Source organism: Mesonia maritima (assembly GCF_042433895.1).
Classification (GTDB): Bacteria; Bacteroidota; Bacteroidia; order Flavobacteriales; family Flavobacteriaceae; genus Mesonia; species Mesonia maritima.
This window is the reverse complement of record NZ_JBHLUA010000011.1, coordinates 1-53,175: the sequence shown is the minus strand read 5'-3', so window position 1 is coordinate 53,175 and position 53,175 is coordinate 1. Positions and strand designations below refer to the sequence as shown.

Here is a 53,175-nt window from a genome sequence, read left to right as displayed (position 1 = left end):
AGAACTATTGGATTTAATTTTAAATGGTTTTTTTTTATAGATGATATTTATTCTTATACTAAAGCTAATTTTTTTTCCAATAGTAATGATATTTTAAATAAGCATTTTAATAGCGACACAACAGCTTATGGTTATTATATTAGTAGAAATTTTAAAAATTCAAGATTGAAATTGGATATAAAACCAAATACTTTAAGACAAATAAATGGTGATAAGGAACAAAATATTTTAAGTTTTGATTTTAATTTTCATATTGAAAATGAAGAAATAAAAATTTTCAAGGAATCAATATCTGATTATAAATCATATAAATCGAAAGCATTGGAAATAATTTCTGACTATGGAGAAAGAAAATAAATTTTTAATAAAAGAAAGTACTTTTAACGGTAGTAATTTATCATTTGACAGTGACGATTATATATCACCTTCAGATAGCTTTGTTTTTGCAATTCAATCTAAAGATGAAATAAATATTGTGCACGGTCAAGTTAATGATTACACAGAAAACATTTTTCATATATTACAAGAAAACCACGAAAAAGAAACCTTTTATATTAAGGCAATTAAAAATTTAATCAAACAAAAGGAATATCTAAATTTACTATATCAAGTGAGTAACGAATTTATCAGTGAAGAAGAATTTAATTTGGAACTAGATAAAAATGAAGAAAAATACTTAATTAATATTAATGAAAAATTAACCTCAAGAAAACTTAAATTATTATCTAATATAATAGATAATTTAGAAGAACCGTTATCAGAAGATGAAGTATCAGAAATGTTTTCTGTTAGAACTAATAGAATTGAGAAATTACTATATAATCTAGACAAGTATGACGAAAGCAGTTCACGATAATTCATCTATTGAATGCTTAGCAGCAGAAATAATTTCAAGGAAAATAGTACCGTCATCTTTTGTAAATATTGAACCTATTGGTAGATGTTTTTCTTATAAATGTTATAGAAATAGTGAAGCTACTATTATAAAGGAACTTCAACCTAAAGAGCCTGTTCATAATGAATTTTCACTTTTAGATATAAATACTAAACTTGAATGTGAAGACCTATTTGTTTTAGTTAATAAAAAAAAACCTTATAAATATTCAAAAATAAATCATACTGGTAGACATAAAGCTCAAACTTTTAAAACAAAAGAATATACATTTGCAAAAATCTCTAAACAAATTCATTGTATACCCAATGCTATTCCGCCTATAAAAGTAAAGTTAATAAACGAATAAAGTTAACAACTACTGCCAACACCGTATAACAACAATTGCGGCTTTATTTCCTGCGGACACTACCGCGCAAGCATAAAAGTCAGTAACTATAGCTATCTTGGTTTTTAAATAATCCGCAACTGATTGTTATACAATACCGTTGGTAACAAGCTGAAAAACTTAATAGATGAGAAAGAAAATTGGAGAAATTTTAGTACAAATAATACCCGTTATGATTGGCGTTTATTTGGGGTTCGTTTTATCAAATTGGTCGGAAACGAATAAAAGGAAATCTCAAACAGAACTCTTAAGAAAAAATATTATAACCGAAATAAAATCAAACAAATCAAAAATTTCCGAGGTATTAGATTATCACATAATGATTAGAGATAGTTCACGAATTATTCAAAATTCAGATAACATTGAAATGAAAACATTGCCTCCGTTTTTTAAGGGGACTCGGACCGTTATTTTGGGTAATGGTGCTTTTGACACAGGAATTCAAACTGGGCTTATCAACAATTTAAAATTTGAAGAAATTCAGGATATTAACGAGATCTACACTATGCAATCAGCATATAAAGATTTTAATCAACTCATACTGTCAAATTTGATGATGAAAATTGACTTTAAAGAAAACGATAATGGTGATAGAAAATTTTACGGATTTTTAGCTGTAACAATGACAGACATTGTATTGCAAGAAAAAAGACTAATAGAGAATTACAAAAAATTATTGGAAGAGATTGATACGGAATAAAGCCAGTTGCCAACAAAGATCTGAGTTAAAAACCAAGTCTTTTTAGTTTAATTTCGATACATATTCTTCCTGATAGGCTAACCCACTTTTTAATGGCAAATGCTTGTTTTAATAGTTTGTTAGCTACTGCTATTAATACCAGTTTCTTACTTTTCCCTTTAGCTACGATACGCTCATAAATTTCTCGACAAGCTTTATTATGTTTGCTGGCTGAAAATGCACATAAGAATAAGAGATTTCTTAGTTTCTTATTACCAACCTTTGAATTCCTGCTTCGTCCCCTTACACTACTCCCCGATTGCCTTATTGTTGGAGTAATGCCCACATAACTACACACTTGCCCTGCTGTTTCAAATTTTTGAAAACCATCAGTAATGATAATGAGAAGCAGCGCTGTTTTTAGTACCTAAACCAGGGATTCCTTTTAACAGTGTTAGCTGATGCTGTTGATCTTGTTTTACCAATTCCAACAATCTATTTTCTAACGCCTCTATTTCTTTGTCTAAATGCTTTAAATTACGTTTGAGAGATTCATGCACAAACTTAGAGGGTGTCCCTAAGGCTTTCTCTCTATGAAGCTTATTTTTAGTTACTGTACGTTTTTTTAAATAACTATCTAAAAGCCTGAAAAGCTGTAAGAATTCGGCTTGTACCTCTGTAAGTGCGTTGTAAAGGGGCACTTGGTTTACCATACTATATTCACAAATTGCCTTGGCATCGCTCTTATCGGTCTTTACTTTAGCCACCTTGATTTTTAATCTTTTTCTCGACAGACCGTTTTTATTTATACTGAACAACTTCTTTCTTCCTACTTACAAGTCCGGGGTCTATATTCTAAGCTCTATGTTCTAACTCCCCACTCTATACTCTCTACTCTATGCTCTATGCTCTATGCTCTATGCTCTATGCTCTATTCTCTATGCTCTATGTTCTATACTCTATACTCAAAAACCCCCACCCCCTCTATAACCTATTGGTAAATTACCAGAACGCATCGGTTTTATACAGCTAATTTGGGTTCGGTACGTCCGTAAATAGTGATTCCTTCGGGTATAATAACGCTCATCTCGCAAAACGCTTGATAAATATTTCACCGTTAAATCATCATCTTATGCAACCACTTTCTCCAACTTTAATCAAAAAACTAACACAGCTTACCGCATTGAGTGCTATTTATAGCGTTCCGTCTTCCGCTGCTTCTGTAAAACCATTTTTCCTGCTCCTGAGCCGGGAACTGATCACCGAGCAAGCTTTAAGTGAATTAAAAGAATGCTTTCCACAACAGCCACAATATCGCTGGCGTATGTACGAAGAAGCCTATGCTATGAACCAATTTAAAAAAGGGAATGTATTCTTTATTCAAGCCTTACGGGAAGAGTATTTAACATACCGTGATCCCAAAACAATTCTCCCAATCTTAAATGTTGAAGAAGCCTTTGAAAAGGCACCCGATTTTTTTTATAAGGAACATCAGAAAGCATTGGATTTTCAAGGAGGAGCTCATTTTTACATGGAGAAGGAAAACTATCCACAGGCCGCGTTTATGTTGCATCAAGCGATAGAACTTTCTTTTAGAACGGTGGAATTAATAAGCATGGGAAAAGAAAAAATTTGCCACAAGATTGTGCATCATCAACAATACATTCAACCCTTTGTCCCTGAACTAGGAGAACTTTTTAAGGAAGAAAACGTTCTTGAAAAACAGTTGGTAAACCGCTTAGATACCGCTTACCGAGATGTTCGTTATGAGGTAGATTATAGTATATCCTTGTCGTCTATAAAACGTTTACAACACAAACTAGACAACCTATTTGAAACAGGAGAGGGAGAGTTTTTGAAAAGGTATGAGCAATGTAAAAACGCTATGGAACAGCCTTCCCCTCCTGCTCAATCCAACAAAGAAGAGATCGAAAAAAGCTTACGCCAACTCATCCGCTCTCACTATAAACCGCTTAATAAGCATACGCGTAGTTTCTACCATCATAAAGCGATTCCGGTAGAAGATCCGTTAGAGAGTTTTCAAAGTGTCACGCATCTTTTAAAAGTTTGCGTACTCGCCCTTGAACACACCGGAACCTCTTTTTCGAAGACCATCCCGCAACCCTATGTAAATATTCAACAAACCCTTGAATTTACGCTCCAATTACTCCCCTATGAAGAGATGGAGTTTTTAGAACAATTAATCGAAACTTACGGAGGCCTGTCCGGTTTATTAACCGAGCAAAAGATAAATAAAGATGAGGAAGGCTAAGCATACAAGATTTAAAGTTATCAAACGGGTATTAATCTTAAGTAGGTAAGTCCACAATCTATGAATTAAAAAATCATATTATGAGTATAAGCAATCTCCCTGAAGTACTATTAAAACAGTTATTGAAAGTTATAACATCAGTATTGTCCGTACATTCCATTTACAGTATTGGAGTCCGATCGCACCAATTAAAAAGGTTCTATTCATTCAATGGGTTAGAAAAAAATGTAGTTGAGGAACACTGGGAAGTGACACTACTTATTGTGAGTAAATCGTATGTAAAAGACCCCAAGGCATTTATGGAAAAAATTTTTACTAAAATGAACAAAAAAGTTCGTTTGTATAGTTTACATTATACCTATAATGAGATTACCACACGATTAAATGAAGGAGATAACTTTTTAAGTCGGCTCTTATTACCTGAAAATAGAATACTTCAAGAGCATCCGTTAGTTATAACCGGCTACATTAAACACCCGGTGATGTATAAAAGAATAAGAAACGGCTGGGAATTTAAAATTTCTAAAGCAGCATATTTTATAAGCAAATTGAAGGTGAGTGATGATATTTCTTGCGAACCGGCGAAATTACTTTTAGTTCATCAAGCTATTTCCCAAGTCTGTGCAGCATTACTTTGGGTTTATTGGGAATACAAACCATCGCATGTTGACCTTAATTATTTGGTCCGTTTATGTCAGAATTTCAGTAAAAGTACAGCAATCGTACTTCCAAAAGAATCTTTCCGATCAAAGAGAATTTATAATGCTATATGTCACGCTCCCTATAACCTGAATTATAAAGTGGAAAATGATAGTAGTATTGAAGATGGTGATTATGGAGTAAAACTCGCTTTTCTATTTTTAAAAGAAGCCCAACAAGAAGGAGAAAAGAGATTGGCTCAATTAGAAGAGTTACATCAATTAAAAACACAGTAAGTTATTTACTTCCGTTACCACCATAATAATACTGCTTAAGAACAAGCTTTACAAAAGTCTGAAATAACAAGGTTATGTCCCTTGGCTACATACCTTCTAGGCTGAAAATAAACTAAAAGCTTACGCCAATTGATCCACCATCAGTATAAACCGCTTAATAAGCATACCCTTAGTTTCTATCATCATAAAGCGATTCCGGTAGAAGATCCGTTAGAGAGTTTTCAAAGTGTTACGCATCTTTTAAAAGTTTGCTTACTCGCTCTTGAACACACCGGAACGTCTTTTTCGAAGACCATCCCACAACCCTATGTAAATATTCAACAAACCCTTGAATTTACGCTGCAACTACTCCCTTATGAAGAAATGGAGTTTTTAGAACAATTAATCGAAACTTACGGAGGCCTTTCCGCTTTATTAACCGAGCAAGAGACAAATAAAGATCCGGAAAGCTAGAAATTCAACAGTTATCAAAATATAGACTAAAAAACAGATTTTGTAATCCACATACTACTTTAATTACCCTGTAAAATGAAAAGGCCAAATCCCCTACTAGAATTAGTGAACTCTTGCTGCGAAATAAAATAACTTGTCCAATACATTCGAATATAGTTTAGATCCTAATCTAAAAAATAGCATCTATAAACCAACTTATAGCAGGCGAATTAAAGCTATGGCTTTATAGACGTTGTGGTAAAGTTAATGTGAAGTTAAACCTAACATATAGTGACTCCACTAGGCAAACACGATATCGTGGTGAACTGTAGCTACACCATAAGCGCAGTGTGGACTCGAAGTGGATTAGATAGGAAGTATCTAGGAAGCATCTCTCATTAAACCATTCTTACGGCTCTACGTTTAGGCTTCTAAAATTTAGAATAGCTTATATTAATTATCTATTGATAAAAAAATCACTTCTATAAACGAGCGTAATTGGAACAATTGGCAACAAGTTAAATAAAGGAATAACTCAATAAGATAGAATACATTTTATATCCTTCAAGCCCCTAAAAAATTAATAGAATTGTTATAAGGAGAATTTTAAACTTCTTCTTATTTCTCATATTTTCAACAATCACTTCCCGATACAAAAGTTTTCTATCCCCTAAAACACTGGAGGTTTGAGAATATGAGGCATAAACTAAGTTCAAATAATTTTAATCGTCATTTACATATATTATCTATATTTTTTTTAAAAAAATCTCAAAGTACTCTTTTATAAATTCCAATTTATTTCAATTGCAGGGCGTCTAGATTAATACTAATGCCTTTTTCAGATAATGATCTTTAGTATAATTTCTGGTACGCTCTTTAGTTTCATAAGCTAATTTTAAGCTATTTCGTGGCAGAAAGAATTAACCAGGTTATTTCTTCAACGCCCAATCTTCGCCTGATTACCTTTAATTCCATTCGAAATCAAAACGATATTGGCCTGGCTTTATCATTTTATTTTTTTAGAATTTGTTCTTATTCCAAATACATGTCGATATTTATTGTTTCATATTTAGGACTCCTTTTTAACCACATATCGAAAAATGCGGTATGTGTTGCCCCCATAAGTATAAAGACACGGTCATTTTCATCTAATTCGATTTGATTAAGATTCGAATACATTACCAAATTCCGGTGATAAAATTTCGCGGCTTCATCTGCTCCTTCTGCATTACCTTCAGTTGATATATGGGTCAGCATATCAGCATTTAAATTGAGCAGCATATCTTTATATATGGGATTATTATTAATTTGTAATTTTTGCAACAAAGACATTTTCTCTTCAGGATATTGCTTCTGTAAGGAATCTAATACTGAAAAATATTTCTGGTAGGTTTCAAACCCGTAGTTGTTATTTATTTTCTCTCCAATTCTGTAGTTATACCCCTCTTTAAAGTCTATCCCGTAAATACGATTGGCACCTGCAAGTCGACCTACTTCGAATGCTAATAATTCCACTTCTGAAGGATTTTTAAAATTCAATCCAGGATTTTGTTGGTACTCTTTATAACTATTCTCTAAAACCTCATTATTATCGGGCAAGGTTTCTACAATAATTACAGTAGGTTTAAATTCAGCAATAGATTGAGCAATTTGATGAACCTCCTCAATATTTCTTTGATCGTGCTCATCGAATTCGGTAGTAGTAGCATCTGGAGTATATCCCATATGAAAAGTCCCCATATTTAATACCTTAACCGTGTTTTCAAATTTTATCGGATCTTTCAATTCTTGGGCTTGCAATTGGATACTCAAAAGCACGGTAATAATCAATGTAATTCTCATTTCTTTAATAGTTAAGTTTTCTCAAAAATCATATTTATATAGTAGGCTGAATATTTTTTTCTACGAACCCGCGCTACTTTTCGACAAACCTATCCCTACTCTTATGTAGAATGTCTTAGTTTTACACTAATGAAATTACTTCCCTATATCGGTGCAATGACCAAAAGAAAAGAGTTCCTTTTTCACGGCCTCTTTTGGTTACTATTTGCTTACTTCGAAATCATTCAATTTGATCTTGGAAACTCCTATCTTTTTACCATCAAAAAATTAGAGATCTTCGAGATCTCAGTTAGTATCGTTTTTCTAGCCACCTTCTATTTTAATTATATACTCATACTTCCCAAGATATTTGAAAAGCTCAACTGGAAAAGAATACTTTTCGGTATTGCCTCTGGATTTATAATATTTATCTTCTTGAGATACACCCTGGAAGAAGTCTTAATTGAACAATTTATCGGCCACGGCAATTATTTTGAAGGAACTTCTATTAGCTACTATATTTATGATAATCTTTATTATGGAAGTTTCCCGCTCATTATCAGTTCCATTCTTTGGATTCTGATTTTTAATGTTCGACTATTGGAATACAATAAACATATTATTGAAGAAAAAAGTGCAACAGAAGTAAAGTTCCTTAAAGCTCAGCTCAACCCCCACTTTATGTTTAACACCCTTAATAATATTTACTCTCTTGTTTATTTTAAATCTGATAAAGCGCTTCCGGCAATTGAAAAACTGGGTGAACTGATGCGTTACACCACTTACGAAACAAACAAAGAGCGGATTGATTTACATCAAGAGATTAATTATATAAAATCTTATATTGAACTTGACCAATTAAGGCACGAAAATAAAAACACTTTGATTTTTGAAATTACTATAGACAACCCCAAAGTTCAAATACCTCCTTTTTTACTAAGCCCTCTGGTGGAGAATGCATTAAAACACGGAAAGTATAATAAGGAAAACCCAATTCTTTTAGATCTAAAACAAACCAACAATAAGCTTTTGTTTAAAATAACTAATAAAATTGGTAACCAGAAAAAAGATAAATTAGGAGGAATAGGCCTGGATAACCTTAGAAAAAGCTTAGCAATTAATTATCCCGATGCTCATTCTTTTGTGATAAACCAGAATCAAGAAAATTTTAGTGCCCAATTAGAAATTAAGCTCGATGAAAAGACAAATTAATACGATAATTCTTGATGACGAACCTTTTGCAGTCCGTTTACTAAAGGATTATGCTGAAAAAGTTTCCAGCCTTAACATTATTTATGCAGGAAGTGATACTTATAAAGTTCTCGAGCTTCTTAAGGAGTATACGAATAGCTTAGTTTTTATAGATCTTCAGATGCCTGAACTTAGCGGTATAGAAATTATGGAAATGCGTAATCATTCTGATCATAATTTTATTATCACCTCCGCTTACCAAGAATATGCCTTAGATGCTTTTAAGTATAAAGTTATCGATTTCCTTGTAAAACCTATTTCTTTTCAGCGGTTTTATGAAAGTGTCGAGAAATATTTAGCCTGGCAAAAATCTTTTGAAACTGCTTCTAACTACACTGCTAAAAGCAGAGATTTCTACATCAAAGCGGAGAGAAAGATCTACCGAATAATTCCTGAAGAAATCCTATATATTGAAGGTCTAAAGGATTATATCAGAATCCACACCAGAACCGATAAAATAATAGCGCACGAGAATATGAAAGATATTATCAAGAGGCTACCAAAAAATAAATTTCTAAGAATTCATAGATCGTATATTATTCCCTCTGGAAAAATAAAAATGCTTGAAGGCAATAGTATTTATCTACATGGAGATATTCGCTTACCAATAGGAGAAACATACCGAAAGGCTATTAAAGCAAAATTCAATTAGCTTTATCGCTTTTTTTAGCTCAAATAATTGAAAAACTTTTGAAAATATTTAGTTTAATTACCTTATCTTCTTCAGCATCCATAAATCTTAGCTTAGGAAATAATTAATCGAGCTTTTTGAATTCAGAAATGTATCATTTTTTTGATCAATCAATTGAGCTAGGAGAAGAAAAAAAAGATAATACTTAAAAAAGCGGTGATGATAAATTAAATTTTTAACTTCTTTTGTTTTCCTTTCTTACCAAGAATCACTTCCCGATACAAAAGTTAGCAAAAATATTTCCCAGTAAATCGTCGGTGGTGATTTCTCCGGTAATTTCGCCAAAATAATAAAGCGCTTGCCGAATATCGATGGCTAATAAATCTCCTGTTAATCCCATATTTAACCCTTCTTGTACTTTATTAATTTCCTCTTGAGCTTTTAACAAAGAATCGTAATGTCGAGAATTCGTCACAATCGTATCGTTACTTCTGAGCGCTCCGGTATTTACAAATTCCAATAAATTTTCTTGCAACACCTCTACTCCTACTTTTTCCTTAGCTGAAAGTAATTTTAATTCGGGGATTTCTTGTTGAAAGGTTTCTTTTTCCGCTTCTGTTAAGACATCGGTTTTGTTAGCCACAATTAATAATGGTTTTCCCGGAAAACGGTTTTTTATTTTTTCAACTTCAGTTTTAACTTGCTGTAAGTTTAATTTTTCAGTTTTTACTTTATTCGCGTCAAATAAATAAAGTACAACTTGCGCTTGTTCTATTTTCTGAAAAGTTTTTTGAATTCCCAACCCTTCAATTTCATCGGTTGTTTCACGAATTCCGGCGGTATCAATAAATCGGAAACCAATCCCGCCAAGCGAAATTTCATCTTCAATCGTATCGCGTGTTGTTCCGGCAATATCGCTTACAATTGCGCGATCTTCATTTAAAAGTGCATTGAGTAAAGTTGATTTTCCAACGTTTGGTTCGCCAACAATGGCGACAGGAATTCCATTTTTTAGCACATTTCCTACCGCAAAAGAATCGATAAGTTTGTTGAGTACTTTTTGAATTCGAGTAATAAGTTGCTGAAATTCATCTCGATTGGCAAACTCTACGTCTTCTTCAGAAAAATCAAGTTCCAATTCAATTAAGGAAGCAAAATTTAGTAATTCTTCTCTCAATTTTTGAATTTCTGAAGCAAAACCACCGCGCATTTGTTGCATCGCTAATTGGTGCGAAGCCGCATTATCACTCGAAATTAAATCGGCTACCGCTTCCGCTTGACTTAAATCCATTTTTCCGTTTAGAAAAGCGCGTAACGTAAACTCGCCAGGTTTAGCAGATCGACAACCTTGTTTCAGTAATAAATTAATGATTTCTTGTTGAATAAACGGACTTCCGTGGCAAGAAATTTCCACCGTGTTTTCGCCGGTATACGAACGTTTTCCTTTAAAAACCGACACCAAACTTTCATCGATTATACGATGGTTATCTATAATATTCCCTAATTGTAAGGTGTGCGATTTTTGCTCTAATAAACTTACCTTATTTTTAGCGTTAAAAATCGGCGCGGTAAACTTTAGCGCATTAGGACCGGAAACTCGAATAACAGCAATGGCTCCGCTTCCCGAAGCTGTAGCTAATGCGACAATGGTATCTTCTAAAATCATATCGCAAAGGTAAGAAACTTGAAATGTATTTCTGAATTAAAAAGCGTGTAACAATTTTAGCAATTCTTCGTCATATTCATGAATCGAAAAGATAAAATCATGGAAGTAATTACAGAAAAAAAAGAAGATCGCCAATTATTAATGCTCATGCATTTAAGTCAATTATTAGATCTAGTAACTGGTTTTGGCGGTTTTGTTGTTCCATTAATTATTTGGTTAACACAGCGCGATCGTATTCATAATTTGGATGCGCAAGGCAAACAAATAATCAACTTTCAAATAAGTTTATTTATTTATTGCATTATCTGTATTCCTTTAATTTTATTTTTCGGTTTGGGAATTATCGGCTTCATAGTAATTGGATTATTCAGCGTGATTTTTCCTATAATCAATGCGGTAAAAGCGAGTAATGGCGAAACGACCAATTACCCGTTAACAATTCAATTTTTAAGTTAATAACCTTCTTTTAAAAGTTCAGGAAATTTATTTTTGAATTTTTGAAAACGCGGATTAGAAACATTCTGAATATAACTGTTCTCAGGATGTTTATTTTTGTAATCTTGATGGTAGCCTTCAGCTTTCCAAAATTTCTGAAACGGCATTACTTCCGCAGCTACCTCATCATTATATTTTTCACTTAAAGCTGTTATTTTTTCTTCAATAATTTTTTTCTGAACTTCATTCTGAAAAAAGATAATAGATCGGTATTGCGAACCTATATCTGGACCTTGACCATTTTGCTGTGTTACATTTTGCGAGCCGAAATATACATCTACCAAGGTTTGAAAAGAAACAATTTCAGGATCATAAATCACTTCAACCGCTTCTGCATGCCCGGTTTTACCGGTATTATTCTCTTCATAAGTCGGATTTTTGGTATGACCACCGGCATAACCTGAAATTACTTCTTTTACGCCTTTTACACTTTCATAAATAGCTTCTACGCACCAAAAACATCCGCTGGCAAAATAAGCTTTTTTGAGTCCATCTTGTGTTTCTGAAACTTCTACCGGAGTTGCGTTTGCTAATTTTTGTTGAGCTTCAGATTTTTCTTTTGGTTTATTTCCGCAGGCAACTACAATTATTGTCAACAAGAAAACACTAATTATTTTTTTCATCGCGTTATAATTTCTGAAACTCTCCTTCTAAATTTTTCTTTCCTAAAATGGCATAATCTACCGCGACTTCATCATCGAGCGTAAAACCAATCCAATCTAAGGTGAAATGATTATTATCGGTAAAGTTTATTTTCGCTAAAGGTTTTCCTTTATCAAACTTTTCCCACGGAATTTTTTTAAGCACCTTTGTTTCTCCGGCTCCTTTTACATAATACATCGTAATTTCTTGGTTGTTTTCTTTTCTGAAATTTACTTGAATTTTTAAGCCCGATTCTTCATCGATACAAATGGATTGTGGAGCGTTAAAATCGATCGTTAAACAATCGCAGTTACAACCTTCGCCTTTTTTATCTTCCCGAATACGTTGATACATTCCGCTAGAAGCAATTATTTTTTCTTCATTCTCCTCTTCTACTTCAATTCCTTTTTTATCCTCAACATTATTTTCTGAAATATCACGTTCACTTTCAGTATATTCCATTGAATTGGAATCGTTCGATTTATCTTCTTTACAACCTGAAAAGGATAATAAACTTATAGCTAATACTAGTAAAATCTTCATTAGTTAATTTTTTTATTATTCTAAAATACAAGATAAAATAAGAGAATCGGTTTAAAGAAGTGTTAATAAAAAAGAGGCTGTCTAAAAAGTATATTTTCCGTCAACCTGAACTTGATTCAGGTTCTCATACTAACCTTATTTCAGCAAGATGAGCTTCTGAAATGAATTCAGAATGACGTTTTTTTGATCTTTTTAGACAGCCTCTTAAACTATAATCCGGAAATTATTGATTCATATATTTTTGCATTATAGGCTGAATTTTCGACGCCCAGGTTTGGGAGTATTCCATAGTCTCTTCTGTAATTGCAGGAGTTTTTTCTAGGATGCGTTTTCCGGCTGGAGTATTATAAAAATCTACTAATGCTTGAACATCTTTTTCCCCTAGTTCATCCATATAAAAGGAAGCCACATGTTCATTAAAGCTTTTTAACTCAACTCTCAATTCTTGTTCAAATGCAGCTTTGTTACGATCAGGTATTCTCTCTTTAAACATATCTAAAGCTTTCATTATTCCTCCTTGAGATTGCGCATCAATATATTCAATCAATTCTTTTTCTAAAGTTGATTTTTCGGCTTTTTCTTGCGCAAAACTTGCAAAGCTAATACTTGCTATTGCCAAGGTGAAAATTAGTTTTTTCATCGTTGCTTTTAATTAAGATTTAAATAAAGGTTTATCATTCATCAGTTCAAAAACCTGTTTTTTGGTTTCCGCAATAATAGCTTCATCATTAATATTAGTGATCACTTTATCTACCAAATCCACAATCGTTTTCATATCCGCTTCAACTAAACCACGCGTGGTAATTGCAGCTGTTCCTACACGAATTCCTGAAGTAACAAACGGTGACTTATCATCAAAAGGAACCATATTTTTATTGACGGTTATTTCAGCTTTTACTAAAGTTTCTTCGGCTTCTTTCCCGGTAACATTTTTATTTCGAAGGTCGATTAACATCATATGATTATCGGTTCCGCCGGAAACTACATCATACTCTTTTTCCATAAAAGCCGCTGCCATCGCTTTCGCATTTTTCTTTACCTGAACGGTGTAATGCAGAAAATCATCGGTTAGCGCTTCTCCAAATGCTACAGCTTTCGCAGCAATAATATGTTCTAACGGTCCGCCTTGATTTCCTGGAAATACGGCACTATTAAGCAAAGTAGACATTTTTTTCAGTTTTCCATTTTTCAATTTCTCTCCGAATGGATTTTCAAAATCTTTTCCTATTAAAATCATTCCGCCACGGGGTCCGCGAATAGTTTTGTGGGTAGTGGTAGTTACCATATGACAATGCGGAAGCGGGTCTTGCAACAATCCTTTTGCTATTAATCCGGCTGGATGCGCCATATCGGCTAATAATAACGCATCAACCTCATCGGCAATTTCTCTAAACTTTTCATAATCAATTTCTCTGGAATATGCTGAAGCTCCCGCGATAATTAATTTCGGACGTTCTTTTTTTGCCATTTCTCGAACGTGATCATAATCAATTAAACCGGTTTCTTTATCTACACCATAAAAAACAGGATTGTAAAGTTTACCTGAAAAATTCACCGGAGAGCCGTGGGTTAAATGTCCGCCGTGCGAAAGATCGAAACCTAAAATTTTATCGCCCGGTTTTAAACAAGCTGAAAAAACTGCAGTATTAGCTTGCGAACCAGAATGCGGTTGCACATTCACATATTCAGCATTAAACAATTCTTTAGCGCGATCTATTGCCAATTGCTCTACTTTATCGACAACTTCGCAGCCTCCATAATAGCGTTTTCCCGGGTAACCTTCTGCATATTTATTGGTTAATACAGAACCTGCAGCTTCTAAAACTTGGTTGCTTACAAAATTTTCACTGGCAATTAACTCTAACCCGTTGGTTTGACGCTCTTTTTCAGCGTTTATTAAATCAAAAATTTCAGTATCTCTGTTTGTAATCATAGCTATTCGTTAAAATATTTCTCAAAAATAAAAAAAGGATTCGGTTAATTACGGGAAAATAATATATTTGAATACAATATAATCGTTAAATCAAAGAAAATAATATATATGGCCATTACAGCAAACGATCCTAAACGTAAAACTTGGCTTGAGATCCCAACCAAAACCGATTTTCCTATTCAGAATATTCCGTTTGGAGTTTTCCTAACCCGCGATGATATCATCACGATTGGAACAAGAATCGGTGATTATGCAATTGATTTAGGCGCGTTGCATCAATTAGGTTATTTTGATGGTATTCCGTTAACCGATGATATTTTTTTACAAGACACCTTAAATGATTTTATTGCCGACGGAAGAAAAACCTGGCGAGCGGTTAGAAATCGAATTGCTGAAATTTTTGACGAAAAGAACGAGACTTTAAAAAATAATGAAGATCACCGAAAAACCGTTCTCTTTACCTTAGACGAAATTGAAATGCAATTGCCGGTTCAAGTTGGCGATTACACCGATTTTTATTCGAGTAAAGAACACGCTACCAATGTTGGGGAAATGTTCCGCGGAAAAGAAAACGCGTTAATGCCGAATTGGTTACACGTTCCCGTAGCTTACCACGGAAGAAGTTCGTCTATAATTCCTAGCGGAATTCCAGTACATCGACCACAAGGGCAAAAAATGCCTCACGGGGCCGATACGCCAATTTTTGGTCCGTCCAGAAAAGTAGATTTTGAATTAGAAATGGCTTTTATTACCACAGCAGGAAACCCGATAGGCGAACCAATTTCAGTTGAAGATGCTGAAGAATATATTTTCGGAATGGTTTTATTTAACGATTGGAGCGCACGCGATATTCAAAAATGGGAATATGTTCCACTCGGACCGTTTCTCGCTAAAAATTTCGCTTCTTCAGTTTCCCCTTGGATTGTAACGTTAGACGCGTTAGAACCCTTTAGAACCGAAGGACCAAAACCGGTTATCGAAACACTCCCCTATTTAAAATCTAGCGGAAAAAAGACGTTCGATATTCAGTTAGAAGTAGCTATTCAGCCTGAAAATTCAGAAGAAACCGTTCTCACCCATTCTAATTTTAAATATTTATACTGGAATATGAGTCAGCAATTAGCGCATCATACCATTAACGGTTGTCCGGTAAATAGTGGCGATATGATGGGAAGCGGAACAATTTCGGGAAGCAAACCTGATAGTTTTGGATCGATGCTCGAACTTTCTTGGAACGGAAAAAAGACCATAAAACTAAAAGATGGAAGTGATCGTAAATTTATTGAAGATAATGACACCGTAATTATGCGCGGTCATTGTGAAAATAAAAATGTAAGAATCGGTTTTGGTGAAGTAAGTACGAAACTTTTACCGGTATTCGATTTTAAGAAAAAATAATATTTTAATTGAAAATAAGAAAGCCGAGAAAATTCTCGGCTTTTTTTATACAAATTGTTTAATTTTTTCAGCGTCAATTCCACTATGTGAATCGTGTGCAATCACTTTTCCATTTTTTACGAAAATGACTTGTGGCGATTCGTGCATTACTTGATAGCGCTCTGCTATTTGCTGCGAAAGCGAACGATAATTAATCAAATCTAGGTAATAAAACGCTAGCTTTTCTTCCTCAATTTCGGCTTCTTTTTCAAATTGGCGCAACGCCATTTTACTAATTCCGCAACGTGTAGAATGTTTAAAAATCACACATAATTTTTCTTGGGAAACGGCATCAATTTCATTTAATTTTCCTTCTGAATCGACAGCTTTCCACGGAAAACTAGTTTCCTCTTTTGCTTCAGAATTTCCTCCGAATATATTTCCAAATAATCCCATATACTTTCTATATTTATAGTAACAATACTAATTTAATCATTCAATCCAAATAAAGTGGACAATAATCGAAGTAAACTGAAAAATTGTCACCCAAACAAAGGAGTTAAAGTGACTTTTTGTCGGTTTTACTGTTAGGTATATTTATTGAAATAGAATTTTCAAAACAAAAATTATGAACTTAAACAAATTTACCATAAAAGCACAAGAGGCTATTCAGCAGGCGCAGCAGCTTGCACAAGAATTTGGCCATCAACAAATTGAAAATGAACATTTATTTAAAGCCATTACCTTAATTGACGAAAATGTAACGCCTTTTTTATTAAAAAAATTGAATATAAACGTCAATCTTTTTACACAGATTTTAGATAATACCTTAGAAAGTTTTCCGAAAGTAAGTGGCGGGGACATTATGTTTTCACGTGAAACGGGAAAAACGGTAAATGAAGCAACAATTATTGCAAAGAAAATGAACGATGAATATATTTCTATCGAGCATTTAATCTTAGCAATTTTCAACTCAAAAAGTAAAGTTGCCCAAATTTTAAAAGATCAAGGCGCAACCGAAAAAGGCTTGAAAGCTGCAATTGAAGAATTAAGACAAGGTGATCGGGTGACTTCGCAAAGCGCAGAAGAAACTTACAATTCACTTAATAAATATGCAAAAAATTTAAATCAATTAGCTGAAAACGGAAAATTAGATCCGGTTATTGGTCGAGATGAAGAAATTCGAAGAATTTTGCAAATCTTATCGCGAAGAACCAAAAACAACCCAATGTTAGTTGGTGAACCCGGAACCGGAAAAACAGCCATTGCCGAAGGTTTAGCGCATAGAATTGTAGCAGGCGACGTTCCAGAAAATTTAAAGAATAAAGAAATTTATTCCTTAGATATGGGTGCGTTAATCGCGGGCGCGAAATATAAAGGAGAATTTGAAGAACGACTAAAAGCGGTAATTAAAGAAGTTACTTCTAGCGATGGAAATATCGTTTTATTCATCGACGAAATTCATACGCTAGTTGGCGCCGGTGGTGGACAAGGAGCGATGGACGCGGCAAACATTTTAAAACCAGCGTTAGCTCGTGGTGAACTTAGAGCGATTGGAGCGACTACGTTAGATGAATATCAAAAATATTTTGAAAAAGATAAAGCGCTAGAACGTCGTTTTCAGAAAGTAACCGTAGATGAACCCGATACCGAAAGTGCGATTTCTATTCTCCGCGGAATTAAGGAGAAATATGAAACTCACCATAAAGTAAGAATTAAAGACGAAGCAATTATCGCTGCGGTAGAACTTTCGCAACGTTACATTACTAATCGTTTTTTACCTGATAAAGCAATTGATTTGATGGATGAAGCAGCTTCAAAATTACGAATGGAGATCAACTCTAAACCGGAAGAATTAGATGTGCTCGATCGTAAAATTATGCAGCTTGAAATTGAAATTGAAGCGATTAAACGCGAAAAAGACGAAAGTAAATTAAAATCTTTAAAAGCCGATTTAGCGAATTTAAAAGAAGAGCGTTCAGAATTGAATGCGCAATGGCAAAATGAAAAAGGAGTTGTAGATAATATTCAGCAGGCAAAAACCGATATTGAAAATTTCAAATTAGAAGCTGAACGCGCTGAACGGGAAGGCGATTACGGAAAAGTTGCTGAAATTCGCTACGGAAAAATTAAAGAAGCACAAGAACGTTTAGAGAAATTACAGAAAGAAGTTGAAGAACATAAAAAAGAAGGCAAAAAATCGTTAATTCAAGAGGAAGTTACCAATGAAGATATCGCTGAAGTTGTGGCAAAATGGACCGGAATTCCGGTTAACAAAATGTTACAAAGCGAACGAGAGAAATTGCTAAAATTAGAAGATGAACTTCACCGTAGAGTTGTTGGTCAAGAAGAAGCGATTGTTGCGGTTAGTGATGCCATTAGACGAAGTAGAGCCGGTTTGCAAGATCAGAAAAGACCTATTGGTTCCTTCTTATTTCTAGGAACAACAGGAGTTGGTAAAACAGAGCTAGCAAAAGCTTTAGCTGAATATCTATTTGATGATGATAATGCGATGACCAGAATTGATATGAGCGAATATCAAGAACGTCATTCAGTAAGTAGATTAGTTGGTGCGCCTCCAGGATACGTGGGTTACGATGAAGGCGGACAACTTACGGAAGCGGTACGAAGAAAACCTTACTCGGTGGTTTTACTAGACGAAATTGAAAAAGCGCATCCCGATACGTTTAATATCTTGTTGCAAGTGTTAGATGAAGGTCGACTAACCGATAATAAGGGAAGATTGGCAGATTTCAGAAACACGATTATTATTATGACTTCTAATATGGGAAGTCATATAATTCAAGAAAAATTTGATGCTGTAAAAGATATTGAAACAGCGATGGAGAGTGCTAAAGTAGAAGTTTTAGGTTTATTGAAACAACAAGTTCGTCCCGAGTTTTTAAACAGAATTGATGATATTGTGATGTTCACACCTTTAAATGAAGAAAATATTAAAGAAATTGTTGGGCTTCAATTAAAAGGAGTAACTAAAATGTTAAGCGAACAAAACATTACGCTAGACGCTACACCGGAAGCTATCGATCATCTTTCAAAAAGAGGATTCGATCCGCAATATGGAGCGCGTCCGGTAAAACGAACTATTCAAAAAGAAGTGTTGAATAAATTATCGAAAGAAATACTTTCAGGAAACATCACTACCGACAGTATTATTCTTATCGACGCATTCGACGATGAATTAGTTTTCAGAAATGAATCTGAAAAAGAAATATCTACTGAATAAAAATTAACTTAAAATAAAGAAAAACCGCCTCTTTTATGAGGCGGTTTTTTTATGTCAAAATTTTTTAAAAATTACTCGGGAACTGGAAATCCTCGATCGCGCATTAACGCGTCAATTTTAGCATGAATATTTAATAATCATTTTATTTATACGTTCAAGAGTTTTTAAAAAATTCTCTGTTTTTATAATATTAATAATTTTTCTATCACCCTAAACTGTTAAATCTTATCTTTTTTGCACTCACAATTTAACACTTTATTATAATATTCTATATTTGTGAGCATTCAATACTTATTTTTTAATTTTAAGCTTTTTAAGTTGAAGAGATTATTTGTTTACAAACTACCAATATTTTATTCTCAAATGAGTAAAATACTAATTTTGGTTTTACTACTTCTTGCTTCGTGCAAATCTGGAGAACAAATTTCAACCACAGGAATAGATGAAATTCAGTTTGGAAATGGTGGAGGATTTACGGGCAAGGAAGTTGTTTTTACACTTAAGGAAAATGGTTTAATAAAAAATCAGAACGACAGTATCGTTAATAAACTGAACAAAGAAGAGGTTTTATCAATTTTTAAAACCGCAAGTAAAAATAAGAATGTCGAATTCGTAAAACCTCGAAATTTATATTCTTTTGTTACGATTTTTACTCCTTCTGGCACTAATAAGATTGTTTGGGGTATAGGCACTAATTTAGCACCCAAAGATATAAGAAATTTACATAAAAAATTAATGAATAAAGCAATTCAAAAAAAATGAAGATAATTAATATGAAAAAATTTCAACTTAAAATATGTCTATTAATAGGTTTAGCTATTGTTAGTCAAAATATGACTGCTCAAACAAACGCTCAACAATCATCTAATTCTACTAAGCATACAGTTATATCTCCAAAGAATTCTTCAGGATCAGCAAACCTTGAGCAGAGAATTAAAACTACAAACGGCTCATTTTTTTTTAATTTAAAACATAAAAAAATTGCTTATTCTACTTTAAGAGAAAAATTAAATAACTTTTTTAATCTAAATAATAAGCACGAGTTTAGAGAGGTTAAAGAAAAAAGTAATTCAAGCAAAAAACTCTTGCAGCATTATTATAAAGGAATTAAAGTTTCTGAAAGTGTTATCATAGTTCATCTTGAAAAAAATTACGTTAAAACGATTAATGGACGAATTACAGAATTTTCTGATATAAATATCGTTCAAAACATAAGCAAGGATCAGGTATTAGAAAACGCAAAAGAATATTTAAATGTAACTAGACTTATACAAAACTATCCTGTTGAAACTGTTATCGCTTCCGTACCAAATCGAGAAAACAGAAAAATAAAAGTAGTTCAGAGAGTTAGAATAGATTCTTATACTCCTTTTGAAATGTGTTATGTGTTGATTGATGCAAATACAGGAGAAGTTTTCAATAAAATTAACCTTATTGCGCATGCCGATGTTCCGGGAACTGGGCAAACAATATATAGTGGAAGCCAATCTATTACATGTGATAGTTATCAAGGAAATTACCGTCTAAGAGAAAATATCCGAAATATTCAAACCTTTGATGCTACAAACGCTACAGATCTTACTAATAATGGTTTTGTAGGAGCAACGGATTATATAAATTCTTCAACAATTTGGTCTACAAGTCCCGCAATCGATGTACACTGGGGTATGGAAGTTACGTATGATTTTTATTTAAGCCAATTAGGTAGAGATAGTTATGATGGAAATGGAAGTATAATAAAGCAATATTTGAATACTCCATTTTCTCAAGCAAGTCAAGGAGGAGATCCTAACAATGCTTTTGCTATGGAAGAACCTTACAATATGATGGCTTATGGTTTAGGAGATGGTCAATACATGAATCCGGTAGTCGGGCTAGATGTCGAAGGGCACGAATTTACGCATCTAGTGGTAAATAAAAATGGTAATGGAGGTTTAGTATATCAAGGAGAATCGGGAGCACTTAACGAATCATTTGCTGACATTTTTGGAGTTTGTGTGGAGTTTTACTCTGGTGTAGATCCCGATTGGTTAATTGGAGAAGACATTTTTGTACAGGCTCCTTACTTTAGATCAATGTCAAATCCAAATGGAGGCCAACAACCGGATACCTATAATGGAAATGGATGGGCAGACCCGAATGATCTATATTATGATAACGGCGGAGTTCATATCAACAGTGGAGTTCAAAATTATTGGTTTTATCTGTTAGCTGAAGGTGGTTCAGGAACAAACGATCTGGGTAATAATTATTCGGTTGCAGGCATTGGTTTAGCTAATGCAAGAGATATTGCTTATCGCAATCTAACAAACTATTTGCCCCCAAGTGCAAGTTTTATCGATGCATATAATGGATCTTTACAGGCTGCAGAAGATTTATTTGGAAGTTCTTCAGCAGAATATGCAGCTGTAAAAAATGCTTGGTATGCAGTAGGAATTGGAACTAAAAGTTATTGCAGCGGGATAACATATCTAGAAGAACAAACTGGAACTTTTTCAGATGGAAGTAATTCTGAAGAATATGGAAATTTAACACATTGTACTTGGATAATTACTCCTCCTAATGCAAATCAAATTACTTTAAATTTTACTGCTTTTGATACTGAACAAGGCTACGATAAAGTCTTAGTATATGACGGTCCAGATACTAGCTATTCTTTATTAGGAACTTGGTCTGGAACTACTATACCACAAACAATTAATACAACTGATGGAACTGGAGCTATGACAGTTGTTTTTACTTCTGACGAATCTTCCACAGAAACTGGATGGACTGCTACTTATTCTTCTACAATACTAGGTTTAGACGAAGCCATTTTATCAGATAATTTAAAAGTTTACCCTAATCCTACAAACGGTTTATTTACTATTGAATCTAATTCAAATGAAAATGTTACAGTAGAAATAATTGATCTATTAGGAAAAAAAGTACGTTCTGCTCATTCCATTTCTAAAGGCACAAATAAAATGAATATAAGTGACTTAAATTCCGGTATTTATATGCTGAAATTCAATTCGAATCAGCATCAACTTATTAAAAAATTGATTGTAAAATAAACTGAATAAAAGCTTACAAAAAAACCGCCTCCTAAAAGAAGCGGTTTTTTTATGTCAAAATTTTTTAAAAATTACTCGGGAACCGGAAAACCTCGATCGCGCATTAACGCGTCAATTTTGGCTTCTCTTCCTCTAAAGTTTTTATAAGCTTCAGCTGGATCTACAGCGTTTCGAGGAGCAAATAAAAACTTTACTAATTTATCGGCTACGGTTTTATCATAAAAACCATCGGGAGATTCAGCAAAAGCTTCCGCAGCATCCGAAGTTAAAACATCGGCCCATAAATAGCCATAATAACCTGCGGAATATCCTTCTCCAGAAAATATATGACCAAAATGAGTTGGACGATGACGCATCACAATTTCATTAGGCATTCCTAAAGAATCTAAGGTTTTTTGTTCAAATTCGGTTACATCATCAATTTTTTCGGGATCGGTTGTATGAAATTTCATATCCATAATCGCCGAGGCTAAAAATTCAGTTGTAGCAAAACCTTGATTAAATGTAGCTGATTTCTTTATTTTTTGAACCAATTTTTCCGGAATAACTTCATCGGTCTTATAGTGACGCAAAAATTTATTTATAACTTTATCGGTAGACAACCAACGTTCTAATAATTGCGATTGAAATTCTGTATAATCACGAACTCCGCCATTTAAGGTAGGATATTTTATATCGGCTGAAAGAAAATGCAAGGCGTGCCCAAATTCGTGAAAAAAAGTTTCGGCGTCATCCCAAGAAACCAAGATTGGTTCGCCTGGAGCAGGTTCAATAAAGTTAGAATTATTTGAAGCTAAAACAGGTTTGTTTCCAGTTAATTCCGCTTTACTTCTGTAGGTTGTCGCCCAAGCTCCAGAACGCTTTCCTTGTCGCGCATAAGGGTCTAAATACCAAAGGCCAATAACTTCATCATTTTTAGTGACTTCATAAACTTCTACATCTTCGTGAAAAACAGGAACACTTCCATCGGTTATTTTTGAAAACTCGTAATTAAACAACTCGCCAGCAGTAAAAAACAAAGCTTCTTTTAAGTTATCTAACACCAAATATTCTTTTATTTCTTCACTATCTAAATCATATTTATCTTGTCTAACTTTTTCAGCATAATAACGGTAATCCCACGGTTCGATAATAATTCCTTCATTATTTTTATCGGCAATAGCTTGCATTTCTTTCACCTCTTCTTCTACTCTAGCTAAAGCCGCCGGCCACACTTCCATCATTAAAGCCATCGCTTTTTCTGGTGTTTTCGCCATTCTGTTTTGCAAACGCCAAGCCGCAAAATTATCATAACCTAATAATTCCACACGTTTATCTCTAAGTTTTAATATCTGTTTTATAATCTTTTTATTATCGAATTCATCGTTATTATCGCCTCGAGAATAATAATTTTTCCATACTTTTTCTCGAAGTTCACGATTTTCTGAATAGGTTAAAAATGGATCCATCGACGAACGCGTATTGGTGATGGCATATTTTCCTTTTTTTCCTAAATTTTCTGCCGCACTTGCTGCCGCTTTTTGAAAAGATTTTGGTAAACCTGCCAGCTCATCCTCCTCTAAATAAACCACATAATTCTCTTCTTCAGCTAAAACATTATTAGAGAATTTTGTGTAAAGTTTCGATAATTCTTGTTCAATTTCAGCATAACGCTTTTTGTTTTCTTCGGAAAGATTTGCGCCATTCATTACAAAACGTTCGTAAATTAAATTGAGCGTCCGTTGTTTTTGGGCAGAAAGTGAATCTTGTTGAGATTTTTGATAAACACTTTTAATACGCTGAAACAACGCTTCATTTTGAAGTATTTTAGATTCGTAAGTTGAAATTTCAGGTGCTAATTCTTCTTGAGCTTCTCTAAATTTTTCTGAAGATAAATTGCTACTATAAATACCATAATAGGTGAAAGCACGATCTAAAGGTTCGCCTGCTTTTTCCATTGGGATAATTGTATTTTCAAAAGTAGGTTCTTCAGCTGAATTCGCTATGGAATCGAGTTGTTGTAAATGTTGTTCCATTCCTTTTCGAATGGCTGGTTTCAACATAGAAACTTCCATTTTGTCGAAAGCAGGAACACCTTGATACGGACCTTCCCAAGGAGATAGCAATTGCGGAACTTCTGTCATTTTCTCTTCACTTTTTTTAGGTTCTTCTTTACAAGAACTTATCATTAATAAGGCGATTAAACCTAGACTTTGAACGGTTTTTTTCATAAAAATTTATTTTCTAAAGTTGAAAGATACAACTAAAACAAAAAGACAGAAAATCATTCGCCCAGAGAAAACAAAAAGCCGATTCTTAACAGAATCGGCTTTTTTGGATCAATATATTTTATAAAACTTTATTTAGCTACGTTAACAGCTCTGGTTTCTCTAATAACGGTAATTTTAACTTGTCCAGGATAAGTCATGTCGGTTTGAATTTTTTGTGAAATTTCAAACGAAAGGTTAGATGCTTTCTCGTCGGTTACTTTTTCACTTTCTACAATCACACGTAATTCTCTACCAGCTTGAATTGCATAAGCCTTTTTAACCCCGGGGAAACCAAACGCGATATCTTCCAGATCTTTTAAACGCTGAATATACGAGTCTAAAACTTGACGTCTTGCGCCAGGTCTTGCGCCACTAATCGCATCACAAACTTGAATAATTGGCGATAATAAAGAAGTCATTTCTACTTCGTCGTGGTGAGCTCCAATTGCATTGCAAACTTCAGGTTTTTCACCATATTTTTCGGCCCATTGCATTCCTAAAATAGCGTGTGGAATTTCGGTTTCGGTTTCTGGTACTTTTCCGATATCGTGTAATAATCCTGCACGTTTTGCAAGTTTCGGGTTTAAGCCTAATTCTGCAGCCATTACGCCACAAAGTTTTGCAACTTCACGCGAGTGTTGCAGTAAGTTTTGCCCGTAAGAAGAACGGTATTTCATTCTACCTACCACTTTAATCAATTCAGGGTTTAAACCGTGAATTCCTAAATCGATAACGGTTCGTTTACCGATATCGATAATTTCTTCATCGATTTGTTTACGGGTTTTCTTCACCACTTCTTCAATTCTCGCCGGGTGAATTCTTCCGTCGGTAACTAATTTATGCAATGATAAACGAGCAACTTCTCTTCTTACCGCATCGAAACACGATAAAATAATAGCTTCAGGAGTATCATCTACAATAATTTCTACGCCTGTTGCCGCTTCAATCGCACGGATATTTCTTCCTTCACGACCAATAATTCGTCCTTTTACATCGTCGCTTTCTAAGTTGAAAACGGAAACGCAATTGTCGATAGCTTCTTCGGTACCAATTCTCTGAATGGTATTAATGACAATTTTTTTCGCCTCTTGCTGCGCGGTAAGTTTTGCTTCTTCAATGGTATCTTGAATAAGTGCCATTGCATCGGTTTTGGCAGATTCTTTTAAAGATTCTACCAATTGTTGTTTGGCTTCTTCTGCGCTTAAACCGCTAATTACTTCTAATTGCTTGACTTTACTTTGGTGAAGTTTTTCAATCTCTTCTTGTTTTTTGTCAAGAAACTCTGTTCTGTAATCGTAATCACGTACTTTTTCTTCAAGATCTTTGTTTAGCTTTTTGTTTTTAGCCAATTCGCTTGAAACCTGTGATTCTTTATCGCGCGTACGCTTTTCAGCTTCAGCTATTTTTTTATCTCTTCCGAGAATTACTTTTTCGTGCTCAGACTTTAATTCTATAAACTTTTCTTTCGCCTGAAGTATTTTATCTTTCTTTTTACTTTCACCTTCGGCTTTCGCTTCTTTTATGATATTTGCGGCGCTTTTTTCTGCCTCAGATAAAATTGATGATGCTTTCTTTTTCTGTAAAGAGTTCGAAATTAAGTAGCCTATTGCTATTCCTACAACTCCTACTATTACTGCTGTTATAATTATATCCATAAATTATTTTATATAAAAAAAGCCTGTATTAGTTGGGTTTTGTTTAAACTCCGTCGAAACAGGTTTAGGGCTAACAAGCTGATCAAGGATCCGTTCTAAGACGGCTTGCTTTTACAACTTTGACTCACCCTTTTTAATTGATATGTGTTGAGTTTATCAAAAAGAATAACTAATACAGGCAGTAAACCTTACTATTTATTTTAAAGAACGTTTTCTATTTAAACAAGTGCTCTTGCAAAAGTTGATCTAATGAATTTAGTTTTTCTTCTGCTAGAAGTACTTGGTCACTTTTATTAATATTTTGCTGTTCGGTTTTTGCGGCAAATTGCAAAGCACACATTGCTAATACATCTTGCTTATCTCGAACGGCATAACTTTTCTCAAATTGCTTAATTGTTTCTTCTATCTTTTTTGCAGCTTTTCGTAATCCTTCTTCTTGCTTCGGCGCAATAGTTAGCGGATATACCCGATCTGCAATCGATAGTTTTATTTTTAGCTTATCATTCATTCAACAATTTTATTCTGAAAGTTGAACAATGCATTGATCAATCTCTCGAATTAAGCTATTTATTTTGAGTTTAGTCTCTCGTTTATGTTCGTTACTGCCTAGCATCGCGTTCGCAGCTTTTAGCGTTTGGTTTTCTTGTTCTACGGAATTTAGTTCAGCTTTAATTTTTGCTTGGTTGCTTTCTTGAACCGCAAGTTTTTCTTCTAATTGAAGGTTTGCTTGCTTTAAAATTTCATATTTATGCAACAGCTTACTGACTTTATTCTCAAGAGAATCAACTATTTCAACCAAATCACTCATCAGCGCTTATCGTAATGCTTCTCGCACAAAGTTAACATACCTTAAGGAATATGACAATAATTTACGTGCTATTTTTAATGAAAAATTAATTTTTGAAACTCACCGCGGTAAGCTTTTTGATATTCCTAAACTTTACGCTATCTTTCAAAATTCTTCAATAAATTGTTAAACACCATTTTATGAGATTGCTTTTTTTTATGGGCTGCATTCTTTTAAGCCTGGGAATGAATGCACAAAATTCATATCCGCAAGATTATTTTCAGAATCCGTTAGAGGTTCCTTTAATTCTTTCAGGAACTTTTGGTGAGCTTCGTTCTAATCATTTTCACAGCGGAATGGATATTAAAACGCAGCAACAAACTGGATTAAAGGTTTTAGCGACTGCAGAAGGTTATGTTAGCCGAATAAAAATTGCTCATTTTGGTTACGGAAAAGCTCTTTATATTCAGCATCCAAATGGTTACACAAGTGTTTACGCTCATTTAAGTGAGTTTTCTCCTAAAATTGAAGCTTACATAAAAAAGAAGCAATACGCTAAAGAAAGCTATGAAATTGAAGTTTTTCCGCAGGAAGATGATTTGGTAGTTTCTCAAGGTGAAGTTATCGCGTATAGTGGAAATAGCGGTAGCAGCGGCGGACCGCATTTACATTTTGAAATTCGAAATGCACAACAACATCCTATAAATCCGATGGAATTTGGGATTGATATCAAAGACACCTATCCACCAATTGTAAAAAATATTTTGGTTTATCCTACTGGCGAAAATGCCCACGTTAATAAATCGGCTAAGCGTCAACAATTACGTCTTATTCCAAAAGGAAACGGACTTTATGAAACCGAAAGCTTTAAAGCGCACGGAAAAATCGGCTTTGGAATTTCGACTATCGATCGTTTAAATTATGCTGCAAATCAAAATGGAGTTTATAAAATAAGTAGTTTTTTAAATGGTTCCCCTGTGTTTGAGGCTAATTTTTCAGAATTTTCATTCGCAGAATCACGTTATATTAACCGGTTTATCGATTATGAATATTACAAAACAAAGCGAAATCGTGTTCAGAAATTATTTTTAGAACCTAATAATCCGCTTAGTATTTTAACCCAATTGCATCACAATGGGTACGTTTCCATTCAAGATAGTTTAGATTATACCTATACGATAAAAGTTGAAGATTTTAAAGGAAACGTAAGTACCGTTCGCATTCCTATTGAAAATGATGAAATTTCAGTTGAAGAAATTATTCCGAATACTATTGAAAAAACCGATTATTTAGGAAGAGCAAATGAAGCGGTAGCTTTTGACGAAGGAAAATTTGATATTTACATTCCTAAACACGCTTTATATGACGATGTTTACCTCAACGTAACTACAGACGGCGAAAGCATTACGGTAGGAAACGATGCCATTCCGCTACATAAAAATATGACCATTGGTTTTGATGTGAGTAAGTATAGCGAAGACGACAAAAAGAAATTATACATTGCACGAATGAGCGATTGGGGAACGCCTTATTATTCCGATACGTATAAAAAAAGAAATCGATTTACCACTCGAACCCGAACCTTTGGAACTTACAAATTAATGAGCGATTCTACACCGCCAAGAATTACTCCGGTAAACTTTCGAGAAGGAAAATGGATGTCTAATTACCGCTATTTAAAATTTAAAATTGCAGATGATAAAACCGGTATCAGCAGTTATCGAGCAACTATAAATGGCGAATTTATTTTAATGGAATACGATTATAAAACTGACATGCTAGTATACGATTTTAATGATGAAGCCGTTACTCATAGTACAGAAAACAAATTAAAAATCATCGTGGTTGATAATGTTGGAAATAGTACTACATTTGAAGGCACATTTTTCAGAAAAAAATAAAGTCGATTTATCTTGAAGCTACCAATTTCGCTTAGCATACTTTTCACCTTATGCTTTACTGTTTTATTAAACGCACAAACCGCTGTCGTTAAAGGAATTATTTTTGATGAAGCCCAAACGCCAATTCCTTCAGCCAATATTTCTTATCCAAACGGCGGAACGCAAACCAATGAGAACGGATTTTATTTTTTAGAAATTCCAGCAAACGAAAAAGTAACACTCACCTATTCGTACGTAGGCTTCAAAAAAATCACGTTAACTATTGAAGGCCTTGCTGAAGGTGAACACAAAGAAATTAATCCGGTTTTAAAAACTACTGTCGAACAAATCGGGCAAGTGGTAATTTCCGGTGAACGAAATAAACGTGTAGAAGGAATTGTAAGCATAGAACCAGAAACAGTTCGTAAAATTCCCGGAGCAAATGCCGGTGTAGAGAATTTACTAAAAACCTTACCCGGTGTAAGTTCCAATAATGAATTAAGTACGCAATATTCAGTTCGTGGTGGAAATTATGATGAGAATTTAGTTTATGTAAATGAAATTGAAGTTTACCGACCTTTTCTTATTCGCTCCGGACAACAAGAAGGCTTAAGTTTTGTAAATACCGATTTAGTAAGAAATGTTGAATTTTCAGCAGGAGGTTTTCAAGCAAAATACGGCGATAAACTATCTTCAGTTCTCGACATCGATTACCGAAGACCTGTTGATTTTGGCGCTTCTTTAGAAGCTAGTTTTTTAGGCGGAAGTGCTTCCGTTGAAGGAATTTCTAAAGACGAGAAGTTTTCCGGTATTTTAGGAATTCGTTATCGCGACAACAGTCTTTTTGTGAACGCAAAAGAAACCGAAACAAATTTTAAACCACGATTTGCTGATGCGCAAACTTATCTTACCTATCAATTCAGCAATAAATTTGAATTAGGATTTTTAGGAAATATTTCCATCAATAAATATGATTACGAACCGGTAACCCGCCAAACAAATTTTGGAACACTGCAAGACCCAAAAGCTTTATTGGTTTTTTATGAAGGTCAAGAACAAGACCAATACGAAACCTATTTTGGTGCATTAAAAGCTACGTACAAAGTTTCAGATAATTATACAGCAAAATTAATTGCTTCAACCTATAATACGCAAGAGCAAGAATATTATGATATTTTCGCTGAATATCGTTTAGGCGAACCAAATTCTTCCATTGGCGGAGAAAATTTAGGGGAAGTAGAATTTACTGAAGGCGTTGGTGCTCAATTAACACACGCTAGAAATGATTTAGATGCGTTAATTTTTAATTTCCAACATCGCGGAACTTTAAATATTGAAGATCATCAATTTGAATATGGCGTAAAATATACCCACGAAGATATTCGCGATCGTGTTCGAGAATATGAAGTTATCGATTCTGCCGGATTTTCTATTCGACCGCCTTTAGACGAATTAAAAAACAACCAACCTTATAATGCTTACGCCGGACCTTTGGTTCCTTATAATAGTATTCGCGCGATTAATAAAACGCAGATTGACAGATTTCAGAATTTTTTACAATGGAGTTATCAAACTGAACTGGGCGCTAGCAAAGCTTGGTTTAATGCCGGAGTTCGTTCGCATACTTGGACTGTTAGCGGAGAAAATATTGAAGCAAATACACAAACCGTTGTAAGTCCACGTGCGCAATTTGCTTTAAAACCCGACTGGAAAACCGATATGTTATTTAGAATTTCGGGCGGAATGTATTATCAACCGCCATTTTACAGAGCTTTACGAGATTCAACCGGAACGGTAATTCCCGATGTAAAAGCGCAACAATCTGTTCATTTGGTAATCGGAAATGATTATAGTTTTAAATTGCAAGATCGTCCATTTAAATTGGTTTCTGAATTTTATTATAAATCCTTGACTGATGTGAATCCGTATACCATTGAAAATGTTCGTATTCGGTATCGCGCCAATAATAATGCGGAGGCTTACGCCTACGGTTTAGATTTAAGGTTGAATGGAGAGTTTGTCCGTGGAACGGAAAGTTGGTTAAGTTTCGGTTATTTAAAAACGGAAGAAAATATTAATAATCGCGGTTATATTTCGCGCCCTACCGACCAACGCTTAAAATTTGGGATATTATTTCAAGATTATGTTCCGAAAATTCCGAGTTTAAAAATGTATTTAAACTTGGTTTACAATACTGGTCTTCCAGGTGGTTCGCCACGTTATGCAGATCCTTACGATTATCAAGTTCGCTTACCGGATTATAAAAGAGCGGATGTTGGTTTTTCTTATGTAATTGTAGATCCTAATGAAACGAAAGAAATTCAGAAAAGCAACTGGTTGAGTGTTTTTGAAGAATTAAATATAGGGTTCGAAATTTTTAATTTATTTGATAATCAAAACTCAATTACCAACACATTTGTGCGTGATGTTTATAGCAAACAAATGTATTCGATCCCAAATTATTTATCACCCCGTGTATTTAATTTGCGTTTAGGAATGCGTTTTTAATTAGAATAAAAAAAGCTTTTCTGAAATCCATTTTTGTCAACCTGAACTTGTTTCAGATTCTCACCAACTTCCTTTATAATTTAGTAAGAGTATATTCTGAAATAAATTCCGAATGTTTTTTTGCTTCAAAAAATTTAAGAATTAACTGATTCCTTAAGCACTTCAACTACATAATCAATTTCTTCTTTGGTGTTGAATTTTGAAAAAGAGAAACGGATAGAAGGTTTCTTTAAATCTTCTTCGTTTAAAATAGCATTTAAAACATGCGAACCGCCTTCTGCTCCACTTTGGCAAGCGCTTCCTTTTGAACAGGCAATTCCTTTTAAATCTAATTGAAATAATAACATAGAAGCTTTTTCAGCTGAAATAGGTAAACAAACATTCACCAGCGTGTACGTACTTTTTGGTAAATCACCGCAACCGCCGTTAAATTTTACTTCAGGAATTTCGTTTTTTAGTTTTTCAATAAAGTACTTTTTGATTTCGGTTACGTAAGGTTTTTCTTCAGCTAAATTATCATACGATATTTTTAAGGCTTCCGCTAAACCAACAATATTATGTACACTTTCAGTTCCGGCTCTAACACCACGTTCTTGTTCTCCTCCGAAAATTAAAGGTTTTAGTCCGCTGTTTTTTCGTACAAATGCAAAACCCACGCCTTTTGGACCGTGAAATTTATGCGCACTTACCGCAGTAAAATCAACTGGAATTTCTTGTAGATCAATTTCGAAATGACCGATAGATTGTACCATATCACTATGAAACATCGTGTTGAATTCTTTACAAAGTCTACCGACGTGTTGGATATCTAAAATATTTCCTACTTCATTATTCACGTGCATTAAACTTACCAATGTTTTTTTATCTGAAGCTTGCAAAAGTTTGGCTAAATGATCAAGATCGATACTTCCGCATTCTTTTAAATTTACGTATTCAACTTCAATATCATAACATTCTTGCAGCTGATTTACAGTATACAAAACCGCGTGATGTTCTATTTTTGAAGTAATAATTCGCGTAACACCTAAATCTCTCACCGCACTGTTCAATGCTAAGTTATCGGCTTCAGTTCCGCCGGAAGTAAAAATTATTTCTGCTGCAGAAACATTTAAATAGCTTGCCACTGTTTTTCTGGCATTTTCTACCATAGATTTTGCAGACCTACCAAACGCGTGTGTTGAAGATGGATTACCAAAGGTATTTTGCATAACTTCTGTCATTGCTGAAATTACTTCATCTCGCATTTGCGTAGTTGCAGCGCTATCTAAATAAACTTTTCTCATAATAATTTTACTTTCCAATCTATACGGGTGCAAAAATATAATATTTAAAATTATTTTATAGATTAACGCCTGTAAAATATGAATTGATGTAATTTTGCTAAAAATCTGCTTTCTAATGAAAAAGTTTATTTCAATTTTTATATTCATTTTATGTTGCTCCGCTTGCGATGATGGCGATATAATTGTAACCTCATTCGATTTTGATGAAGATGCGCAATTAACCACTTGTACAGAGCAAGGCGAAAATCCTAATCAAGAAGTTATTCGCCTTCTATATACTACTAATTCTGAGCCTAGCGAAAGTCTTTCATTAAGTTTAACGCAACCCGATTTTACCGGAAAATTTGAAGGTTTGGCTGAACAAGATTCTATTGTGGTCGATTTAAACCAAAATAACAGATTGGTTTACCGAACGTATAACGGACCGATTTCGGGGAGCGACTATTTTTGTAACGATATTCCGCCGAGTGAACCGCAAGTAGAAGATGAATATATTAGCACCAACGGTGGTCGAGTAATTATTACCACAACTATTATTGAACAAGATGATAATGATGGTATTCCAGCCGAAGAAGAAGATTTAAATGGCGACGGAAATTTATTTAATGACGATACCGACGGCGATGGAATTCCTAACTTTTTAGATATTGATGATGATAACGATAATGTTTTAACGTTGAATGAATTGGGAAATGATGTAGAAAATGACAATTATCTGGATACCGATAACGACGGAATACCAGATTATTTAGACTCTGATGATGATGGCGACGGTGTACTTACTAGAAATGAAGATTTAAATGCGAATGATAATTCTGACGATCCACAGGAATATATTTTAAATCCTTCTGACGATGATACAAATGGAAACGGAATTCCTAATTATTTAGATCCTGAAGATACGTTATCTGAAGATATAAATGTAGTTCGTGCTAATCGCGTTTCAAGAACTTTTAGAACAATTGTAGTCGCTAAAGATATTACAATGGAAAATACAGCTAATGGCGAAGAAATTATTTTAGAAACTCTAACTATCGGAAGATTTCAAATTAGCAGTACACAAGAATTTATTAACCCTAATTAAGGATTCTGAAAAATATAAACTTCGGTAGCGCCAACACCGTATTTTTGAAAATCGGCGTCGTAGAATTTTAAGTTATCGTAGCGGCTTAATAGTGTTTCTAATTCTGCTCTTAAAACGCCTTGACCAACACCGTGAATAAATACTACTTTCTGAATTCTTTTTCTGATTGCAAATTCTAATTGTCCTCGAGCGGTATCAAGCTGAATATTGAGCATTTCAAAATTTGAAAGATTTTTATCTCGATCTGTTAATTTATGAATATGTAAATCTACTTCTAAGGGCGGAGCCGAACGTTCTTTAGGCTTAATGCGTGAAGATGTTTTTTTCTTTTTTATTTTTTTCTCTTTCATTGCCTCCATCATTTCATCATAATCTACCTTAATTTCATCGGTAGCCACTTTCACAATTTCAGTAATGTTAAAACGCATGGGGAAACCTTCTTCGGTTTCAATTACAACCTCATCGCCTTCAATTTCAAGAATTCTTCCGCCAATTGGTTCATCTATTACTTCAACTAAATCGCCTTTATTCAGTGTCATCTTCATCATTTTTATTCTCCCCTACCCAATTTCTAGTTGCCGTATAAAGCCCAATCATTAAAATGACTAATCCTGCTATTTTCAAATAAATATTTTCAGTATCTACAATCATTGCATAAATCAATAAAATTGCGCCAATAATTATAATAATGGTATTTAGGACTTGTTTATTCAATCGACTCTTTTTTAAATTATAATTTCGAATAATGAGTACAAAAATATTATTTTTGAAACGTATAAAATAATTTATTACAATAAAGGATGAAAGAATTCATGTTGCCATGCTTAAATAAAAAATTTTTCGGGTTCGAATGTCCCGGTTGTGGTGGGCAACGTGCTTTTATTTTTTTAATTAAAGGGGAATTCTCTCAGGCATTTATACTTTATCCGGCAATTTATCCATTAGTCATTTTAGCTTCGGTAGTGTTATTGAATATGATTTCGCCTTCGAAAATCTATGAAAAATTAACCACTTTTTTTGCCGTTATAAGTGTGGCTACAATTTTAATAAGTTACATTTTAAAATTTCTTTAAATACTGAAAAACTTTATATATTTAAACTTTACTTTAAAACCAATTTTATTCACTTATGGAAAAACAAAAATTACCCAATGCTACCATTTCTTTAATTTTAGGAATTGTTTCTTTTATCGCTTGTTGCTTTACGTGGGGAATCGGAGGAATTTTACTTTCTGGAATCTCATTGTATTTGGCAAATAAGGATAAAAAGAAATTTACTGAAACTCCTGAGATTTACGACAATTACTCACAAGTTAAAACCGCTCGCATAATTGCAATAATCGGTTTAATTCTATCTATTCTTACTGCATTAATGATAATAGGAATATTTATTTATGCAGGAAGTATGGAAGAATTCCAACGAATGATGGAGGAATACAGCCAACAATATGAGCAACAACAAATTGATTAAGTTGCTGAATAATTAACTTCAATAAAAAAGCTCTTCAAAATTGAAGAGCTTTTTTTACAAACTATAAAGAGGGAAGTTTACATTTTTTTAAACATTGCTTCCATTTTTTCCTTTTCTTCTTGTGCTAATTCTTGATCAACTAAAATTCTACCACTGTGCTCATCGGTAATAATTTTTTTTCTACCAGCAATTTCCATTTGAATTTGCGGCGGAATAGTGAAGAAAGAACCTCCTGAAGCTCCACGCTCAATTGGCACAACAGCTAAACCATTTTTCACATTATCACGAATACGTTGGTAAGCTTTTACCAAACGCTCTTCGATTTGCTTCTTGTAGTCGTCAGATTTTTTAATTAACGCTTCTTCTTCTTTTTCGGTTTCGCTTAAAATCTCATTCAGTTCGTTACGTTTGTGATCTAAATGGTTCTGACGTTCTTTTACACGTTCTTGCGTTTGTTCGATTACCGCTTTTTTCTGTTCAATCTGCGCATAAAATTCATTAATATGCTTTTCAGCAAGTTCAATTTCTAATTCTTGAAACTCAACTTCTTTAGAAAGTGCGTTAAATTCACGATTATTCCGAACGTTTTTTTGTTGCTCGGCATATTTTTTCATTAAGCCTTTAGATTCTTCAATAAGGTTTTTCTTCTCCTTAATTTTATGATCTATGGTTTCTAAATCTGAATTTAATTTCTCTAAACGCGTATTCAATCCAGCCACCTCATCTTCAAGATCTTCAACCTCTAAAGGCAATTCACCGCGTACATTTCTAATTTCATCGATGCGCGCGTCTATTAATTGTAAATCGAATAATGCCCTTAGCTTTTCTTCAACGGTAACCTCTTTTTTCTTTGCCATAATCAACTATATTGAATTGGATTGGTATTTTTTTGTGATAAAACGACTGCAAAATTAGGGAATTTTTTTGTAAGATAAGAATGTATTAAATCTTTTGTGTATTGTTCGCTTTCATAATGTCCAATATCGGCTAAAATTAGTTTCCCTTCAGCTTTATAAAAGTCGTGATATTTTAAATCTGCGGTTAAATAAATATCGGCTTTTTTGGCTTTGGCAGCACCAATAGCAAAGGCTCCGCTTCCGCCAAGAACTGCTACTTTTTTTATGGGTTTATCGCGAAGTTGAGAATGCCGAATAATTCCGCAGTTAAAAATTTCTTTTACTTCTTTAATAAATTCAGCTTCTTCTTTTTGTTTAGAAAGTTCACCTAACATCCCAATACCGATTTGCTGATTTTTATTTTCTAAACTTGTTACCTCAAAAGCAACTTCTTCATACGGATGTTTTTCTTGTAAAGTTTGCAATACTTTGGATTGAAGATGTTTCGGAAACGTAATATTTAATTGTACTTCTTCTTCAAAATGGGTTTCGCCTTTTTTACCGATTGTTGGATTTGATTCTTGATTGGGGTTAAAACTTCCTAAACCTTCCAAATTAAAACTGCAATGATCGTAATTACCGATACTTCCCGCGCCGACTTCAAACAAAGCTTCACGAACTTTTTCAGCATCTTTTTTTGGAATATAGGTTACCAATTTTTTTATGGTATTTTCTTGCGGAACCAGAATTTTTCGATTTTTTAAATTTAATTGGTCGCAAATCATATTATTTACGCCTTGGTGATGATTGTCTAACGCGGTATGCATTGCATAAATCGCGATATTATGCTGAATTGCTTTTATAACCACACGCTCGACGTACGAATTTCCCGTTAGTTTTTTTAAACCGCCAAAAATAATGGGGTGAAAACTCACAATCATGTTGCAATTTTTCTCAATCGCTTCCTCAACAACATTTTCTAACGTGTCGAGCGTAATTAAAATTCCGCTTACTTCTTCGGCTCGATTTCCCACTAATAAACCTACATTATCAAAATCTTCGGCATATTGTAGAGGCGCCCAATTTTCTAATGCCGAAATTACTTCTCTTACTTGCATTCTTTTTATTTTAGGTAAAGATAATTTTTATCGCATGAAAATAAAATCTGATTTCAGGAAAACTGAAACTAAAAATATAGCTGAAGATTTAGCTTGAAAACTTTACTTTTGTGCTTATGCAATTACTCAGAAAATTATTATTTCCCTTTTCAATTCTCTACGGAAGTTTAGTTTGGTTTCGGAATAAACTTTACGATTGGAACATAAAATCTTCTAAAAACTACGATTTCCCAGTGATTTGTGTAGGAAATTTAAGTGTTGGCGGAACCGGAAAATCACCAATGATTGAATATTTAATTGAATTATTGAAAGATGATTTTAGAATTGCAAACCTAAGTCGCGGTTATAAACGGACGTCGAGCGGTTTTTATGTACTGAAAGGAAACGAAAAAGCTACGTTAACCGGCGACGAACCGCTACAATTTAAACGGAAATTTCCCGCTATAGAAGTTGCCGTTCATGAAAATAGACAAGCGGGAATTAGGGGTTTACGTGATTTACCAAAACCTCCTGAAGTAATTTTATTGGACGACGCGTTTCAGCATAGAAAAGTTGAAGCAGGATTAAATATTTTATTGACTTCCTACGGAAATTTATTTTGCAACGACTTTATGTTGCCAACAGGAAATTTGCGCGAACCAAAAGCTGGTGCAAAACGAGCGCAAATTATAATTGTTACGAAATGTCCGGAAAATTTATCGGCGAACCAACAAAACAAAATCAAAGAGCAATTAAAATTAGATACAAAGCAAAAAATCTATTTCTCAAGAATTGTTTACGATAAGCATGTTTATAATGAAAACGATAGAATTCCGTTAGAAAATTTTCAAGAGTTTACGCTTATAACAGGAATTGCCAACCCAAAACCTTTAGTTGATTTTTTAAAGAAAAAAGAATTAAAATTTAATCATTTAGCTTTTCCCGACCATCATAATTTTAACGCTCAAGAAATCGAAAGACTTTCGAAAGTTGAAAAAATTCTTACTACTGAAAAAGATTTTATGCGGTTAAAAGGTAGCATTCCAAAGGAAAAATTATTTTACATTCCTATAAAAACCGCTTTTTTACAAGATGGAGAAAAACTCAATAAGCAGCTAACTACTTTTGTGAACGAATTTTAAGGACTTTGTATATTTTTTCAAAAAAGAGTTCTGTTTTATAAGGTTTCGGAATAATTTCAGTAAAACCATGTTCTAAAAATTCTTCAACACCTTCATTAATGCTTACCGCGGTTAACGCAATAATTGGTGTAGAACTGTCGTGTTTTCTAATGGTTTCTGTGGCTTTAATTCCGTCCATAATCGGCATATGAATATCCATTAAAATAACATCATAAGAAGTTTTAAGCGCTTTTTCTACGGCAACTTTTCCGTTATCGGCGAGATCGATATCCATTTCGCAACGTTCCAGAATTTTTTTAGTGATTTTTTGATTCAGTTTATTATCCTCGACTACTAAAATTCGTTTCCCGCGGAATAAATTGGTCTGTTCTTCTTGCGAAACTTTTTTAATCTTTAAGTCCTTATTGGTTTTTTCCAAAACTTTTTCAAATTCTAATTCAAAATAAAATAACGATCCTTTTCCTTCTTCACTTTCCAGATGAATATCACTTCCGAGGAATAAAAGCAGGTTTTTCACAATAGGTAAACCGAGCCCGGTTCCACCATATTTTACGTTTATTTCATCGGGACCTTGATCGAATTTTTGGAAAATAGATTTTTGCTTTCGCTTTGGAATTCCTACGCCGTTATCTTCAATTTCAAAACGAATAGTTACTTTTTTATCGCTCTCTTTTACCAATTGCAAACGAATCCAAACCTCTCCGTTTTCAGCAAATTTTATAGAGTTTCCAACCAAGTTGATTAAGACTTGGGAAACTTTCAGCATATCGCCATTTAGTTTTACAGGAATTTTTTCATCCATCTCTAAATGGAGCAATACATTTTTATCTTCAGCAGGTTTTCGAAGCGTATTTAAAAAGTTTTTCATGTGAGATTTCAAATGGAAATCTGTACTTACTTTTCTAACTTTATTAGCTTCTAACTTATTTAAATCTAAAATGTTATTAATTAACGAAAGTAAATGCTCCCCGGAATATTTTAAGGAGTTTAAATGCTCTTTTTGCGCGTCGGTAGGGTCTTCTTTTATTAATAAATAAGTTAAACCGGTAATCGCGTAAATGGGCGTTCGCAATTCATGCGTAATTGTAGACAAAAATTGTTCTCTAGCTTTTGTAGCGGCTTCAGCTTTTTCTTTGGCTTTTACCAATTCTTTATTTTTTTTCTGAAGAAGCGTATTTGCTTTTGCTCGTAAATTATTGTTTTTATAAAGTGATAATGTAAGTAACGAAAGAATGGTAATTAACAAAACACTCAACACAATTGCTAACTGATTGAATTTAAGCGATTTTTCTTGTTCAGAATTTGTCATTGATAATTTTGAAATCGTGTCTTGCGATGAATTTGTTTTTCGTTTTGCAATTTCATTGCTAATCATTCTATTACTAAAATTTAGTAACGAATCTTTGTACTGACTACTTTTTGAAGCATACTCAAAAGCTAAAATTGGTTCGTTTGAAGCACTATAAATTTCGCTGAATAATTCTAAAATTTTAATAGCCAGTATATCTAATTGCTGATTTTTAGCAATAACCAAAGCTTTTTCTGCATTGGTTAAGGCGCTCTCATAATCTTTTAATTGAAGGAGTGCAGAACCTATATTATAGTAATTTTCAGCTAATTCAGTTTGATTATCATTTTTCCGAAAAATTTCTTCCGCTTGCTTAAAATAAACAATTGCTTCGGTGAAGTTTTCCTGCTGAATTAATTTTTCGCCTTGAATTTTATATTTTAAAGCTTTAACTTCTAAAGTTATTTTTATCGGTAGACTATCAGCTTTTAAAATATAACGATCGGTCTCGTTGAAATTCTCGTATTTTAAATTCAGTTGCGCATACAATAAATAAGAAAGATATAAACACTGTGAAGGGTTTGTTTTTTCTAAATTAGAAATAGCTGAACTCACGTGTTCTTCAGCATCATTATAATTTTCTAATTTAAAGTAAGTTTTTGCTAAATAGAAATTTACAATTCCTATATTTTGAGTATTGTTTTGACTTCTAGCAATTTTAAGGGCCTGATAAAGACCTTCTAAGGTATAAGAAATATTTTTGTAGCCTTCTTTTTGAACCGAACTGCTAATCGTTTTTTTTAACAATTCAGCTTCTGGAGCAGATTCATCGAGACTACATTCTTGCGCAATACTATACATAGCACTACAGAAGAATACTAAAAAAATTAACATTTTTTTTCTCATGAATCTCTTATCCCAGCCGATAAGCTGTAAATATAAATAATTAATTAGGATAAAGCATAGAAATAAGATCGATTATTCTATGGCTGTAACCTCGTTCATTATCATACCAGCCTATTAATTTAACTAAGTGTTTATCAATAACCGAAGTCATTTGTGCATCGAAAACACACGAGTGAGAATTTCCCAAAATATCAACCGATACAATTGGACTTTCGGTATATTCTATAATTCCTTTAAATTTCTCTTCGGAAGCTTTTTTAAAAAGCGAATTAATTTCTTCAATAGAAGTATTTTTTTTCACATTTAAGGTCATATCGGTAAGCGAACCATTTGGCACGGGAACCCGAATTCCGCAACCGCCAATTACATTACTTAATTCAGGAAAAATTTTTGTGAGTGCTTTTGCAGCTCCCGTAGTTGTAGGAATTATAGATTGTGCAGCTGCTCTTGCTCGACGTAAATCGCGATGCGGTTTATCATGCAAACTTTGATCTGAAGTATAAGAATGCACCGTAGTTATATAAGCTTGTTCTACTTGAAAAGCTTCGTGAACCAATGCTAACATTGGCGCAGCGTTATTGGTCGTACAAGAAGCATTCGATACAATAGTTTCTGAACCATCTAAAATATCGTCATTTACACCTATAACAATAGTTTTTATATCATCATCAGCCGGTGGCGCACCTAAAATAACTTTTTTCGCTCCTCCAGAAATATGGTTTTCTAAAATTGATTTTGTTTTAAATTTCCCGGTACTTTCAACAACAATATCTACATTCCACTTTTTCCAAGAAATATTTTCGATTTTAGTTTGATTGGTAAGCGGATACTTTTTCTGATTTACAATAATGTAGTTTTCAGCAAAACTAACCTCTTCATTTAAAACTCCGTGAATACTATCATATTTTAGAAGATGAGAAAGCGTTTCAGCATTTGCTAAATCGTTTATGCAAACCACTTCAATAGATTCATGATTCAGCAATAATCGAAATAAACTTCTTCCTATTCTACCAAACCCATTTATGGCAACTCTTATTTTAGTTTTCATAAGAGATAATTAGTTGATATGTTTTTGCGCTTTATAAGAAGATCTTACCAACGCGCTACTTTCAACGTGTCTAAACCCTAAATCGAGTCCGATTTCTTCATATTTTTTAAATTGATCTGGCGTAATAAATTGTTGAACCGGAAGGTGTTTTTTACTAGGTTGTAAATATTGACCGATGGTTACGACATCTACGTCTACCGATCTTAAATCGTGTAAAGTTTGAATTACCTCTTCTTCTTTTTCTCCTAAACCGAGCATAATTCCAGATTTTGTTCGGTTTATTCCTTGCTTCTTTAAATAATCTAGCACGGCTAAACTTCTATCGTATTTTGCTTGAATTCTAACCTCTCGCGTAAGTCTTTTCACGGTTTCCATATTATGCGAAACCACTTCTGGGCTTACTTCTACAATTCGGTCGATATTTCGCTCAACACCTTGAAAATCTGGAATTAGCGTTTCTAACGTTGTATTCGGATTCATTCGTCGAATCGCTTTTACGGTTTCCGCCCAAATAATAGAACCCATATCTTTTAAATCGTCACGATCTACACTTGTAACTACCGCGTGTTTAATATCCATTAATTTGATAGAGCGGGCAACTTTTTCAGGTTCATCCCAATCTAACGTATCGGGTCTTCCTGTTTTTACACCACAAAAACCGCAAGATCGTGTACAAACATTACCGAGAATCATAAATGTCGCGGTTCCTTCACTCCAACATTCACCCATATTTGGGCAACTTCCTGAAGTACAAATTGTATGCAAATCATATTTATCTACCAGTTTACGTAAATTGGTGTACTTTTTTCCTGTAGGAAGTTTCACCCGAAGCCATTTCGGTTTCTTTTTATGTTCTGGTGCGGTTAAGGTTTCTGTAGCCATATTATTGCTTTCTAATGTTCAAAGATATGAAATTTGACAATGATGACTGAAAATTGACTGATGGAATTCTATAGAAAATTTAGATGCAAAAATAGCTTTCTGCTATTCATTTTCTTTAATGATTTCAGCTAATAATTTTTTGGCTCGAAGTAATTTTACTTTTACGTTATTGATAGGTTCATCTATCGTTTCAGCTATTGCTTTGTAACTTAATTCCTGAAAAAAACGCAAATGAATAATTTCTTGATAATGTGGCTTTAGGTATTTAATTAAACTTAGTAATTTGGCTAGATTCTGTTCAATTATTAAGCTATCTTCTGCAGTAGGAGTTTCGTCTGCTATGTTTTTTTCAGCAACTTTATCTACACGGGTAGTATCTATAGTTTTAATTCGTAGTAAATCTACGTGAACATTTTTCGAAATTGAAATAAGCCAGGTACTAAATTTATATTCCGGATTAAAATTATTTATTTTATCGAAGGCTTTAGAAAAAGTTTGTACAGTAACTTCTTCCGCTTCATATTCATTTTGCGTTCTTTTAAGTTGAAAATTATAAACCAGACTCCAATATTTATCTAGCAAATATTTGAAAGCCAACTGACTTCCTTTTTTTGCTTCTTGAATTTGAACATCTAGTTCGGTAGAATTCATAGAAAAACTATTAAAGCTAGCAAGTAATTAGGAAAAAATCACTTTGCTTTCTCTGGATTTTCACACTTTTCATCGGGCATTTTTCCGCAAAAACTGCAAGGTTCTCCAGATTTATTTAAATAAGGATTTTGGCTAGCACAAGTTCCCGCAAATTTACCATCTTTTTTTGCCCAAATTTTAATGGCAATTCCGGCAAACGCCAATCCTAAAAGTACTATAGATAAAATAAGAAGTTTCATACTGCAAAAATACAATTATTCTGGTTCACTCAAAAACTGAGTCGATAATTAATAGTTTGTTTACACTATTTAACTAAAATTTAGGCTAATACGGTATACTACCAGCCAACATTCACTTTATATTAGCGGTTCAAATCAACTAAAAATTAATATTATGAAAATTAAGAATTTATTGTTAATCGGTGCATTGTCTATGTTCGCTTTTACTGCGTGTAAAGACGAAAATAAAAAAGATGATATGGACGATGCCGATGATATGGAAATGAACGACGAAACAGCAGAAATGGATGATATGGACGAAATGGACGCTGAAAATGATGCTGATTATGAAAATGAAATGGATGCTGACGCTAATGAAAACGAAATGAATTTAGCGCAAGTTGCTATGGCTTCTCAAGATCACAGCACATTAGTTTCTGCAATACAAGGTGCAGGAATGGTTACAAAATTAGAAACTGAAGGTCCTTACACAATTTTTGCTCCAACTAATAGTGCTTTTAACGAGTTACCTAAAGGAACCGTTGAAGAATTAATGAAGCCTGAAAATAAAGAAAAATTAGAGGCTGTGTTAAGTTACCATATCATACCTGGTAACGTAACTGCTATGAAATTAAAAGAACTTATTAAATCTAATAAGGATAACGAATATGAATTAGTAACCGCTAATGACGGAAAACTTATGGCAACTGTTGATAATTCTGGAAATGTAATTTTAACTGACGGAAGAGGTAAAAAAGCAACGGTTGTGGCTGCAGATATGAATGGATCGAATGGAGTTATTCATTCTATCAATTCTGTATTGATGAGAAAATAAATTGAAGTTTGTTTAAGTTAAGTAATGAAAAAGCAGTACTATTTTTAAGTACTGCTTTTTTTATGAAATAATATTCACTTCAGTTTCTAACGAAATTCCAAATTTCTCTTTAACCGCATGCTGAATTTCTTCAGCCAGTGCTAAAATTTCTTCACCGGTAGCATTTCCATAATTTACTAAAACTAAGGCTTGTTTTTTATGAACGCCGGCATCGCCTTTTCGAAAACCTTTATAACCGGTTTCTTCAATTAACCAACCGGCAGGAATTTTTATGGAATCTTCGTCTATTTTATAAGAAGGAATTTCAGGAAACTTCTCTTGAATAGCTGAAAATAAATCTTTACTGATAATCGGATTTTTAAAAAAACTCCCACTATTTCCTAACTCTGCAGGATTAGGTAATTTCTCCTGCCGAATTGAAATAACTGCTTCAGCAACATCTTTTATCGTAGGATTAGCAATATTTTTTTCATCTAATTTGCTAAGAATCGCGCCGTACGAAGTTTTTAATTTGTGCTTATTTTTGGTTAAAGCGAAAGTAACTTTTGTAATAATATATTGACCTTTCACCTTATTCTTGAAAATAGAATTTCGGTAACCAAATTCACATTCGGCTTTCGTAAAAACTCTGTGTTCTAAACTCTGAATATGAATTGCTTCACATTCTACAAACGTATCTTTTAGTTCAACCCCATAAGCGCCAATATTCTGAATAGGCGAAGTTCCCACATTTCCGGGAATTAGCGCTAAATTTTCGATTCCACCATAATTATGCTGAATGCACCAAAGTACAAATTCGTGCCAATTTTCACCGGCGCAAACTTCAACAAAAACTTCATTTTCAGTTTCACGAATAATTTTTTTTCCTTTTAAATTAACGTGAAGTACTGTTTTTTCTAGATTTTCAGTAAGCAACATATTACTTCCGCCACCGAGAATAAGAATTTCTGAAGCATAAACTTGTTGTAAAGCTTGAATTAAATCGTCTTCATTTTCAATACTTACAAACTGTTTGGCCTCGATATCAAGACCAAACGTATTGTATTGCTGAAGCGAATAATTTCGAAAAACCTTCATTAATTATTTTGGTAAACTTTTAAAGCTTCCTCTAAAATCTGAACAGCTTTTATTAAATTTTCTTTCTGCAAAACGTAAGCTATTCGAACTTGATTTAAACCGGTATTTGGCGTAGAATAGAATCCCGCAGCCGGCGCAATCATTACCGTTTCATTATTATAATCGAAATCTTCTAAAAGCCATTTTGCAAAATCATCAGCATTTTCCACCGGTAATTCAACAATGCAATAAAAGGCTCCTTTTGGTTTCGCTACACGAACTCCCGGGATTTTTTCTAGCGCTTCAATTAAGGTATTTCTTCGATCTACATATTCATTAATTACATCGTCAAAATAGGACTGTGGTGTTTCGAGCGCTGCTTCACTTGCAATTTGCGCGAATGTTGGCGGACTTAATCTTGCTTGAGCAAATTTTAAAGCAGTACTTATAAATTCTTTATTTTTTGAAACTACACAACCAATTCTAGCTCCACACATACTGTAACGCTTAGAAACCGAATCTATCATAATCGCATTTTCTTCCAAACCTTTCTGACTCATTACCGAATGATGCGTAGCTCCTTCATAAGCAAATTCGCGGTAAACTTCATCGGCAACTAAAAATAAATCATGTTTCTTAGCCAAGGCTGAAAGTTCATCCATCTCTTCTTTCGTATACAAATATCCTGTAGGATTTCCGGGATTACAAATTACGATTGCACGGGTTTTTGAAGAAATTAATTTTTCAAATTCAGCTACAGGAGGTAATGCAAAACTATTTTCAATAGAAGCTTTTACAGGAACAACTTTCACCCCTGAAGCCGTGGCAAAACCATTATAATTTGCATAAAAAGGTTCAGGAATAATCACTTCATCACCAGGATCAGTTATACTTCCCATGGTAAACAATAAAGCTTCGGAACCACCGGTAGTGACAATAATATCATCAGCATTCACAGGAATTCCGCGTTGTTGATAATAATTAGCTAATTTTTTTCTATAGGATTCAAAACCAGCTGAGTGACTATACGAAACAATTTCTAACGTATTGTTTTTAACCGCATCTAAAGCGACTTTCGGGGTTTTAATATCAGGCTGACCGATATTTAAATAATATATATTCTTTCCTTTTTTTGTTGCAGCTTCAGCATAAGGAACTAATTTTCTAATAGGAGATTCCGGCATTGCCAGACCTTTTGTGGAAATCGCAGGCATAACTTTATTTTTGTTGGCAAATTTGCAAAATTATTAGAAGAATTCAGCTATAAATTATGAAAAGATAAAAACGATATTAAATAAAAATGCCCTCAAAAAAATTTGAAGGCATTTTTCAAAATTATATTTTTTTTATGTGACTATTGCTCTAAAACACTTTTATCGTCTTTTTTATTTATATAACCTTTAATCTTTAAAGGAACGGTAGGTGTATCTGCATTAGAATAAACAGTAACTGTTTTTCTAATCGGCCCCGGACGTTTAGTATCATATTTTACCTGAATTTCTCCTGTTTTACCCGGTGCAATCTCTCCTTCAGGTTTTTTGGGAACAGTACAACCACAAGTAGATTTTACATCCTTAATTATTAGTGGTTTGTCACCGGTGTTGGTAAATGTAAACGTACGCACGCCATCGCTACCATATTCGATATTTCCGTAATCAACTACATCAGAATCGAATTTTATTTTTGCTTGTGCATAAGTTGCAATTCCTACAAAGAAAAGAATTGTAACCATCATTAAATTTTTCATAATATTAGATTTAGGTACTAAATTAATAATAAAAATCATTTATCAAAATATTGATATTAATAAATTGAACACTTTCAAAATAATCTTTATATAAGTACTTTTGCTTACTTAAAACCAAAAATTAGACCAAAGATGGCGATTGCTGCAAAATATAATGCAAAAGAGATTGAGGAAAAGTGGTACGACTACTGGATGCAAAATAAATATTTTCATTCTGAAGTAAATGAAAAAGAGCCATATACCATCGTAATTCCGCCACCAAACGTAACCGGGGTTTTACATATGGGCCATATGTTGAACAATACCATTCAAGACGTGTTAATTAGAAGGGCTCGTTTGCAAGGCTATAATGCTTGCTGGGTACCGGGAACCGATCACGCCTCTATTGCTACTGAAGCGAAAGTTGTAGCAAAATTAAAAGCTGAAGGAATTGATAAAAATACCATCTATCGTGAAGAGTTTATGAAACACGCATGGGAATGGACTGAAAATTACGGAGGGGTAATTTTAAATCAGTTGAAAAAACTTGGAGCCTCTTGCGATTGGGATAGAACAAAATTCACCTTAGATGAAAAATTATACTCTTCAGTAATCAAATCCTTTGTAGATTTATATAATAAAGGCTTAATTTATCGTGGTTACCGAATGGTAAATTGGGATCCCGAAGCCAAAACCACACTTTCTGATGAAGAGGTTATTTATGAAGAAAAGCAAGGGAATTTATATTACATCAATTATAAAATTGAAGGTAGTGACGATACTCTAACCATCGCTACTACCCGACCTGAAACTATTTTTGGTGATAGCGCGATTTGTATCAATCCGAATGATGAGCGTTTTACTCATTTAAAAGGGAAAAAAGCTATTGTTCCAGTTGTAAATCGCGTCATTCCGATTATTGAAGATGAATATGTTGATCTTGAATTTGGTACCGGTTGTTTAAAAGTTACGCCAGCTCACGATGAGAACGATAAAAATTTAGGTGAAAAACATAACCTAGAAGTCATCGATATTTTTAATGATGATGCTTCTTTAAATGAATACGGACTCCATTATCAGGGGAAAGATCGTTTTCAGGTACGAAAAGAGTTTGTTAAAGAACTAGAAGAAAAAGGATTTTTAATTAAAACCGAACAGCATACGCATAAAGTAGGAACTTCAGAAAGAACCAAAGCAGTTATTGAACCTAAAATGTCTGACCAATGGTTCTTGAAGATGGAAGAACTAGCGAAACCAGCCATTAAAGCGGTTTTAGAAACTAAAGAGGTAAAACTTTTCCCAGATAAGTTTAAAAACACTTACAGCCATTGGATGAACAACATTCGAGACTGGAATATTTCACGCCAACTTTGGTGGGGTCATCGCATTCCCGCGTATTACTACGGAAACGGAAAAGAAGATTTTGTAGTCGCTGAAACTCGAGAAGATGCGTTACAATTAGCTATTCAAAAAACCGGGAAAGATAATCTTTCTGTCAAAGATTTAAGACAAGATGACGACGCGTTAGACACTTGGTTCTCTTCTTGGTTATGGCCAATGAGTGTTTTTGACGGAATAAATCATCCTGATAATGAAGAGTTTAAGTACTACTACCCGACGAACGATTTAGTAACCGGTCCCGATATTTTATTTTTCTGGGTGGCTAGAATGATTATTGCAGGATATGAATATACCGGCAAGAAACCATTCAACAATGTCTATCTAACTGGATTGGTACGTGACAAACAACGTCGCAAAATGTCGAAATCTTTAGGGAATTCTCCAGATGCCCTTCAACTGATTGAAGATTTTAGTGCCGATGGAGTTCGAGTTGGTTTGTTGCTAAGTAGTGCTGCTGGAAATGATTTATTATTTGACGAATCACTTTGCCAACAAGGGAAAAATTTTGGTAATAAAATCTGGAATGCCTTCCGTTTAGTAAAAGGTTGGGAAGTAGATAAAAATAAAACACAACCCCAATCGGCTAAAATTGCAATTGAATGGTATAAAAACACCTTCCAAAAAACATTGATAGAAATTGAAGATCATTTTTCTAAATATAGAATTTCTGATGCTTTAATGGCCACTTATAAATTAATTTGGGACGATTACTGTTCTTGGTTATTAGAAATGGTAAAACCACCTTATGGTGAAGGAATCGATACACAAACATTTAATGAAGTGATTGCGCTTTTAGAAGATAACTTAAAAATATTGCATCCATTTATGCCCTTCTTAACCGAAGAAATCTGGCAAAACATTACCGAAAGAAGTAAAGAAGATGCGTTAATTATTTCATCTTGGCCAAAACAAACCGATTTCAACAAATCATTTATCGGTGATTTTGAAATGGTAAAAGAAGTAATTTCAGGCATTAGAACCATTCGAAAAGAAAAGAACATTTCTTTTAAAGACACGATTGAACTAAGTGTAATTAATAATGAAAACCTCAAAGAAGATTACGATGCGGTAATTGGTAAACTGGGCAACATTTCCACCATCAATTACGTAAAAGATCAACAGGAAAACGCACTTTCTTATCGTGTAAAATCTAATGAATATTTTATTCCGATGAAAGGCACAATTGATGTAGAAGCAGAGATTGAAAAATTACAAGAAGAATTAAAATACAATCAAGGTTTCTTAAAATCGGTAGAGAAAAAACTTTCTAACGAACGTTTTGTCAACAACGCTCCAGAAAAAGTAGTGGCGATGGAAAAACAAAAGAAAGCCGATGCAGAAGCAAAGATTGAAGCCATTGAGCAAAGCTTAGCAAGCCTTCAGTAATTGAAAAAAGTCATACTGAGCATGTCGAGATGTAAATAATTTCAAACATAAAACTAAACGTCTAGTGAAAACTAGACGTTTTTTGCTATCTTCAAGACCAATTAAACTGTAACAATTTTCATTTATCCACGTCTATTAGATATGGGAAAACTTTGGTTAGGCATCATATTTATACTTTCCTTTTTTAGACTTCAGGCAGAAGAGCTGAAGCTAGATCCAATTATTTTCCCTAATGCTGAAGTTGTTAACGAAAACACTTTCCGTATTCCTTTCAAACTTATCGATCATTTAATGGTAGTGGAAGCAGAATTATTAGACAAAAAAGGAAATTTCATTGTAGACCGTCGATGCCGCAAATCCTATTTTGGAATACGATGGCGAAGGAAATGTGAACTGTGTAAAAATGGTAAAGTAATTAATTAAACCTTGCCTGAAATTTACCCGGACTCACTTTTTTAATTTTTTTGAAAACACGGTTAAAGTAAGACCTGCTCTCAAAACCACATTCCATATAAATATCTTTTATTTTTCGGTCTTCTTCTTTTAAAAGTTTAGTAGCTAATTTAATTCGTTCTTCATTAATAAATTCAACAGGAGAGATTCCCATTTCATTTTTAAATACTCTGTAAAAATTAGATTCACTCATATAAGCCTGATTGCTTAAATCTTCAATACAAAGGTTTTTATGAATATTTTTTCTAATAAACTCAATAACATAGCGCAATCTACTGCTCTGATGAAATTTATTTGAATTCTCTAAATAAGCCTTTTTAGAATTGGTTTGCAGAACCCGAATTACTAATTCTTGTAACATATTATCTACAAACAAATCTTTAGATGGATGATTTTCTGTAAACAGATAAAGTAATCGCTGAATAATTTGAAAAATTTCTCTGTCGTTACTAAAATGAAAATTATAATCCATCAAACTCCAATCACGCTTATCAAATTTAGGTAGCTTCTCATTCATTAAATGAAGTGTTTCCTCAATCTTATCTTCAGAAATTGCCATCGCTAAACACCGAGTAGGATTTTTTTCTTTCGCTTCAGGAAAATCAATGCGCATTACTTCTTGAGCTGGTAATACTAACGACTCTCCCGGTAAAAAATCAAAGGATTGACTATCCTTTAAATGCATAATTTTTTTTCCTTCCAACATACTTGCCAAAACCGGCTGGTCAAATTGCAGCAGAACATGCTCTGCCATTTTATGAGTTTCAAAAACATGCATTGCGGCATTACTCATCGTGTAAGTGGTTTGGTTTTCCACCATATCCTGTAAACTTCGGTTTTCAAAAAATCTTTTAGAAAGCATTATTCTATTATTAATATGACAACAATAAATCACATAAATTAAGTTATATCTATAAATATAATACATATTTTACGAGTTTAATAAGTTTTAATAGTATTGTTCACCATATTAATAGTATTGTTCAAAATATAACCAAAGTATCTGCATAATTTTAATAATCAGAAACCTAACTAAAATTTAATATTATGAGCAATACAGCTACAACATCAAAAACAGAGATAAAAAAACCTCAGTTTAAAAATCAATATGAAAACTTCATTGGCGGTAAATGGACTTCCCCTACAAAAGGAGAATATTTTGAAAACATCTCTCCTGTAGATGGAAAAAGCTTTACTAAAATTCCGAGATCCACAGAAGAAGATATAGAAAAAGCTTTAGATGCAGCATGGGCAGCAGCCCCTGAATGGAACAATTCTTCAGCAACATATCGTAGTAATTTACTATTAAAAATAGCTGACGTAATAGAAAATAACTTAGAAGCTTTGGCCAGAGCAGAAACTTGGGATAATGGTAAGGCCGTAAGGGAAACTATGGCAGCCGACATGCCATTGGCAGTAGATCATTTTAGGTATTTTGCCGGAGTAATTAGAGCTGAAGAAGGATCTGTTGCAGAACTAGATTCAAATACAGTTTCTTTAAACGTACCTGAACCTCTTGGAGTGGTAGGGCAAATTATCCCTTGGAATTTTCCAATTTTAATGGCCGCATGGAAAATAGCTCCAGCACTAGCCGCAGGAAACTGTGTTGTCCTAAAACCTGCTGAACAAACACCGGTAGGAATTTTAGTTTTAATGGAAATGATTGAAAATATTCTTCCTGCAGGGGTTTTAAATATCGTGAACGGTTTTGGTGCCGAAGCCGGGAAACCTTTAGCGTCTAATCCAAGAATCAATAAAATTGCATTTACTGGCGAAACAACTACGGGACAATTAATTATGCAATATGCTTCAAAAAACATCATTCCGGTAACTTTAGAATTAGGAGGAAAATCACCTAATGTTTTCTTCGAAAGTATTATGGATGCCGACGATGAATATTTTGATAAATGTATTGAAGGTGCTGTAATGTTTGCACTTAATCAAGGTGAAGTTTGTACTTGTCCCAGTAGAATTTTAATACAAGAAAACATCTACGAAAAATTTATTGAAAGAGTGATTAAACGTACCAATGCCATAAAACTAGGACATCCGCTAGATCCAAATACGATGATGGGAGCACAAGCGTCTAACGATCAATATGAAAAAATCCTGAATTATATCAATATTGGTAAAGAAGAGGGGTGTGAAGTATTAGCTGGTGGTGAAGCTGCTTACAACGAAGGACTCGATGGAGGTTATTATATTAAACCCACTATCTTAAAAGGAAACAATAAAATGAGAGTATTCCAAGAAGAAATTTTTGGCCCTGTGGTTTGTGTAACTACTTTTAAAGATGAAAAAGAAGCTATTGAAATTGCAAACGATACTTTATACGGTCTTGGAGCTGGAGTTTGGACACGTGACACACATCAAGCCTATCAAATTTCTAGAGCTATTAAAGCAGGACGTGTTTGGGTAAACTGTTATCATAATTACCCAGCACATGCACCATTTGGAGGTTACAAAAAATCAGGAATTGGAAGAGAAAACCATAAAATGATGTTAGATCACTATAGACAAACTAAAAACATGTTAATCTCTTATGACAAACAAAAATTAGGATTCTTTTAATGGAAATCCCTAGAGTAAAAGTCACAGAACGAGCAATAGAAGTCATCCAACAGCTTAAAGAGAAACATGGCGAATTGATGTTTCATCAAAGTGGAGGTTGTTGTGATGGCTCTTCTCCAATGTGCTTCCCAAAAGGAGATTTAATGTTAGATAACTCAGATATTCTGCTCGGTGAAATTGCTAATTGTGAATTCTATATTTCTAAAGATCAATTTGAATATTGGAAACACACACAACTTACCGTAGATATAACAGAAGGTAGAGATTCTAGTTTTTCATTAGAAATTCCTCTAGGACTACGATTTATCATAAAATCCAGATTATATACTGAAGAAGAACAAAGACAATTAAAATCCATCTAAAATATAAAACAGATTAATTTATATGATTTAAGTTCAATTATCGAAAATACAATTTCATCCTAATAAGGTCAATTGTCGTGCCATATAATCTTCTATTAAAAACAGAGTAACTCAAACAAAAAAAGCCCCCTTCATCTAGTGACG

General features: G+C 33.7%; 50 protein-coding genes, 1 other RNA gene and 1 pseudogene. 25 read left to right on the top strand and 27 right to left on the bottom strand.

Annotation, left to right across the window (positions count from 1 at the left end):
• From ACFFGL_RS06775 to ACFFGL_RS06760, 4 genes are all read left to right on the top strand, one after another.
• A partial coding sequence (locus ACFFGL_RS06775) for a hypothetical protein (protein ID WP_378928178.1) occupies positions 1 to 357 on the top strand: 357 nt, incomplete at its 5' end.
• Positions 341 to 856, top strand: a complete 516-nt coding sequence (locus tag ACFFGL_RS06770; protein WP_309730565.1) for a hypothetical protein — start codon at positions 341 to 343, stop codon at positions 854 to 856. The genes ACFFGL_RS06775 and ACFFGL_RS06770, both read left to right, overlap by 17 nt.
• Positions 834 to 1,241: a hypothetical protein gene (locus tag ACFFGL_RS06765; RefSeq protein WP_309730568.1), complete on the top strand. Its 408-nt coding sequence runs from the start codon at positions 834 to 836 to the stop codon at positions 1,239 to 1,241. The genes ACFFGL_RS06770 and ACFFGL_RS06765 overlap by 23 nt, the downstream gene beginning before the upstream one ends.
• 166 nt (positions 1,242 to 1,407) lie before the next feature.
• Positions 1,408 to 1,980: a hypothetical protein gene (locus ACFFGL_RS06760; RefSeq protein WP_309730571.1), complete on the top strand. Its 573-nt coding sequence runs from the start codon at positions 1,408 to 1,410 to the stop codon at positions 1,978 to 1,980.
• A 42-nt stretch (positions 1,981 to 2,022) separates the two neighbouring features.
• Here ACFFGL_RS06760 and ACFFGL_RS14830 read toward each other — a convergent pair.
• Positions 2,023 to 2,759 (bottom strand): annotated as a pseudogene (locus tag ACFFGL_RS14830) (IS110 family transposase); the annotation flags it as partial.
• 332 nt (positions 2,760 to 3,091) lie between these two features.
• On the opposite strand from ACFFGL_RS14830, the gene ACFFGL_RS06745 reads away from it, so the two are divergent.
• The 3 genes from ACFFGL_RS06745 (at position 3,092) to ACFFGL_RS06735 (ending at position 5,619) form a co-directional block, all read left to right on the top strand.
• Positions 3,092 to 4,231, top strand: a complete 1,140-nt coding sequence (locus tag ACFFGL_RS06745) for a HEPN domain-containing protein (protein WP_309730574.1) — start codon at positions 3,092 to 3,094, stop codon at positions 4,229 to 4,231.
• 80 nt (positions 4,232 to 4,311) lie between these two features.
• Positions 4,312 to 5,166 (top strand): hypothetical protein, encoded by an 855-nt coding sequence (locus ACFFGL_RS06740; protein ID WP_309730576.1) that lies wholly within the window; start codon positions 4,312 to 4,314, stop codon positions 5,164 to 5,166.
• Between the two features lie 129 nt (positions 5,167 to 5,295).
• A complete protein-coding gene (locus ACFFGL_RS06735; protein WP_309730578.1) occupies positions 5,296 to 5,619 on the top strand; it encodes a hypothetical protein in 324 nt (107 codons plus the stop codon).
• Between the two features lie 1,011 nt (positions 5,620 to 6,630).
• Here the strand turns inward: ACFFGL_RS06735 and ACFFGL_RS06730 are convergent.
• On the bottom strand, positions 6,631 to 7,440 hold the full coding sequence (locus ACFFGL_RS06730) for a DUF5694 domain-containing protein (protein ID WP_309730580.1): 810 nt from the start codon (positions 7,438 to 7,440) through the stop codon (positions 6,631 to 6,633).
• Positions 7,441 to 7,569: 129 nt separating this feature from the next.
• Here ACFFGL_RS06730 and ACFFGL_RS06725 point away from each other — a divergent pair, with 129 nt between their 5' ends.
• Both ACFFGL_RS06725 and ACFFGL_RS06720 read left to right on the top strand, forming a co-directional pair.
• Complete coding sequence (locus tag ACFFGL_RS06725; protein ID WP_309730582.1) at positions 7,570 to 8,631, top strand: sensor histidine kinase; 1,062 nt, start codon at positions 7,570 to 7,572, stop codon at positions 8,629 to 8,631.
• Positions 8,615 to 9,322, top strand: a complete 708-nt coding sequence (locus ACFFGL_RS06720) for a LytR/AlgR family response regulator transcription factor (RefSeq protein WP_309730583.1) — start codon at positions 8,615 to 8,617, stop codon at positions 9,320 to 9,322. The genes ACFFGL_RS06725 and ACFFGL_RS06720 overlap by 17 nt, the downstream gene beginning before the upstream one ends.
• 247 nt (positions 9,323 to 9,569) lie before the next feature.
• On the opposite strand, the gene mnmE is transcribed toward ACFFGL_RS06720, so the two are convergent.
• Positions 9,570 to 10,967, bottom strand: a complete 1,398-nt coding sequence (mnmE, locus tag ACFFGL_RS06715; protein WP_309730585.1) for a tRNA uridine-5-carboxymethylaminomethyl(34) synthesis GTPase MnmE — start codon at positions 10,965 to 10,967, stop codon at positions 9,570 to 9,572.
• 99 nt (positions 10,968 to 11,066) lie between these two features.
• Here mnmE and ACFFGL_RS06710 point away from each other — a divergent pair, with 99 nt between their 5' ends.
• Positions 11,067 to 11,423 carry a DUF4870 domain-containing protein gene (locus ACFFGL_RS06710; RefSeq protein ID WP_309730587.1) on the top strand — a complete coding sequence of 119 codons (357 nt, stop codon included), beginning with the start codon at positions 11,067 to 11,069 and terminating at the stop codon, positions 11,421 to 11,423.
• Here the strand turns inward: ACFFGL_RS06710 and msrA are convergent.
• The 4 genes from msrA to glyA form a co-directional block, all read right to left on the bottom strand.
• Positions 11,420 to 12,085: a peptide-methionine (S)-S-oxide reductase MsrA gene (gene msrA, locus ACFFGL_RS06705; RefSeq protein WP_309730589.1), complete on the bottom strand. Its 666-nt coding sequence runs from the start codon at positions 12,083 to 12,085 to the stop codon at positions 11,420 to 11,422. The genes ACFFGL_RS06710 and msrA overlap by 4 nt on opposite strands.
• 4 nt (positions 12,086 to 12,089) lie before the next feature.
• Positions 12,090 to 12,647, bottom strand: coding sequence for a hypothetical protein (locus ACFFGL_RS06700; RefSeq protein WP_309730591.1), 558 nt, complete (start codon positions 12,645 to 12,647; stop codon positions 12,090 to 12,092).
• Positions 12,648 to 12,870: 223 nt separating this feature from the next.
• Positions 12,871 to 13,287, bottom strand: coding sequence for a DUF2059 domain-containing protein (locus tag ACFFGL_RS06695; protein WP_309730593.1), 417 nt, complete (start codon positions 13,285 to 13,287; stop codon positions 12,871 to 12,873).
• 12 nt (positions 13,288 to 13,299) lie between these two features.
• Complete coding sequence (glyA, locus tag ACFFGL_RS06690; protein ID WP_309730595.1) at positions 13,300 to 14,580, bottom strand: serine hydroxymethyltransferase; 1,281 nt, start codon at positions 14,578 to 14,580, stop codon at positions 13,300 to 13,302.
• A gap of 108 nt (positions 14,581 to 14,688) precedes the next feature.
• On the opposite strand from glyA, the gene fahA reads away from it, so the two are divergent.
• Positions 14,689 to 15,978 carry a fumarylacetoacetase gene (gene fahA / locus ACFFGL_RS06685; RefSeq protein ID WP_309730597.1) on the top strand — a complete coding sequence of 430 codons (1,290 nt, stop codon included), beginning with the start codon at positions 14,689 to 14,691 and terminating at the stop codon, positions 15,976 to 15,978.
• Positions 15,979 to 16,023: 45 nt separating this feature from the next.
• Here fahA and ytxJ read toward each other — a convergent pair whose 3' ends face one another.
• Positions 16,024 to 16,413 (bottom strand): bacillithiol system redox-active protein YtxJ, encoded by a 390-nt coding sequence (ytxJ, locus tag ACFFGL_RS06680; protein WP_309730599.1) that lies wholly within the window; start codon positions 16,411 to 16,413, stop codon positions 16,024 to 16,026.
• Positions 16,414 to 16,585: 172 nt separating this feature from the next.
• Between ytxJ and clpB the strand changes: the two genes are divergently transcribed.
• The 3 genes from clpB to ACFFGL_RS06665 all read left to right on the top strand — a co-directional run bounded on the left by clpB (position 16,586) and on the right by ACFFGL_RS06665 (position 22,257).
• Positions 16,586 to 19,201, top strand: a complete 2,616-nt coding sequence (gene clpB, locus ACFFGL_RS06675; RefSeq protein ID WP_309730600.1) for an ATP-dependent chaperone ClpB — start codon at positions 16,586 to 16,588, stop codon at positions 19,199 to 19,201.
• Between the two features lie 363 nt (positions 19,202 to 19,564).
• A complete protein-coding gene (locus ACFFGL_RS06670; RefSeq protein WP_309730602.1) occupies positions 19,565 to 19,963 on the top strand; it encodes a hypothetical protein in 399 nt (132 codons plus the stop codon).
• An 11-nt stretch (positions 19,964 to 19,974) separates the two neighbouring features.
• Positions 19,975 to 22,257 (top strand): M4 family metallopeptidase, encoded by a 2,283-nt coding sequence (locus tag ACFFGL_RS06665; protein WP_378928169.1) that lies wholly within the window; start codon positions 19,975 to 19,977, stop codon positions 22,255 to 22,257.
• 71 nt (positions 22,258 to 22,328) lie between these two features.
• Here ACFFGL_RS06665 and ACFFGL_RS06660 read toward each other — a convergent pair whose 3' ends face one another.
• From ACFFGL_RS06660 to ACFFGL_RS06640, 5 genes are all read right to left on the bottom strand, one after another.
• Positions 22,329 to 24,467 (bottom strand): M3 family metallopeptidase, encoded by a 2,139-nt coding sequence (locus ACFFGL_RS06660; RefSeq protein ID WP_309730606.1) that lies wholly within the window; start codon positions 24,465 to 24,467, stop codon positions 22,329 to 22,331.
• A gap of 128 nt (positions 24,468 to 24,595) precedes the next feature.
• Positions 24,596 to 26,161 (bottom strand): ribonuclease Y, encoded by a 1,566-nt coding sequence (gene rny / locus ACFFGL_RS06655; RefSeq protein WP_309730608.1) that lies wholly within the window; start codon positions 26,159 to 26,161, stop codon positions 24,596 to 24,598.
• Positions 26,162 to 26,206: 45 nt separating this feature from the next.
• Positions 26,207 to 26,314, bottom strand: a non-coding RNA gene (ssrS, locus tag ACFFGL_RS06650) — 6S RNA.
• 61 nt (positions 26,315 to 26,375) lie between these two features.
• A complete protein-coding gene (locus ACFFGL_RS06645) occupies positions 26,376 to 26,669 on the bottom strand; it encodes a cell division protein ZapA (RefSeq protein WP_309730610.1) in 294 nt (97 codons plus the stop codon).
• 9 nt (positions 26,670 to 26,678) lie between these two features.
• On the bottom strand, positions 26,679 to 26,969 hold the full coding sequence (locus ACFFGL_RS06640) for a hypothetical protein (protein ID WP_309730612.1): 291 nt from the start codon (positions 26,967 to 26,969) through the stop codon (positions 26,679 to 26,681).
• 179 nt (positions 26,970 to 27,148) lie between these two features.
• Here ACFFGL_RS06640 and ACFFGL_RS06635 point away from each other — a divergent pair, with 179 nt between their 5' ends.
• Together ACFFGL_RS06635 and ACFFGL_RS06630 are read left to right on the top strand one after the other, a co-directional pair.
• Positions 27,149 to 28,849 carry a M23 family metallopeptidase gene (locus ACFFGL_RS06635; protein WP_309730614.1) on the top strand — a complete coding sequence of 567 codons (1,701 nt, stop codon included), beginning with the start codon at positions 27,149 to 27,151 and terminating at the stop codon, positions 28,847 to 28,849.
• A gap of 12 nt (positions 28,850 to 28,861) precedes the next feature.
• On the top strand, positions 28,862 to 31,336 hold the full coding sequence (locus ACFFGL_RS06630; protein ID WP_309730616.1) for a TonB-dependent receptor: 2,475 nt from the start codon (positions 28,862 to 28,864) through the stop codon (positions 31,334 to 31,336).
• Between the two features lie 134 nt (positions 31,337 to 31,470).
• On the opposite strand, the gene ACFFGL_RS06625 is transcribed toward ACFFGL_RS06630, so the two are convergent.
• The gene (locus ACFFGL_RS06625; RefSeq protein WP_309730618.1) at positions 31,471 to 32,619 is read right to left on the bottom strand and encodes a cysteine desulfurase family protein; all 1,149 of its coding nucleotides are present in this window, start codon (positions 32,617 to 32,619) and stop codon (positions 31,471 to 31,473) included.
• 115 nt (positions 32,620 to 32,734) lie between these two features.
• Between ACFFGL_RS06625 and ACFFGL_RS06620 the strand changes: the two genes are divergently transcribed.
• Complete coding sequence (locus ACFFGL_RS06620) at positions 32,735 to 33,703, top strand: hypothetical protein (RefSeq protein WP_309730619.1); 969 nt, start codon at positions 32,735 to 32,737, stop codon at positions 33,701 to 33,703.
• Here ACFFGL_RS06620 and ACFFGL_RS06615 read toward each other — a convergent pair.
• Both ACFFGL_RS06615 and ACFFGL_RS06610 read right to left on the bottom strand, forming a co-directional pair.
• Positions 33,700 to 34,242, bottom strand: coding sequence for a Smr/MutS family protein (locus tag ACFFGL_RS06615; RefSeq protein WP_309730621.1), 543 nt, complete (start codon positions 34,240 to 34,242; stop codon positions 33,700 to 33,702). The genes ACFFGL_RS06620 and ACFFGL_RS06615 overlap by 4 nt on opposite strands.
• Complete coding sequence (locus tag ACFFGL_RS06610) at positions 34,229 to 34,417, bottom strand: hypothetical protein (protein WP_309730622.1); 189 nt, start codon at positions 34,415 to 34,417, stop codon at positions 34,229 to 34,231. The genes ACFFGL_RS06615 and ACFFGL_RS06610 overlap by 14 nt, the downstream gene beginning before the upstream one ends.
• Positions 34,418 to 34,503: 86 nt before the next feature.
• Between ACFFGL_RS06610 and ACFFGL_RS06605 the strand changes: the two genes are divergently transcribed.
• Both ACFFGL_RS06605 and ACFFGL_RS06600 read left to right on the top strand, forming a co-directional pair.
• Positions 34,504 to 34,776 carry a DUF2752 domain-containing protein gene (locus ACFFGL_RS06605; protein WP_309730624.1) on the top strand — a complete coding sequence of 91 codons (273 nt, stop codon included), beginning with the start codon at positions 34,504 to 34,506 and terminating at the stop codon, positions 34,774 to 34,776.
• Between the two features lie 55 nt (positions 34,777 to 34,831).
• Entirely contained in the window at positions 34,832 to 35,173 is a 342-nt protein-coding gene (locus tag ACFFGL_RS06600; protein WP_309730626.1) for a CCC motif membrane protein, read from the top strand.
• A 77-nt stretch (positions 35,174 to 35,250) separates the two neighbouring features.
• On the opposite strand, the gene ACFFGL_RS06595 is transcribed toward ACFFGL_RS06600, so the two are convergent.
• Entirely contained in the window at positions 35,251 to 36,030 is a 780-nt protein-coding gene (locus ACFFGL_RS06595; RefSeq protein WP_309730628.1) for a zinc ribbon domain-containing protein, read from the bottom strand.
• Positions 36,031 to 36,032: 2 nt separating this feature from the next.
• A complete protein-coding gene (locus tag ACFFGL_RS06590; protein WP_309730629.1) occupies positions 36,033 to 37,127 on the bottom strand; it encodes a Nif3-like dinuclear metal center hexameric protein in 1,095 nt (364 codons plus the stop codon).
• A gap of 116 nt (positions 37,128 to 37,243) precedes the next feature.
• Between ACFFGL_RS06590 and lpxK the strand changes: the two genes are divergently transcribed.
• On the top strand, positions 37,244 to 38,248 hold the full coding sequence (gene lpxK / locus ACFFGL_RS06585; RefSeq protein ID WP_309730631.1) for a tetraacyldisaccharide 4'-kinase: 1,005 nt from the start codon (positions 37,244 to 37,246) through the stop codon (positions 38,246 to 38,248).
• Here lpxK and ACFFGL_RS06580 read toward each other — a convergent pair.
• The 5 genes from ACFFGL_RS06580 to ACFFGL_RS06560 all read right to left on the bottom strand — a co-directional run bounded on the left by ACFFGL_RS06580 (position 38,226) and on the right by ACFFGL_RS06560 (position 43,262).
• Positions 38,226 to 40,430, bottom strand: coding sequence for an ATP-binding protein (locus ACFFGL_RS06580; RefSeq protein ID WP_309730633.1), 2,205 nt, complete (start codon positions 40,428 to 40,430; stop codon positions 38,226 to 38,228). The genes lpxK and ACFFGL_RS06580 overlap by 23 nt on opposite strands.
• Positions 40,431 to 40,482: 52 nt before the next feature.
• A complete protein-coding gene (gap, locus tag ACFFGL_RS06575; RefSeq protein ID WP_309730635.1) occupies positions 40,483 to 41,490 on the bottom strand; it encodes a type I glyceraldehyde-3-phosphate dehydrogenase in 1,008 nt (335 codons plus the stop codon).
• Between the two features lie 9 nt (positions 41,491 to 41,499).
• Positions 41,500 to 42,372, bottom strand: coding sequence for a lipoyl synthase (gene lipA, locus ACFFGL_RS06570; RefSeq protein WP_309730637.1), 873 nt, complete (start codon positions 42,370 to 42,372; stop codon positions 41,500 to 41,502).
• A gap of 102 nt (positions 42,373 to 42,474) precedes the next feature.
• Complete coding sequence (locus ACFFGL_RS06565) at positions 42,475 to 43,023, bottom strand: RNA polymerase sigma factor (RefSeq protein WP_309730639.1); 549 nt, start codon at positions 43,021 to 43,023, stop codon at positions 42,475 to 42,477.
• A 38-nt stretch (positions 43,024 to 43,061) separates the two neighbouring features.
• Positions 43,062 to 43,262, bottom strand: a complete 201-nt coding sequence (locus ACFFGL_RS06560) for a membrane or secreted protein (RefSeq protein WP_309730641.1) — start codon at positions 43,260 to 43,262, stop codon at positions 43,062 to 43,064.
• Between the two features lie 154 nt (positions 43,263 to 43,416).
• Between ACFFGL_RS06560 and ACFFGL_RS06555 the strand changes: the two genes are divergently transcribed.
• Positions 43,417 to 44,076: a fasciclin domain-containing protein gene (locus ACFFGL_RS06555; protein WP_309730642.1), complete on the top strand. Its 660-nt coding sequence runs from the start codon at positions 43,417 to 43,419 to the stop codon at positions 44,074 to 44,076.
• A 60-nt stretch (positions 44,077 to 44,136) separates the two neighbouring features.
• Here ACFFGL_RS06555 and murB read toward each other — a convergent pair whose 3' ends face one another.
• The 3 genes from murB to ACFFGL_RS06540 all read right to left on the bottom strand — a co-directional run bounded on the left by murB (position 44,137) and on the right by ACFFGL_RS06540 (position 46,879).
• On the bottom strand, positions 44,137 to 45,153 hold the full coding sequence (gene murB, locus ACFFGL_RS06550; protein WP_309730644.1) for a UDP-N-acetylmuramate dehydrogenase: 1,017 nt from the start codon (positions 45,151 to 45,153) through the stop codon (positions 44,137 to 44,139).
• Complete coding sequence (locus ACFFGL_RS06545; RefSeq protein ID WP_309730646.1) at positions 45,153 to 46,346, bottom strand: pyridoxal phosphate-dependent aminotransferase; 1,194 nt, start codon at positions 46,344 to 46,346, stop codon at positions 45,153 to 45,155. Before ACFFGL_RS06545 ends, murB begins: the two co-directional genes overlap by 1 nt.
• A 140-nt stretch (positions 46,347 to 46,486) precedes the next feature.
• Positions 46,487 to 46,879: a DUF1573 domain-containing protein gene (locus ACFFGL_RS06540; RefSeq protein ID WP_309730647.1), complete on the bottom strand. Its 393-nt coding sequence runs from the start codon at positions 46,877 to 46,879 to the stop codon at positions 46,487 to 46,489.
• Between the two features lie 132 nt (positions 46,880 to 47,011).
• Between ACFFGL_RS06540 and ACFFGL_RS06535 the strand changes: the two genes are divergently transcribed.
• Entirely contained in the window at positions 47,012 to 49,645 is a 2,634-nt protein-coding gene (locus tag ACFFGL_RS06535; protein WP_309730649.1) for a valine--tRNA ligase, read from the top strand.
• Between the two features lie 141 nt (positions 49,646 to 49,786).
• Positions 49,787 to 50,068: a hypothetical protein gene (locus tag ACFFGL_RS06530; protein WP_309730651.1), complete on the top strand. Its 282-nt coding sequence runs from the start codon at positions 49,787 to 49,789 to the stop codon at positions 50,066 to 50,068.
• Here the strand turns inward: ACFFGL_RS06530 and ACFFGL_RS06525 are convergent.
• Positions 50,061 to 51,026 carry an AraC family transcriptional regulator gene (locus ACFFGL_RS06525; RefSeq protein ID WP_309730653.1) on the bottom strand — a complete coding sequence of 322 codons (966 nt, stop codon included), beginning with the start codon at positions 51,024 to 51,026 and terminating at the stop codon, positions 50,061 to 50,063. The genes ACFFGL_RS06530 and ACFFGL_RS06525 overlap by 8 nt on opposite strands.
• 119 nt (positions 51,027 to 51,145) lie before the next feature.
• Here ACFFGL_RS06525 and exaC point away from each other — a divergent pair, with 119 nt between their 5' ends.
• A complete protein-coding gene (gene exaC, locus ACFFGL_RS06520) occupies positions 51,146 to 52,669 on the top strand; it encodes an acetaldehyde dehydrogenase ExaC (RefSeq protein ID WP_309730654.1) in 1,524 nt (507 codons plus the stop codon).
• Positions 52,669 to 53,031 carry a DUF779 domain-containing protein gene (locus ACFFGL_RS06515; protein ID WP_309730656.1) on the top strand — a complete coding sequence of 121 codons (363 nt, stop codon included), beginning with the start codon at positions 52,669 to 52,671 and terminating at the stop codon, positions 53,029 to 53,031. The genes exaC and ACFFGL_RS06515 overlap by 1 nt, the downstream gene beginning before the upstream one ends.
• Positions 53,032 to 53,175: the final 144 nt, after the last annotated feature.

Coding starts and splice junctions, on each gene's coding strand:
- ACFFGL_RS06515 (WP_309730656.1), top strand. CDS start 52,669: ATGGAAATCCCTAGAGTAAAAGTCACAGAACGAGCAATAGAAGTCATC.
- ACFFGL_RS06730 (WP_309730580.1), bottom strand. CDS start 7,440: ATGAGAATTACATTGATTATTACCGTGCTTTTGAGTATCCAATTGCAA.
- ACFFGL_RS06745 (WP_309730574.1), top strand. CDS start 3,092: ATGCAACCACTTTCTCCAACTTTAATCAAAAAACTAACACAGCTTACC.
- ACFFGL_RS06545 (WP_309730646.1), bottom strand. CDS start 46,346: ATGCCTGCGATTTCCACAAAAGGTCTGGCAATGCCGGAATCTCCTATT.
- ACFFGL_RS06600 (WP_309730626.1), top strand. CDS start 34,832: ATGGAAAAACAAAAATTACCCAATGCTACCATTTCTTTAATTTTAGGA.
- lipA (WP_309730637.1), bottom strand. CDS start 42,372: ATGGCTACAGAAACCTTAACCGCACCAGAACATAAAAAGAAACCGAAA.
- ACFFGL_RS06635 (WP_309730614.1), top strand. CDS start 27,149: ATGAGATTGCTTTTTTTTATGGGCTGCATTCTTTTAAGCCTGGGAATG.
- ACFFGL_RS06770 (WP_309730565.1), top strand. CDS start 341: ATGGAGAAAGAAAATAAATTTTTAATAAAAGAAAGTACTTTTAACGGT.
- ACFFGL_RS06530 (WP_309730651.1), top strand. CDS start 49,787: ATGGGAAAACTTTGGTTAGGCATCATATTTATACTTTCCTTTTTTAGA.
- ACFFGL_RS06765 (WP_309730568.1), top strand. CDS start 834: ATGACGAAAGCAGTTCACGATAATTCATCTATTGAATGCTTAGCAGCA.
- ACFFGL_RS06625 (WP_309730618.1), bottom strand. CDS start 32,619: ATGAGAAAAGTTTATTTAGATAGCGCTGCAACTACGCAAATGCGAGAT.
- ACFFGL_RS06595 (WP_309730628.1), bottom strand. CDS start 36,030: ATGGCAAAGAAAAAAGAGGTTACCGTTGAAGAAAAGCTAAGGGCATTA.
- ACFFGL_RS06670 (WP_309730602.1), top strand. CDS start 19,565: ATGAGTAAAATACTAATTTTGGTTTTACTACTTCTTGCTTCGTGCAAA.
- ACFFGL_RS06645 (WP_309730610.1), bottom strand. CDS start 26,669: ATGAATGATAAGCTAAAAATAAAACTATCGATTGCAGATCGGGTATAT.
- ACFFGL_RS06740 (WP_309730576.1), top strand. CDS start 4,312: ATGAGTATAAGCAATCTCCCTGAAGTACTATTAAAACAGTTATTGAAA.
- ACFFGL_RS06665 (WP_378928169.1), top strand. CDS start 19,975: ATGAAAAAATTTCAACTTAAAATATGTCTATTAATAGGTTTAGCTATT.
- clpB (WP_309730600.1), top strand. CDS start 16,586: ATGAACTTAAACAAATTTACCATAAAAGCACAAGAGGCTATTCAGCAG.
- ACFFGL_RS06720 (WP_309730583.1), top strand. CDS start 8,615: ATGAAAAGACAAATTAATACGATAATTCTTGATGACGAACCTTTTGCA.
- gap (WP_309730635.1), bottom strand. CDS start 41,490: ATGAAAACTAAAATAAGAGTTGCCATAAATGGGTTTGGTAGAATAGGA.
- ACFFGL_RS06540 (WP_309730647.1), bottom strand. CDS start 46,879: ATGAAAAATTTAATGATGGTTACAATTCTTTTCTTTGTAGGAATTGCA.
- ACFFGL_RS06710 (WP_309730587.1), top strand. CDS start 11,067: ATGGAAGTAATTACAGAAAAAAAAGAAGATCGCCAATTATTAATGCTC.
- ACFFGL_RS06615 (WP_309730621.1), bottom strand. CDS start 34,242: ATGACACTGAATAAAGGCGATTTAGTTGAAGTAATAGATGAACCAATT.
- ytxJ (WP_309730599.1), bottom strand. CDS start 16,413: ATGGGATTATTTGGAAATATATTCGGAGGAAATTCTGAAGCAAAAGAG.
- lpxK (WP_309730631.1), top strand. CDS start 37,244: ATGCAATTACTCAGAAAATTATTATTTCCCTTTTCAATTCTCTACGGA.
- ACFFGL_RS06560 (WP_309730641.1), bottom strand. CDS start 43,262: ATGAAACTTCTTATTTTATCTATAGTACTTTTAGGATTGGCGTTTGCC.
- ACFFGL_RS06605 (WP_309730624.1), top strand. CDS start 34,504: ATGAAAGAATTCATGTTGCCATGCTTAAATAAAAAATTTTTCGGGTTC.
- ACFFGL_RS06590 (WP_309730629.1), bottom strand. CDS start 37,127: ATGCAAGTAAGAGAAGTAATTTCGGCATTAGAAAATTGGGCGCCTCTA.
- glyA (WP_309730595.1), bottom strand. CDS start 14,580: ATGATTACAAACAGAGATACTGAAATTTTTGATTTAATAAACGCTGAA.
- ACFFGL_RS06620 (WP_309730619.1), top strand. CDS start 32,735: ATGAAAAAGTTTATTTCAATTTTTATATTCATTTTATGTTGCTCCGCT.
- ACFFGL_RS06660 (WP_309730606.1), bottom strand. CDS start 24,467: ATGAAAAAAACCGTTCAAAGTCTAGGTTTAATCGCCTTATTAATGATA.
- ACFFGL_RS06535 (WP_309730649.1), top strand. CDS start 47,012: ATGGCGATTGCTGCAAAATATAATGCAAAAGAGATTGAGGAAAAGTGG.
- fahA (WP_309730597.1), top strand. CDS start 14,689: ATGGCCATTACAGCAAACGATCCTAAACGTAAAACTTGGCTTGAGATC.
- ACFFGL_RS06760 (WP_309730571.1), top strand. CDS start 1,408: ATGAGAAAGAAAATTGGAGAAATTTTAGTACAAATAATACCCGTTATG.
- mnmE (WP_309730585.1), bottom strand. CDS start 10,967: ATGATTTTAGAAGATACCATTGTCGCATTAGCTACAGCTTCGGGAAGC.
- rny (WP_309730608.1), bottom strand. CDS start 26,161: ATGGATATAATTATAACAGCAGTAATAGTAGGAGTTGTAGGAATAGCA.
- ACFFGL_RS06700 (WP_309730591.1), bottom strand. CDS start 12,647: ATGAAGATTTTACTAGTATTAGCTATAAGTTTATTATCCTTTTCAGGT.
- ACFFGL_RS06525 (WP_309730653.1), bottom strand. CDS start 51,026: ATGTATTATATTTATAGATATAACTTAATTTATGTGATTTATTGTTGT.
- murB (WP_309730644.1), bottom strand. CDS start 45,153: ATGAAGGTTTTTCGAAATTATTCGCTTCAGCAATACAATACGTTTGGT.
- msrA (WP_309730589.1), bottom strand. CDS start 12,085: ATGAAAAAAATAATTAGTGTTTTCTTGTTGACAATAATTGTAGTTGCC.
- ACFFGL_RS06555 (WP_309730642.1), top strand. CDS start 43,417: ATGAAAATTAAGAATTTATTGTTAATCGGTGCATTGTCTATGTTCGCT.
- ACFFGL_RS06695 (WP_309730593.1), bottom strand. CDS start 13,287: ATGAAAAAACTAATTTTCACCTTGGCAATAGCAAGTATTAGCTTTGCA.
- ACFFGL_RS06640 (WP_309730612.1), bottom strand. CDS start 26,969: ATGAGTGATTTGGTTGAAATAGTTGATTCTCTTGAGAATAAAGTCAGT.
- ACFFGL_RS06580 (WP_309730633.1), bottom strand. CDS start 40,430: ATGTTAATTTTTTTAGTATTCTTCTGTAGTGCTATGTATAGTATTGCG.
- ACFFGL_RS06725 (WP_309730582.1), top strand. CDS start 7,570: ATGAAATTACTTCCCTATATCGGTGCAATGACCAAAAGAAAAGAGTTC.
- ACFFGL_RS06565 (WP_309730639.1), bottom strand. CDS start 43,023: ATGAATTCTACCGAACTAGATGTTCAAATTCAAGAAGCAAAAAAAGGA.
- exaC (WP_309730654.1), top strand. CDS start 51,146: ATGAGCAATACAGCTACAACATCAAAAACAGAGATAAAAAAACCTCAG.